At 75.3% G+C, this 55,280-nt stretch carries 46 protein-coding genes; 10 read left to right on the top strand and 36 right to left on the bottom strand.

The genetic code is table 11. The features are described from left to right. The 6 genes from AB0K51_RS17175 to AB0K51_RS17150 all read right to left on the bottom strand — a co-directional run. Positions 1 to 2,621 (bottom strand): hypothetical protein (locus AB0K51_RS17175; protein WP_363455507.1); only part of this gene is annotated, 2,621 nt, incomplete at its 3' end. A gap of 40 nt (positions 2,622 to 2,661) precedes the next feature. Beyond that, positions 2,662 to 5,571 carry a hypothetical protein gene (locus AB0K51_RS17170; RefSeq protein WP_363455505.1) on the bottom strand — a complete coding sequence of 970 codons (2,910 nt, stop codon included), beginning with the start codon at positions 5,569 to 5,571 and terminating at the stop codon, positions 2,662 to 2,664. Positions 5,572 to 5,603: 32 nt separating this feature from the next. After that, positions 5,604 to 6,116, bottom strand: a complete 513-nt coding sequence (locus tag AB0K51_RS17165) for an FHA domain-containing protein (protein WP_363455502.1) — start codon at positions 6,114 to 6,116, stop codon at positions 5,604 to 5,606. After that, positions 6,104 to 6,748 (bottom strand): 4Fe-4S cluster-binding domain-containing protein, encoded by a 645-nt coding sequence (locus tag AB0K51_RS17160; RefSeq protein WP_363455654.1) that lies wholly within the window; start codon positions 6,746 to 6,748, stop codon positions 6,104 to 6,106. The genes AB0K51_RS17165 and AB0K51_RS17160 overlap by 13 nt, the downstream gene beginning before the upstream one ends. Continuing rightward, positions 6,745 to 8,772, bottom strand: coding sequence for an AAA family ATPase (locus AB0K51_RS17155; protein ID WP_363455499.1), 2,028 nt, complete (start codon positions 8,770 to 8,772; stop codon positions 6,745 to 6,747). The genes AB0K51_RS17160 and AB0K51_RS17155 overlap by 4 nt, the downstream gene beginning before the upstream one ends. Continuing rightward, positions 8,762 to 10,054, bottom strand: a complete 1,293-nt coding sequence (locus AB0K51_RS17150; protein WP_363455496.1) for a hypothetical protein — start codon at positions 10,052 to 10,054, stop codon at positions 8,762 to 8,764. Before AB0K51_RS17150 ends, AB0K51_RS17155 begins: the two co-directional genes overlap by 11 nt. 166 nt (positions 10,055 to 10,220) lie before the next feature. On the opposite strand from AB0K51_RS17150, the gene AB0K51_RS17145 reads away from it, so the two are divergent. Beyond that, positions 10,221 to 10,874 carry a hypothetical protein gene (locus AB0K51_RS17145; RefSeq protein ID WP_363455493.1) on the top strand — a complete coding sequence of 218 codons (654 nt, stop codon included), beginning with the start codon at positions 10,221 to 10,223 and terminating at the stop codon, positions 10,872 to 10,874. 4 nt (positions 10,875 to 10,878) lie between these two features. After that, positions 10,879 to 11,559: an RES family NAD+ phosphorylase gene (locus tag AB0K51_RS17140; RefSeq protein ID WP_363455490.1), complete on the top strand. Its 681-nt coding sequence runs from the start codon at positions 10,879 to 10,881 to the stop codon at positions 11,557 to 11,559. A gap of 37 nt (positions 11,560 to 11,596) precedes the next feature. On the opposite strand, the gene AB0K51_RS17135 is transcribed toward AB0K51_RS17140, so the two are convergent. Beyond that, complete coding sequence (locus tag AB0K51_RS17135) at positions 11,597 to 12,058, bottom strand: MarR family transcriptional regulator (RefSeq protein ID WP_363455487.1); 462 nt, start codon at positions 12,056 to 12,058, stop codon at positions 11,597 to 11,599. A 64-nt stretch (positions 12,059 to 12,122) separates the two neighbouring features. Between AB0K51_RS17135 and AB0K51_RS17130 the strand changes: the two genes are divergently transcribed. After that, entirely contained in the window at positions 12,123 to 12,491 is a 369-nt protein-coding gene (locus AB0K51_RS17130; protein WP_363455484.1) for a VOC family protein, read from the top strand. Positions 12,492 to 12,496: 5 nt separating this feature from the next. Here the strand turns inward: AB0K51_RS17130 and AB0K51_RS17125 are convergent, their stop codons facing one another. From AB0K51_RS17125 to AB0K51_RS17060, 14 genes are all read right to left on the bottom strand, one after another. After that, the gene (locus AB0K51_RS17125) at positions 12,497 to 12,853 is read right to left on the bottom strand and encodes a DUF488 family protein (RefSeq protein WP_363455481.1); all 357 of its coding nucleotides are present in this window, start codon (positions 12,851 to 12,853) and stop codon (positions 12,497 to 12,499) included. 87 nt (positions 12,854 to 12,940) lie between these two features. Further along, entirely contained in the window at positions 12,941 to 13,936 is a 996-nt protein-coding gene (locus AB0K51_RS17120; RefSeq protein ID WP_363455478.1) for a hypothetical protein, read from the bottom strand. Further along, complete coding sequence (locus tag AB0K51_RS17115; RefSeq protein ID WP_363455475.1) at positions 13,936 to 17,004, bottom strand: hypothetical protein; 3,069 nt, start codon at positions 17,002 to 17,004, stop codon at positions 13,936 to 13,938. The genes AB0K51_RS17120 and AB0K51_RS17115 overlap by 1 nt, the downstream gene beginning before the upstream one ends. Then, a complete protein-coding gene (locus tag AB0K51_RS17110) occupies positions 17,004 to 19,475 on the bottom strand; it encodes a hypothetical protein (RefSeq protein WP_363455472.1) in 2,472 nt (823 codons plus the stop codon). Before AB0K51_RS17110 ends, AB0K51_RS17115 begins: the two co-directional genes overlap by 1 nt. A gap of 108 nt (positions 19,476 to 19,583) precedes the next feature. Then, positions 19,584 to 20,873 (bottom strand): DUF4407 domain-containing protein, encoded by a 1,290-nt coding sequence (locus AB0K51_RS17105; protein ID WP_363455469.1) that lies wholly within the window; start codon positions 20,871 to 20,873, stop codon positions 19,584 to 19,586. Between the two features lie 136 nt (positions 20,874 to 21,009). Continuing rightward, positions 21,010 to 21,444: a hypothetical protein gene (locus tag AB0K51_RS17100; RefSeq protein ID WP_363455467.1), complete on the bottom strand. Its 435-nt coding sequence runs from the start codon at positions 21,442 to 21,444 to the stop codon at positions 21,010 to 21,012. A gap of 108 nt (positions 21,445 to 21,552) precedes the next feature. Then, positions 21,553 to 21,906 carry an amino acid transporter gene (locus AB0K51_RS17095; protein ID WP_363455464.1) on the bottom strand — a complete coding sequence of 118 codons (354 nt, stop codon included), beginning with the start codon at positions 21,904 to 21,906 and terminating at the stop codon, positions 21,553 to 21,555. Between the two features lie 91 nt (positions 21,907 to 21,997). Continuing rightward, a complete protein-coding gene (locus tag AB0K51_RS17090; protein WP_363455462.1) occupies positions 21,998 to 22,819 on the bottom strand; it encodes a hypothetical protein in 822 nt (273 codons plus the stop codon). Continuing rightward, the gene (locus tag AB0K51_RS17085; RefSeq protein ID WP_363455459.1) at positions 22,816 to 24,033 is read right to left on the bottom strand and encodes an ATP-binding protein; all 1,218 of its coding nucleotides are present in this window, start codon (positions 24,031 to 24,033) and stop codon (positions 22,816 to 22,818) included. Before AB0K51_RS17085 ends, AB0K51_RS17090 begins: the two co-directional genes overlap by 4 nt. A 186-nt stretch (positions 24,034 to 24,219) precedes the next feature. After that, complete coding sequence (locus AB0K51_RS17080; protein WP_363455457.1) at positions 24,220 to 26,358, bottom strand: MMPL family transporter; 2,139 nt, start codon at positions 26,356 to 26,358, stop codon at positions 24,220 to 24,222. Between the two features lie 95 nt (positions 26,359 to 26,453). Then, positions 26,454 to 30,218: a BTAD domain-containing putative transcriptional regulator gene (locus AB0K51_RS17075; RefSeq protein WP_363455454.1), complete on the bottom strand. Its 3,765-nt coding sequence runs from the start codon at positions 30,216 to 30,218 to the stop codon at positions 26,454 to 26,456. 208 nt (positions 30,219 to 30,426) lie between these two features. Further along, a complete protein-coding gene (locus AB0K51_RS17070) occupies positions 30,427 to 30,558 on the bottom strand; it encodes a DUF6126 family protein (RefSeq protein WP_363455451.1) in 132 nt (43 codons plus the stop codon). Further along, positions 30,555 to 32,198: a SulP family inorganic anion transporter gene (locus AB0K51_RS17065; RefSeq protein WP_363455651.1), complete on the bottom strand. Its 1,644-nt coding sequence runs from the start codon at positions 32,196 to 32,198 to the stop codon at positions 30,555 to 30,557. Before AB0K51_RS17065 ends, AB0K51_RS17070 begins: the two co-directional genes overlap by 4 nt. A 157-nt stretch (positions 32,199 to 32,355) precedes the next feature. Continuing rightward, positions 32,356 to 32,541 carry a hypothetical protein gene (locus tag AB0K51_RS17060; protein ID WP_363455448.1) on the bottom strand — a complete coding sequence of 62 codons (186 nt, stop codon included), beginning with the start codon at positions 32,539 to 32,541 and terminating at the stop codon, positions 32,356 to 32,358. Between the two features lie 231 nt (positions 32,542 to 32,772). Here AB0K51_RS17060 and AB0K51_RS17055 point away from each other — a divergent pair, with 231 nt between their 5' ends. Next, a complete protein-coding gene (locus AB0K51_RS17055) occupies positions 32,773 to 33,147 on the top strand; it encodes a hypothetical protein (protein ID WP_363455446.1) in 375 nt (124 codons plus the stop codon). A 17-nt stretch (positions 33,148 to 33,164) separates the two neighbouring features. On the opposite strand, the gene AB0K51_RS17050 is transcribed toward AB0K51_RS17055, so the two are convergent. After that, on the bottom strand, positions 33,165 to 33,512 hold the full coding sequence (locus tag AB0K51_RS17050) for a metalloregulator ArsR/SmtB family transcription factor (protein WP_363455648.1): 348 nt from the start codon (positions 33,510 to 33,512) through the stop codon (positions 33,165 to 33,167). Between the two features lie 168 nt (positions 33,513 to 33,680). Then, positions 33,681 to 34,157, bottom strand: a complete 477-nt coding sequence (locus AB0K51_RS17045) for a group III truncated hemoglobin (RefSeq protein ID WP_363455443.1) — start codon at positions 34,155 to 34,157, stop codon at positions 33,681 to 33,683. Positions 34,158 to 34,254: 97 nt separating this feature from the next. On the opposite strand from AB0K51_RS17045, the gene AB0K51_RS17040 reads away from it, so the two are divergent. Continuing rightward, complete coding sequence (locus tag AB0K51_RS17040) at positions 34,255 to 35,244, top strand: aldo/keto reductase (RefSeq protein WP_363455441.1); 990 nt, start codon at positions 34,255 to 34,257, stop codon at positions 35,242 to 35,244. Between the two features lie 45 nt (positions 35,245 to 35,289). On the opposite strand, the gene AB0K51_RS17035 is transcribed toward AB0K51_RS17040, so the two are convergent. The 6 genes from AB0K51_RS17035 to AB0K51_RS17010 form a co-directional block, all read right to left on the bottom strand. Further along, positions 35,290 to 36,354, bottom strand: coding sequence for an LLM class flavin-dependent oxidoreductase (locus tag AB0K51_RS17035; protein WP_363455438.1), 1,065 nt, complete (start codon positions 36,352 to 36,354; stop codon positions 35,290 to 35,292). A gap of 4 nt (positions 36,355 to 36,358) precedes the next feature. Further along, positions 36,359 to 37,267 carry an ABC transporter substrate-binding protein gene (locus AB0K51_RS17030; protein WP_363455435.1) on the bottom strand — a complete coding sequence of 303 codons (909 nt, stop codon included), beginning with the start codon at positions 37,265 to 37,267 and terminating at the stop codon, positions 36,359 to 36,361. 27 nt (positions 37,268 to 37,294) lie between these two features. Continuing rightward, the gene (locus tag AB0K51_RS17025) at positions 37,295 to 38,041 is read right to left on the bottom strand and encodes an ABC transporter ATP-binding protein (RefSeq protein ID WP_363455433.1); all 747 of its coding nucleotides are present in this window, start codon (positions 38,039 to 38,041) and stop codon (positions 37,295 to 37,297) included. Next, positions 38,038 to 38,886, bottom strand: coding sequence for an ABC transporter permease (locus tag AB0K51_RS17020; protein WP_363455430.1), 849 nt, complete (start codon positions 38,884 to 38,886; stop codon positions 38,038 to 38,040). The genes AB0K51_RS17025 and AB0K51_RS17020 overlap by 4 nt, the downstream gene beginning before the upstream one ends. Further along, on the bottom strand, positions 38,883 to 39,911 hold the full coding sequence (locus AB0K51_RS17015) for an NrtA/SsuA/CpmA family ABC transporter substrate-binding protein (protein WP_363455427.1): 1,029 nt from the start codon (positions 39,909 to 39,911) through the stop codon (positions 38,883 to 38,885). The genes AB0K51_RS17020 and AB0K51_RS17015 overlap by 4 nt, the downstream gene beginning before the upstream one ends. A gap of 245 nt (positions 39,912 to 40,156) precedes the next feature. Next, complete coding sequence (locus tag AB0K51_RS17010; RefSeq protein WP_363455424.1) at positions 40,157 to 41,161, bottom strand: ABC transporter substrate-binding protein; 1,005 nt, start codon at positions 41,159 to 41,161, stop codon at positions 40,157 to 40,159. A 336-nt stretch (positions 41,162 to 41,497) separates the two neighbouring features. Here AB0K51_RS17010 and AB0K51_RS17005 point away from each other — a divergent pair, with 336 nt between their 5' ends. Further along, on the top strand, positions 41,498 to 42,265 hold the full coding sequence (locus AB0K51_RS17005; RefSeq protein WP_363455421.1) for an IclR family transcriptional regulator: 768 nt from the start codon (positions 41,498 to 41,500) through the stop codon (positions 42,263 to 42,265). 92 nt (positions 42,266 to 42,357) lie between these two features. Here AB0K51_RS17005 and AB0K51_RS17000 read toward each other — a convergent pair whose 3' ends face one another. The 5 genes from AB0K51_RS17000 to AB0K51_RS16980 form a co-directional block, all read right to left on the bottom strand. Then, a complete protein-coding gene (locus AB0K51_RS17000; RefSeq protein WP_363455419.1) occupies positions 42,358 to 42,957 on the bottom strand; it encodes a winged helix-turn-helix domain-containing protein in 600 nt (199 codons plus the stop codon). 416 nt (positions 42,958 to 43,373) lie between these two features. Further along, entirely contained in the window at positions 43,374 to 43,997 is a 624-nt protein-coding gene (locus AB0K51_RS16995; protein WP_363455416.1) for an ATP/GTP-binding protein, read from the bottom strand. Next, complete coding sequence (locus AB0K51_RS16990; protein WP_363455414.1) at positions 43,978 to 44,601, bottom strand: DUF742 domain-containing protein; 624 nt, start codon at positions 44,599 to 44,601, stop codon at positions 43,978 to 43,980. Before AB0K51_RS16990 ends, AB0K51_RS16995 begins: the two co-directional genes overlap by 20 nt. Before the next feature lie 7 nt (positions 44,602 to 44,608). Further along, positions 44,609 to 45,028 (bottom strand): roadblock/LC7 domain-containing protein, encoded by a 420-nt coding sequence (locus tag AB0K51_RS16985; RefSeq protein ID WP_363455411.1) that lies wholly within the window; start codon positions 45,026 to 45,028, stop codon positions 44,609 to 44,611. Further along, positions 45,025 to 47,706: a nitrate- and nitrite sensing domain-containing protein gene (locus AB0K51_RS16980; RefSeq protein WP_363455409.1), complete on the bottom strand. Its 2,682-nt coding sequence runs from the start codon at positions 47,704 to 47,706 to the stop codon at positions 45,025 to 45,027. Before AB0K51_RS16980 ends, AB0K51_RS16985 begins: the two co-directional genes overlap by 4 nt. A 318-nt stretch (positions 47,707 to 48,024) precedes the next feature. On the opposite strand from AB0K51_RS16980, the gene AB0K51_RS16975 reads away from it, so the two are divergent. Then, on the top strand, positions 48,025 to 49,845 hold the full coding sequence (locus tag AB0K51_RS16975; RefSeq protein WP_363455406.1) for a long-chain fatty acid--CoA ligase: 1,821 nt from the start codon (positions 48,025 to 48,027) through the stop codon (positions 49,843 to 49,845). 140 nt (positions 49,846 to 49,985) lie between these two features. Beyond that, positions 49,986 to 51,098 carry a polysaccharide deacetylase family protein gene (locus AB0K51_RS16970; protein WP_363455403.1) on the top strand — a complete coding sequence of 371 codons (1,113 nt, stop codon included), beginning with the start codon at positions 49,986 to 49,988 and terminating at the stop codon, positions 51,096 to 51,098. Between the two features lie 95 nt (positions 51,099 to 51,193). Here the strand turns inward: AB0K51_RS16970 and AB0K51_RS16965 are convergent, their stop codons facing one another. Both AB0K51_RS16965 and AB0K51_RS16960 read right to left on the bottom strand, forming a co-directional pair. Beyond that, positions 51,194 to 51,991: an SGNH/GDSL hydrolase family protein gene (locus AB0K51_RS16965; protein WP_363455400.1), complete on the bottom strand. Its 798-nt coding sequence runs from the start codon at positions 51,989 to 51,991 to the stop codon at positions 51,194 to 51,196. A 232-nt stretch (positions 51,992 to 52,223) separates the two neighbouring features. After that, positions 52,224 to 52,817 (bottom strand): hypothetical protein, encoded by a 594-nt coding sequence (locus AB0K51_RS16960; RefSeq protein WP_363455397.1) that lies wholly within the window; start codon positions 52,815 to 52,817, stop codon positions 52,224 to 52,226. A 408-nt stretch (positions 52,818 to 53,225) separates the two neighbouring features. Here AB0K51_RS16960 and AB0K51_RS16955 point away from each other — a divergent pair, with 408 nt between their 5' ends. Together AB0K51_RS16955 and AB0K51_RS16950 are read left to right on the top strand one after the other, a co-directional pair. Then, positions 53,226 to 54,398, top strand: coding sequence for an exonuclease SbcCD subunit D (locus AB0K51_RS16955; RefSeq protein WP_363455394.1), 1,173 nt, complete (start codon positions 53,226 to 53,228; stop codon positions 54,396 to 54,398). 58 nt (positions 54,399 to 54,456) lie between these two features. Further along, on the top strand, positions 54,457 to 55,280 hold an 824-nt coding region (locus AB0K51_RS16950; RefSeq protein ID WP_363455391.1), incomplete at its 3' end, for an SMC family ATPase.

Here is a 55,280-nt window from a genome sequence, read left to right as displayed (position 1 = left end):
GCCGCCCGCAGGCCATGTCGCCCCTCCGCCAGCTCGCCCTCCCCCTCGGCCCGCCGACGACCCGTCAGATCACCCCCCGCCTCCGCCGCCCGCAGGCCATGTCGCCCCTCCGCCAGCTCGCCCTCCCCCTCGGCCCGCCGACGACCCGTCAGATCGTCTCCCCCCTCTGCCGCCCGCAGGGCATGTCGCCCCTCCGCCAGCTCGCCTTCCTCCTCGCCGAGTTGGTGGTCGTCGAGGCACCAGCGGGCGATCTCCAGTGCTCGGGCGGCGGCGTCGCGGGCTACGGCGAGGGCGTGGTCGGCGGTGGCTTGGAGGAGCGCGGCGGCAGCCGTCTCGCGTAGGCCGGCGAGGCCGAGTTCGCGGCCGGTACGGCGGTCGCCGGGGGCGAGGCGTTCGCGGTGGAGGTCGGCGAGCAGGCCGCTGACGGTGGCGAGGATCTCGGTGGGGGCGCCGTGCCGCAGTCGTTCCCGGACGGCCGTCGCGGAGCCGATCGCCTCGGCGCCGTCAGCCCGCCGGTGGGCGTGCCGGTAGCGGGCCCGCAGCAGCGCGGATCGCATCAGCGCGGCGCGGATCCCCTCCATGCTGTCGCGGTCGGCGTCGGCCAGGAACTCGTCGAGGTAGTCGAGGGCGGCCTGGGCGCGGTGCTCGGAGAAGGTGGGCTGCACGGCGAGCATGGAGAGCGCGCCGGCCGCCCGCATGGTGAGCAGCGGCTTGTAGAGGGTGCCGGGCGGTGTGCGGTCGGCGGCCTGCACCATGATGCCGATCGCCCGGACGGCGGGCTCGCCGCGTCCGGTGCTCATGGCGTGGATCAGCATGGCGGCGCCGAAGTCGCCGAGGGCGAGCTCACGGAGCGGGTCGTCGGCCGCCAACTCCTCGGTGAGGGTTTCGAGTTCGGAGACGGCGCGGCCCATCGCCGCGGTGTCCTTCGCGGTCAGCGCCAGTTGGAATCCCAGCATCAGCCGGTAGCGGCGGATCGCGGGCAGTTCGGCCCGCAGCAGTTGGGCGGTGCCCTCGGCGGGCTGCGCGGCGGCGTGTGCGAGTACTTCGTCGTAGTAGCGCAGCGCGGCGTCCAGGTCCTGCTTGTCGCCGCCGACCTGGTAGCGCTGGTGCAGGCTGGTGGCGAGGTTCTGCAGGTAGACGGCGCGGTTGAGGTCGTCGGGGGCGGTGGCGCGGAACGCCTCGGTCTGGTGGCGGATGGCCGCGTCGAGGTCCTGGGGCGAGTTGCTCAGCGTGAAGCGCTGTCCGAAGGCGGTGCCGAGCGACGCGTGCACGTGCTGGCTGAACCCGGCGGTCTCGGTGGGGCTGTGCCGGAGTTCGTGCAGCAGCTCGATGGTGCGGGTCACCTGGGACTGGTCGGTGCCGTACTGGCCCGCGACCAGGGTGGCGTGGGCGAGCTGGTTGGCGATGTCGGCGCGGCGGATGCCGTGGTCGACCTCGGCCATGGTCCCCACTGCGGTCTCCAGGTGGTGGACGCCGTCCTCGATCGGGTAGCCGGCCGGGTCGCGCTGGTTGAGGACGGTGAGCAGCGAGCCGAGCACGGCGTGGCAGGGCGGGCGCAGCGGGTCGTCGGCGGGCAGCGCGGCGAGGTTCTCGCGCAGCGCCGCCTCGGCCTCGACGACCAGCGCCCTGATGGTCGCCCCCTCCAGCCCGGCGCGCGGCGTCAGGAGGTTGGCGAGCAGCCAGCGGGCGGACGCGCCGTACGGGTCCTCGGCGGGCAGCAGGCGACGCAGGTCGCGCAGCCGGTCGATCTGGCGGTCGGTGTCGGCGGGGCGGGCGCGTCCGTCGGCGGCGCGCTCGCGGTAGAGGTCGGCCAGCCGCAGGGCCGCGCGCAGCCGCAGCGGGTCGTCGGGTGCGCTGTCGGCGGCGACGTGTTCGAGCTGCTCGACGGCCCGGTCGTGCTGCTCCGGGGAGTCGGGGTCGGCGAGCAGCAGGACGGCGAGGCGTTCGCGCACCTCCAGCGTGAGCTCGCCCCGCGGGTCCGTCAGGAGGTCCAGCGCGTAATCGAGTTGGGCGCTCGCGGCGCGCAGTTCGGCGGCGCCGGGGGTGCGGTCGTAGCGGTCGGCGAGGGCGCAGCCGAGGGTGGCGACCAGCAGGACGTGCGTGTCGGGGTCGAGGTGGTCGGGTTCGGCCTGGTGGGCGGGGCGGTGGCCGAGTGCGGTGTACAGCGCGCTGATCGCCCGGTCGAGGTCGTCGGGCCGGGCGGCGGGGTCGGCGCGGTCCGCCCGGGCGTCCTCGTGCCGGGCGTGCAGCAGCAGGCCGAGGTGGGCGGCGGCGGTGTCGCGGTCCGCGGCGCCGGGTTCGAGCAGCGCGACGGCCGGGCCCAACAGGTCGGTCGCCTCGGCCCGTTCGGCCAGCGCGGCGGCCTGGACGGCGGGGTCGGCCGGGTACTCGGGGTGCTCGCGCACCTGCCAGTGCCGCGCCGCGCGGGCGAACCCGAGCAGCGCCCGCGCCTCCGCGAGCTCCGCCGGAGAGGCGGGCCCGCCGACGGCGGCCAGCCGCACGGTGGCGTCCGTCAGCACCCGGAGCGCGGCGTCGAGTTCAGCTGGTTCGCCGTCGTACTCGTGCGCTTCGAGGTGCGCGCGCCCCTGGTCGAGCAGCATCCGCACGGTGGCGTCGGCCATCACCTGCCTCCCCCGTCGCCGGACCGGCCCCCCGCCGCCGTCATGCGCAGGTCCGGCGCAGGGCGAAGCGGCCCGCGTAGCAGGCGAAGGGCAGGGCGAGCAGGAGGGCCGCCCAGAAGGTCTGGTGGCCCCAGTTGGCGGCGAGGGCGCGGAACCAGGGGGCGAGGACGGGGATGCGGACGGCTTCCAGCGGGCCCAGAGGCGGCGGCCACGCGCCGAGCAGCAGGGTGCCGGCGGCGAGCCAGCCGAAGGCGCGGCGGGCGGCGGGAGCCCCGGCGAGGGCGGCCAGGGCGCAGCAGGCGGCGAGCAGCAGCAGGAATCCGGCCTGGTAGGAGGCGCCGTCCAACGGGGTGCCGGGCGCGGGGTGGTGGACGGCGAGGCGGATCTCGACCGCGGCCCACAGCAGGGCGGTCAGGGCGAGCGTGGCGGCCAGCGCGAACGCGACCTGGTCGCGGCGGCCGTGGCGCCAGCGGGCGGGGGCGCCGGCGGTGGGGACGGCGCGGCCGCCGTTCGCGGTGCGGTGGGCGTGGGCGAGTTGCCGGATGACGACCCGTCGGTTGAGCGAGACGGTGGCCGGGACGGCGGCGACCGCCACCCACCCCGACCAGTGGCCGGCGCCGGTGCCGAGGACGTGGACCCGCTCGGCGAGCCAGGCCGGGCTGCGCAGCACGGTCATCGGCGGGCCCCAGCCGCCGGCCCCGACGACGGCCGCGCCGGCGTGGGCGAGCAGCAGGGAGCGCCGGCCGACCTGGCCGGGGAACAGGGCCACGGCGAGTGCGGCGACGAGGGCGGCGCCCAGCACCAGCGGGAGTTGACGGGACGCCAACTCCGCTGCGGTGGCCATCCGTTCGCCGACCAGCTTGCCGTCGGAGGTGGTGGCCAGCAGGTCCTTGGCGATCCGCAGCAGCGCGCCGTTCCACAGCCACAGCGCCAGGGTGAAGGTGAGCACGGCGGCGGTCGGCAGGCGGCGGGGCAGGGCCCGCAGGACGCCGTTCACCCCGGTTTCGGCGCCGCCCGGCCAGGCGTCGCGCAGGATGTCCCGCCAGGCGCCATTGGCACGGCCCCGGCCGGCGCCGCGTCGGCGGGCGGCGTGGACGCCCAGCAGGTCGGCGGCGACCAGGGCGGCGCGGCCCTCGACGGTGGCGGGGTCGGCGGTGAGGGCGGCGCGGCGCAGGGCGGGCCAGCGGCGGCGGAAGGTGTCGCGGTCGGCGCGGCGGGCCAGGTCGGCGAGCGGGCGGGCGGTGTCGGCGACGGTGGCCGCGGCGAGGTGGGCGGCGCGGGGCAGCGGGGCGAGGGCGGCGGGCAGCGGGGTGATCCGGCGGATCGTCGCGGTCCGGGCCTCGGGCCGGGCGGTGAGCAGGACGGCGAGCCGCAGCGCGCGCTCCCGGTCGGCGGCGGTGAACGGCCGTCCGGCCTGGGCGGCCAGCCGGCTCGCCTCGTCGAGGACCGCGGGCAGCGAGTCGAAGGCCAGCAGCCGGGCGCAGCGGTCCTCGGGGCAGCGGCGGTGGTCGCAGTGGTAGCGGGCGGCGAGGTTGGGCACGGCGTGGTCGATCAGCTCGCGGACCGTCACCGGCGCGTCGTCCTCGGCGGCGAGCCCGGCCAGCCCGTCGGCGTCGACCGGGCGGCCCCGGAACTGCGGGCGGACGTGCGGGGCGAAGGCCGCGCCGAGGGCGAGCAGCGCGATCGAGGCGGTGCGGTTCCGGTCGACGGGGCGGGCGTCGGCCACCGCCTGCAGGTGGTGCAGGTCGATGGCGTTGTCGCCGACCTCGCCCAGCCAGCGCGCCAGGCGGGCGGCGGCGCCGCCGGCCAGCCAGTCGGCGGCTTCCGCGGAGCGGGCGAGCAGGGCTTCGGCGAGTTCCGCGGGCGTGCGGTAGTCCTCGCCGCGGAAGTTGATCGGCCGGTGCGAGGGGGTCGCCGGGCCGGCCGCGGGCCGCACCACCCGGGGGCTGTCGCCGGCCAGCCACGCGCGCACCTGCGCGGCCCGCCAGCGGTCGGCGGGCTCCTTGGTGAGCAGTCCGGACAGCAGCAGGACCTGCCGGGGGGCGGTGATGCCGGGCAGTTCCACCTCGGTGTCCAGCACCAGGCGTTCGCGCTGCGCGTTCTCGCTGACCCGGCCGCCGTCGGAGCGCTGGTAGCGGGTCCGGCCGGAGTACATCTCGTACAGGATGGTGCCGAGCGCCCACCACGGGCCGGCCTCGTCGTTGCGGCCGGCGACCTGTTCGGGCGCCATGTAGGCGGGGGTGACCTGGAGTTCGGTGGGGAAGGTCTGACTGGCCGTCTGCTTGCGGACGCCGCCGAAGTCGGCGACCACGAACTCGGGGCGGCCGGCCCGGGTGCGGACCAGGATGTTGGCGGGCTTGAAGTCGACGGGGGTGCGCTCGATGGTGTGCTGCCAGAAGTCCAGCAGGTCGGTGAGGCCCTCGACCACCCGCCGGGCCTGCCGCTCGGGGACGTTCCCGCCCTCGGGGCGCAGCGCCGCGAGGTGGGCGGCGAGGGTGGTCGGCAGGTACTCCATCACCAGGTAGGCGCGTACGTCGCCGCGGTGCACCACCTCGCCGTGCTCGACGATCTCCGGGACGTAGCGGCGGTACTCCGCGGCGCTCAGGTGTTCCAGCAGTTCCTGGTCGGCGGGGGCGCCGGCCCAGCCGACCTTGACCGCGACGTCGCCGCCGCCGTCGGTGCGCTCGGCCCGCCAGACGGTGCCCTCGCTGCCGGATCCGGCCTGGGCGCGCGGCAGGTAACGGTCGGTCAGCTCGGCGGGGAAGTCCGACTCGCGCGGGCCGGGGACTCCCCCGGCGCGCTGCACCCTGGTGGCGTCGCCGCCGCTCTGCTGCTTGCGGGTGGGCGGGCTGCCGGGTCGGCCGCCGCCCTGCTTGCGGGTCGGCGGACTGCCCTGGGCGCCGCCCTGCTTGCGGGTGGGCGGGCCGGACGGCTCGGGTGTGGCGGCCATCGCGCGGTGTGGTCCTTTTCGCAGGGCCCCGCTCAGCGCGGGGAGCCGAATTCGTCGATCTCGATCAGCTGGACGTCGAGGTCCAGGGCGAACCGCAGCCGGCAGCCGGGTCCGACCGGAGTGGGGCCCTCGACGGGGCGGCCGTCCAGGAAGGTGCCGTTGGTGGAGGCGAGGTCCTCGACGTGCAGCACGCCGTCGATCCAGCGCAGCCGGGCGTGGTGCCGGGAGAGCTGGTCGAGGCCGGCCAGGCCGGGGACGGCGGCGCAGTCCGGGTCGTCGCGGCCCACGGCGAGGCTGCGCCCGGGGTGCAGGGGCAGCATCGCGCCGGCGAACACCAGGGCGAGCCGGGGCGGCGCGGCGGGCTGCTGCACCACCTTGCGGGTCGGCTGACTGTCCGTCGGCCCGGCGGGGTCGGCGGCGGCCGGGGCGGTACGCGGCTGGTACGCCTCCAGCCGCTCGAACGGGTGCTCGGGGCAGTAGCCGGGCTCGTCGCCGACCGGACAGTCGTCCTCGCCGACCGGGCAGCGGTACCTCAGGGCCGCCATGTGGTCTCCCGTACCGTCACGCCGCGCTCGCGCAGCTCTCGTTCGATCCGCCCGAGGTCGCCGGGGCGGGGCACGCCGATGATCCGCAGTTCGCCGTCGGTGACCCGGACCTGCAGGTCGGGCCGGTCGGTGCGCCGGTCCAGGTGCGGGGCGTAGCGGCGTTCGCCGAGCGCGGTGAGCGGGACGATCCGCTGGTTGGCGGAGCCGCGCCAGACCAGGTCGGTGGGCTGCCCGGCCAGGTAGCGGCCGGTGATCACGGCGTCGGCCCGGGCCAGCGCGGCGGCGCAGGCGGGGTCGGCGCGGACGTCGGCGAGTTCCCGGCCGGTGTACACCAGCAGGTCGGCCTCGGCGCCGGCGGACTGCCGTTCGCGGTCGGCGGCGGCGAGCAGGTCGGCGAGCGCGGCGGGCTGTTCCAGCGGTTCGCCGCCGCTGACGGTCAGTCCGTCGACGCCGTCGGCGAGGGCGTCCCGCCACAGCGTCGTGAACTGCTCGACCGTCAGTTCCCGTCCGGCGCCGTGCTCCCAGGTGTGCCGGGACATGCAGCCGGGGCAGGCCAGGGTGCAGCCCTGGAACCACACGCCGAGCCGCCGGCCCGGGCCGAGCGCGGTGACCGGGGCGGAGACCTGGCTCACCCTTGCCAACGGGACACCTCGACCGTGTAGCCGTCGGCGTCGCCGTCGCCCTCGACGGCGGTCACCTCGATCCGCTCGCCGCGCCGCGGCGGGTTCCGGAACACCTCCCTGGACAGCGGGTTGACCAGGGCGGACTCCACTGCGGTGAGGACGCCGCGCCCGCCGTGGTCGAGGCGGCCGCCGGCCTCCATCCGCAGCACCTCCCAGGCGTCCTCGCCGATGGTCAGCTCGGCGCCGTGCACCTCGCGGATCCGGCCGGCCACCGCGGCGATCGCCTTGTCGAGGATCTGCGGCACCCACTTCTCCTGCATGAAGTCCATCGGGATGAAGTTGTCGCCGAAGCGGTTGCGCAGCTCGGGCCGCTTGATGTGGTCGTTGAAGAACAGGTCGAAGGCGTCCCGCAGGGCGAGGCGCACCGCGGTCGGGTCGTCGTGCCGGCTGAGCCGGCGGCGCGGGCCGGTGCGGTTGTCCGGCGGCTCGGCGCCGTCCGCCGACGGTTCGTCGGCCGGGCCGGGGGCGCCGTCCGGGCGCTGCACGGAGGCGGCGACGCCGAGGTTGGAGGTGAAGATCAGCACGCACTCGGTGAAGTAGACGGTGGCGCCGCGGCCGTCGGTGAGCCGGCCGTCCTCGAGGATCTGCAGGAACAGGTCGAACAGCCGCGGGTTGGCCTTGTCGATCTCGTCGAAGAGCAGCACGCTCATCGGGCTGGCGCGCACCGCGTTGGTGAGTTCGCCGCCCGCGTCGTGGCCGACGTAGCCGGGCGGGGCGCCGATCAGCCGGTCGCGGGCGTGCTCCTCGGCGAACTCGCTCATGTCGAAGCGGATCGGCCTGGCGTCCTTGCCGAGGATCATCTCGGCGATGCCCTTGGCGAGTTCGGTCTTGCCGACGCCGGTCGGGCCGGACAGGAACAGCGTGCCGCGCGGCCGGTTCGGCGAGCTGGAGGACTGCGCGCCGCTCAGGCCGGACGCGGAGCGCATGAAGATCTCCAGGGTGCGGCGCACCGCGTGCGGCTGGCCGATCACCCGGGCGTTGAGGAACTCCTCGCCGTCCCGGATGCGTTCGCGCAGCGCGTCGGTGGCCCACGGGTTGTCGGTGACGCCGACCCGGTACAGCCGGGCGGCCTCCTCCAGGCGGTGCGCCGGCAGGCCGCGGTCGACGGCCATCCGGCCGATCGCCATCACCTCGGAACTGCCCATGCCGTGCGAGGAGTCGGCGAGCGCCCGGGCCGCGGTCTCGCGTTCGGCGGCGTCCGGCCGCTGCTCGGCGCTCTGCCGGGAGGCCACCACCTCGACCACGTGCCGGGCGGCGGCCAGCCGCTGGTCGTGCGGCGGCGCGGGGACGCTGATCACCCGGACGGCGCGGCTGCCGACCGGGAACTCCATCGGCAGTTCCTCCTGCCGCTCGACCACCCAGAACACCGTGTTGTACACGCCGAGGGCGCCGCCGCGGCGCACCGGCCGGGCGGTGTGGCCGAGTTCTTCGACCGCGGCGAACAGCCGGGCCACCTCCCCGGCCGCCGGGGCGCGGGCCGAGCCGAGCCGAGCGGCGTACGGCACCAGCAGGCCGACCGGCGGGCCGGGGTGGCGGACGGCGGCCACCATGACGTCGCGCAGCCGGTCGGTCAGCGCGGGCTCCTCGTCCTCCTCGCCGGCCTCCCGGGCGCGCGCGGCGCGGGCGTCGTCGGCCACCAACTCGCGGATCACCGGCGGCATCTCGTCCGGGGCGGCGGACAGCAGGCGGACCGCGATGTGGTCGGTGACCTGGTCGACGGCGGCCAGCGCGCCGTAGCCACGGGCCCGGCAGACCGCGTCGACCACCTCGGCCAGGTCGAACGGCGCCAGCCGCGGGCTGCGGCAGTGCGGCAGGTCGGCGGGCAGCAGGTACTGGTCGCGGACGTTGCCGGTGAACAGGATCTGCGGGTGGACGGCGAGGGCGAGTTCGAGCTCGCGGATCCAGCTCGGCAGGGCGGCGCGGCGCTGCTCGGCCTCCTCCGCCCCGGCCGCGTCGGCGGGGTCAGCGCTCACGGCTGCGCTCCTGCGGATACGGGGTCACGGTGTCGGCGGCGGGCTTGTGGGGGCGCTTGACGGGCTTGGGCCTGGCGCGCGGCCAGGACTCCGCGGGCAGCCGGGGCGCGGCCATCAGCCCGGGCAGCATCGCCGAGGTGCGCTCCAGTTGCACGCCGTGCTCGCGGGCGCTGTCCTCGATGGCGGGCAACTGCGCGTCGCAGAACCAGCGCTGCACCTCCTCGTCGCGCTCGCCAGCCGGCGCGCCGCCCGGTCCGCGCACCACGGCGGTGCTCAGCGCGGCCCGGTCCCGGGAGAGCACCACCCGCAGGCCGTAGCCCTCGGCCGGGCCGCCACCGTCGCCGGGCGCGTCGAACGGCACCACGGCCTCGCCACTGTCGGCGAGCAGGTCCGCGAAGTCCTCGCCGACCTGGTAGTCCTGCTCGCGCAGCGCCGCCGCCAGCGCCTCGGCGACCTGCGCCCGGTCGCGCCGGGCGTCGGCCGCGGCCACCGCCCGGGCGACCTGGGCGCGCAGCGGCTCGGGGTCCTCGGTCTCGGTCAGCGCGGCGACCAGCCGGTCGCGTTCCGCGGGCTCCGCGTCCTGCACCAACTGGACGAGCCCGGCGCGCAGTTCGGCGCGTTGGTCGGCGAGGCGGCGGCGTTCCACCGACTCCTGCACCCGGGCCATCAGGTCGGTGTGCGCGGCGCGCACCGACTGGGCGCTCGGCGCGGTGTCCAACTCGCGGCGCAGCAGGGCGAGTTCCGGCAGGTCGGCGGGGTCGCAGCGGGCCGCCTCGCGAGCCAGCAGTGCCTCCGCCTCGGCCACCGCCCGGGCCCGGACGTCCGCCTGGTGCTGCTCGGCGGCGGCGCGCGCCGCGGCGGCCTGTTCGGCGGGCGTCTCGCCGCGGCGGCGGGGTGCGGCCGGGCGGGCGGGCGCGGTGGCGGCGTCGGCCAGCAGCGCCGTCCACGCCCGGTCGACGGCCTGCGCCAACTCCCGTTCGGCGCGGGCGTTCTGCTCGGTGGCGCGCTGCACGGCCCGGGCCAGCTCGGCGGAGTCCGCGCCGGCCGCCACCGTCACCGTGGCGACCTGCACCGCGGCGACCCGGTGGGTGCGCCGCAGGTGACCGGCCTCGCCACGCAACTCGGCGGCCCGCTCGGTCAGTTCGTCCAGCCGGGCGCGCATCTGCGCCCGCCGCAGGTTCTCCGCCCGCTGCGCCTGCTCGGCCAGCTGGGCGCGCAACCGGCGCTGCCGCTCGGCCTCCAGATCCCGGTACGTCCACCCGTATGCCGCGGAACTGCTCACCGTCCCCCTCCCGGACCCGTGGCACCGGCGGCGCGAGGTGACCTGGCGTCACCTCGGGTGCCCTGCCGGGTCGTTCGCTCCCCCTCTGTCACGGAGCACGCTACACCGGGGCGGCCCGCACGATACATTGTCGGAGAACGGAGCCGGGGCGGACGGAGGTGCGGGGGTGCTGACCGAGCTGCTCCGCGCGCTGCACGCAGGCTGGGCCGGGGTGTGGGCGCTGCTGGACGACGCGTCGCGCCGGAAGCTGGTCGAGCTGCTGGCGGATCCGGGCGACGACCCGGTGCGCACCGCGCGCAGCGTCCAGCGGCTGCTCAAGCGCGCGCTGCCGTCCGGACACCCGCTGTGGGAGCCCGCCGCCGACAGCGACTCGGCGCGGTTCGTGGACGGCGCCGAGGACACCCCGGAGGCTCTGCGCGCGGCCCTGCTCCGCCTGGTCGGGTCGCTGCCGATCACGACGGGCGAGCTGTCCGAGCGGGCTCCGGAGAGCGCCGACGAGTGGCTGCTGCGGGCGAGTTGGACGGAGGCGCAGTGCCGTTCGGCGGGCGCCGACCCGTCCGGTCCCGACCTGATCCGACTGACCGACCGTCAGGGTGCCGTGGTGTTGCCGAGGTTCCAGTTCGACCGGGTCTCCGGCGCAGCGCTGTCCGCGGTGCTGGCGGTGAACCGGCTGCTGGACGCGGACGAGGACCCGTGGGGCGTCGCCGACTGGTGGCTGGGCGGGAACGCGTGGCTGGCCGGGGTGCCGGCCGAACTGCTGGGCACCGAACGGGAGTCCAGTCTGCTGTCCGCCGCCCGCGCCGAACTCGCGGACTGGTGACCGGATGCCCGACGTGATGGTCCCCGGCCCGGCGGTACGCGCCACGCCGCACCGCGAACTGCTGCCCGCCGGCACGGCGCTGTGGCGGGTCCACCCGGCCGCGTACCCGGCGGCGTCCTTCAAGGCCCGCCCGGCGGACATGCACTGGGGTGGCGGCCGGTTCTGCTCGTACACCGGTGACGGTGCCGAACTGCCCTACCTGTACGCCGGGTTCACCGAGCGCACCGCGGTGCTGGAGACGCTGGTGCGGGGCCTGGAGTTCGACGACTCGGGCTGGCGGCGGATCGTCCGCAAGGCGGTGGCGGGCCGCTTGCTGTCCCGGCTGGAGACCACCTGCGACATCCCGCTGGTCGGCCTGCGCACGCCCGAGCAGCTGGCGGCCGTCCACCAGGACGAGTGGCTGGTGCACGCCCCGGCCTCGGACTACGGCCACACCCGCCGCTGGGCGGCCTGGATCCGCGGCCAGGCGCCGTGGGCGCAGGGCCTGGCGTGGATGTCCAAGCGCGACCTCACCGCCGCCGCGTGCGTCCTCTACGAGCGCCCCGGGTCGGCGGCGCTGGTGAAGCCGTCCGGTGAGGATCCGGTGGAGTTGGACGGGGCGGACGGCGCGGAACTGCTGAACCGGCTGCTGGCGCCCTGCCGGGTCAGGATCGAGCCGCCGCGCCGCCGCCGGTCCGGGACCTGACCCCCGGACCGGCGGCGGCCCGGTCGTACCCGCGCAGCTAGGTCGCCGATGTGGGCGGTTCGGCCAGTGAGGCGATGCACCTGGTGAGCAGGCGCCGCATCTGATCCTGTTCGTCGGCGTCCAGGTTGGCCAGCATGCCCTGCTCCACGCGGCGAACCGCGGCGCTGGCCGCTTCCAGTTGGCGGCGCCCGCCGGCGGTCAGCTCGGTGGGCAGGGCCCTGCCCACGGGTGCCTTTGCCGGGCGGATGACGAGTCCCTGGCGTTCGAGGGCCTGCAGGAGCACGTTCATCGACTGGCGGGTGACGAAGGCGCCGCGGGCGAGCTCGGAGTTCGACAGGCCCGGCCGCTGGGCGAGCAGCTCCAGGCAGGAGTAGTGGGTGATCGTCATGCCGAGCGGACTCAGCACGGCCTCCAGGGCGGAGTGCAGGGCACTGGTGGTCGCCTTCAGCAGGTACCCCAGCGATGTGTCCAGCTCGATTCCGGGCTCACCTTGACTCATGTCAGTAGTCTGACATACCGTCCTGCATGTCAGAAGACTGACATACATCTGAGAGGCAGGAACCATGGCCGCTACCGGACCCGACTTCATTTCCCTGCAGGTGCGCGACCTGGAGCGCTCTGCCGTCTTCTACGAGCAGTACCTCGGACTGAAGCGCTCCGACGCAGGACCGCCGCACGCCGTCGTGTTCGACACCAAGCCGATCGCGTTCGCCGTCCGCGACGTCGTCGCGGGCGTCGACCTGGACGCGATCGCGCAGCCGGGCCAGGGGATGGCGCTGTGGCTGCACGCCCCCGACGCGCAGGACATCCACGACGCCCTCGCCGCCGCGGGCACGACGATCGTCTCCGCGCCCGTCGACGGGCCGTTCGGCCGCACGTTCACGTTCGCGGACCCCGACGGCTACCACGTGACCCTCCACGACCGCGGCTGAGCTGCTCAGGCGGCGTCAGGTTCGGCCAGCCGCTCCATCAGGACCGAGACGTGGCTGTGCGCGGGCTCCTTCACCGCGGTGAGCAGCACCAGCTCGCCCGCGGCCGCCAGCGCGCGCAGCTCGGCCAGCTCCGGCTCGGCCTCGGGCGCGTCCAGCTCGGCCCGGTAGCGTCGGGCGAACTCCCCGAACTCGCCCTGCGGCCCGTGGAACCAGCGCCGCAGCTCGTTCGAGGGCGCCACCCGTTTCGCCCACCGGTCCAGCCGCGCGTCCTCCTTGCTCAGGCCGCGCGGCCACAGCCGGTCCACCAGCACCCGCACCCCGCCGTCCGGCGGCTCGTACACCCGCTGCGCCCGCATGCCCATGCGCCCACGCTAACCGCCGCCGCCCCGCGAACCCCGCAGCGGCCGGACCGCCCCGTGTCGGTCCGACCGCTGTGGAGCCCAGGGGCGTCAGCCGGTGGGCAGGCCGGCCTGGTAGACCACCATGGACCACTCCACCCGCGGCTCGATCGCCGCCGAGAACGCCCAGACCACCTCGGCGGGGTTGGAGTTGGTCTGCGGCGGGCCCTGCCGGACGCTGGAGTCCTTGCTGATCACCCCGCGGTCCACCAGCTCCGAGTAGTCGTCACCGGGCCGAGGCAGCCAGACGGTGCGCCGGACCGCCGCCTGCGCGGCCGCCGTGTCCAGCAGCGCCAGGCTCCGCTTCAGCAGCCCGTCCCAGTGGCTGCCCGCCACCGGCGGCACCACCCACAGCCCGTCCTCGCGTTCCTCCACGGGCACCACCGACCGCAGGAACTGATCCACCGGCAGCAGCCACTGCAGGGTCTCCCGGCGCGGCTTGCGCAGCGCCCCCAGCAGCTTGCTCCGGTACCAGTCGCGGTTGGCGTCCAGGCGTTGCAGCCGCGGCCGCAGCTGCGGGTTGACGACGCCCAGGCCCTCGCCGTACTCCGCCAGGTGCAGCATCGCCGCCACCGGTCCCAGTAGCTCGGGCGCCCAGGCGAGCAGCTCCAGCAACTCGGAGCCCGGATCGGCGGCCTCCCCTTCGGCGAGCAGCTCCGCGTGGCTCGGCGGGGGCGGCCCGGGCTCCGTGACACCGCCCGGATCGGCCTCGGTGCCCCGCGGCTCCCCCGTGTCCACCTGTTCGGCGTTCTGGTCCTCGTTCTCGTTCTCGTTCTCGACCGCAACCTCGACCTCGACCTCGGCCTCGGCCTCGACCTCGACGGGCGGGTCGGCCAGCCATCGCACCTGGTCGTCCACCGTCCGCAGCCGCTCCAGCAGCTCCGCCAGCAGGGCGCGGTGACGGTCAGTCAGATGCCGGTCGGCGGGGACGGACGAGGTGAGGTCGTAGACGGCGCGGCGCAGGGCGTTCCACGGCGCGGTGAGGTGCGGGGCGGTGGCCGGGTCGGCGAGCAGCCGGGCCAGTGGGTGGAGGTCGTGGTCGGTCATCAGTGGTCTCCGCAGTACGGGTCCCAGGCGTCCAGCCAGCCGGTGCCGCCCGGGTCCATGGCGGCGCGGTGGACGTAGCCGGGGGCGGCGAGCATGCCGTCGAGGCCGGTGGCCACGTACGCCGGGTAGGAGTGGTGGACCCGGAGCCGGCCGTGGCCGTCGAGCAGTGCCCAGGCGGGGACGGCGGCCGGGTCGACGGCGGTCGTGCCGGCGGTGTCGGCGCGCTCCACGGGGAGTTCGCCGAGCGGGATCGGGCCGCCGGGGGTGTCGGCGAAGAACTCGTAGGCCTCGGGCACCTGGTGGTCGCTGCCGACGGTGGGCAGCGCCCGTGGCGAGACGGTGCCGGCGGTGGTCCTGCGGATGTCGGCGTCGTCGGCGAAGTCCACGTCGAGGCGGCCGTCGACCGGGCCGGGGCCGAACACCTCGACCGGGTCGCCGGTGGAGCCGAGCGGGCGGGCGGTGATCCGGGGGATCTGCACCAGCCGGCCCGCACCGTCCAGTGCGCCGGGGACCTTCGTGAGCCTCAGCGGCTCGGACTCCAGGTGGCCGGACTGCACGCTGAGCTGGTGCTTGCTGTTGGCGGTGCTCTGCCGGTGCGAGGGGTGCAGCAGCGGGCGGACCCCGGCGGGGGTGCCGCGGCAGAGCAGGATGGTCGGGGTGAGCTCCTGGTCGAGCTCGATCTGGTACCAGACGTCGTCGGGCACCTCCGCGAAGCCCTCGGGGGCGGTGCGGCCCAGGTAGCGGAAGCCGCCCCAGCGCATGGTCTGGTCGTCGGACAGGAAGCGGTGCAGGTCGATGCTGGGCACCAGGCGGGCCCAGCGGCTGCGCAGGAAGTACCAGCCGAAGCGGTCGCACTGCTCCATCGGGGTGCCGGCCCGGAGCAGCACGGTCGGCAGTTCCTGGTTGGTGGCCAGGCCGAAGGCGGCGGGCAGGGTGAGCAGCAGGTTCTCGGTGTGGACGTCCAGCAGGTCCAGGCCGAGCGCCTGGTAGTCGCGGTTCTGCGCGTGGTAGTCGTGCAGCGAGTTGGCCCAGGCGGCGCCGAGCGCGGCGGCCTGTTTGGCGTGGGCGCCGGCGTCGGTGAGGTGGGCGGGATTCCACGCCAGGGGACGGAAGCTGCCGTCGGCGAGGCCCAGTTCGCCGTCCTCGGCGCGCAGTTCGGCGTCCAGGCGGTCGCGGAGCTGCCGGCGGACCAGGGCGGTGCCGGTGGTGCGGCCGGACAGCGCGACCAGGTCGATCCGGTCGGGGTAGGGGTCCTGGAGCGCGCCGCGGGCCAGGTCGGCGGCGCGCCGGACGGCGGTGTCGACCACCGGCTGGACCAGCTGCTCGAAGTCGGCGGCGACCAGCACGACCTCCTCGGGGAGCGCGGCCAGGTCGGCGGCGAACGGCAGGTTGGCGCTGAGCCGCTCACTGAGCATCAGGCCGAGCCCGACCTCGGGGTCGCCCTCGAAGAACCGGATCTTCGCGGCCTCGGCGCGCTGCCACAGTTCCTTGAAGTCCGGGCCGGGCTCCAGCTCCGCGCCGTCGGCGGTCGGCACGGTGTGGGTGGGCATCAGCCGCCGCAGCACGGGGCGCAGTTCGAGCGGGACGGGTTCCGGCGAGGTGGCGGCGACCAGTTGCGGCACGAGCGGCGTCCAGTCCGGGTCGGCGGCGGCCGCCGCGATCGCCTGGCTGTACGCCTTGCCCTTGGTGTCGGCCGCGGACGCGCCGCGCTGCCGGGCCTGCTCGACCATCGCGTCGACCAGGGCGGCCTTCAGCCAGTGGAACACCCGCAGGGTGATCAGCTCGCCGCCGAGCTGCGGGTGGCCGGTGGAGCCCAGGACCCTTGGGCGCAGCAGGTAGTGACTGCCCGTCATGGCCGGGTACTGCTCCTCGGCCGGCCGTTCCACCTGCTCGAGGTCGACGGCGAGCAGCGCGATGTCGGTGGTGCCGCCGCCGATGTCGACCACCAGCATGATCCGCCGCCAGGTGGGCGGCTGTCCGGGCCGGTCGGGCAGCCGTTCGGCGCGGGCCCGGAACTCGGCGAGGCCGGCCTGCTGGTCGCCGCCGAAGCCGCGCATCAGGAAGTACAGGGCGGCGGCGGTGGCCTCGTCGTAGCGGAGCTTGATGTCGACCGGGTTGATCGCCAGCGCGTCGTGCAGCAGGGTGCGCAGGGCGGCCCGGGCGGCCGGCGGGGTGACCACCGGGTAGGTGGCGACCAGCTGGTCAACGCCGTGGCCGGCGAGGCCGCGCTCGGCGACGGTGGCCCGGTCGTTGGACTGCGCCCGGTCCACGTAGGACTCGGTCTTGCGGACCAGGTCGTGGAAGGCGAGGCCGACCAGGAGCGGGGAGTCGGCCTGCCAGCCGGCGGGGCGCGCGACGGGCTCCAGTGCGGGCAGGGCGACCGGGCGCAGCAGGCCGCGCTTGACGTTGGGCACCACCAGGATGTGCCCGTCGTCGCTGCCCTCGCCCTGGTCGGTGCGGTGGCTGTCGCCGAGTTCCGAGGCGGTCAGGTCGTCGAGGTGGAGCTCCAGGACGCTGCGCACCTCCAGGCCGAAGTTCCGGCCGATCGCCAGCGGCACCAGTCGCATGCTGAGCAGGGCGTCCTCGCGGAACGCCGCGTCGTGCAGCTCGTGCAGGGAGCGGGCCTGCTCGGGGGACTCCTCCAGGACCTTCTCCAGCGCCTGGGTGACGGCGATCCGGACCCACACCTCACGGGGGATCAGGCCGGTGTCGCCGATCGCGGTGCCCTGCGGGCGGAGCAGGTCGGCGAGTTCGGCGAGGGTGCCGGGGACGGCGGGGAGCCGGCCGAGCTGCTGGCGGGCCTGCAGGAACTGCAGGGCCTCGCCGAGCAGGAAGTCCTCGTCGAGGTCGACGGCGGGGTCCTTGAGCAGGCGCCGCAGACCCTTCGTCAGCACCGCGTCCTGCTGCGGGTCGATCAGCCAGCCGGTGATCGCCTGGTTGGCGAACAGGACGCCGGTGGAGGCGTAGGAGCCGAGGTCCAGGGTGAGCGGCTGGAGCTTGTCCTTCCGCAGCGGCAGGCCGCGCAGCGGGACCCGGCCGGCGGTCGTCTGGGGGGTGGGGTCGGTCATCACTGGTCCTTGTCCTGGGTGCCGTCGGTGGGCCAGTCCGGGTCGTCCAGCAGCTCCTTGAGCGGGGCCGACGGGTCGGGTCCGGGATCGGTGGCGGGCGGGGTGGGGACGCGGGCGATCTCGCCGTACGAGGGCAGCGCCGACTCGATCTCGGCGAGCCGGGCGCGCAGCCCCGCGGCCACCGCGGTGAGCAGGCCGTGCAGCAGCAGGCACGCCTCGTGGTGGGTGCCGCGGACCAGGTCGCGGCGCAGCCGGTAGAGCCGTTCCACGTCGGTGTGGCTGTACAGGAAGCCGCGGGTGACCCCGGCCAGCTTCCGGTCGGGGTGCCAGGCCAGTGCGTGGCCGTACGGCAGCGGGAACGCGGGGTCGCCTTCCGGTTCGAACTGCGGTGCCGGGGCGGGCTGTTCGGCGGGCAGCTGGGCGGCGACCAGGCCGGTGTCGACCAGCTGGTCGAGCCGCTTCAGCCGGTCCTCGGCGGCGGTCAGCGAGTGCGTCGCGGCGAGCCGGGCGAGCAGTGCCTGCCGGTCGGCCGGGTACCGGTCGAGCAGCCGGCCGAGCGGGTGGGCGGGGGCGTACGCGGCGGCGGTCCACTCGGCGAGGGCCCCGACCAGGGCCTTCCTGGTGTGTTCGCGCAGCACCTGACGGGTCTCCAGGTACGGGGCGTGGAAGTCGTCGGTGGCGATGGCGGGGCGGAGTCCGGCGGCGAGCCGGGCGGCGTCCACCCTGATCCAGCCCTTGTCGGCGGCGGTCAGGGTGTCGCGCCAGGCCCGCCAGCCGTGCACCTCCTGGGCGGCCTGGTCGAGCAGCCGGTCCTCCAGGCTGATGCCGTCGGCCAGCGGCTGCTGGGCGAAGGTGGACAGCTGGTCGACCCGGTGCCGCAGGTCGGAGGCGGCCGAGGCGAGGGCGCTGCGCAGCGCGCGCAGCCGGGCCTGGTCCTGAGGGCTGCTGGGGGGCGGCGGCACGGCCGGCTCGGTCAGCATGACGACCCGTCGGAACGCGGTGCGCAGCTTCGCGGCGGCGGCCTTGCGCTCCTGCCGCCAGACGGCCAGGCCGGGTCCGGTGAGGTGGTCGGCGACCATCCGGCGCAGGTGGGCGACGCCGGCGTCGGTGCGCAGCTGGTCGAGGGCGCGGGTGAGCGGGTGCTGCGGGTCGCCGGCGAGCAGCCCGTCGGCGACCGGGTGCCACGCCGTCAGGGCGCGCAGGGCGGCGGCCTGCTGCTCCGGTCCGACCTCGCTGCCCGCGGGGAAGCCGAGCATCCGGGTGGCGGCCAGCGCGGAGGTCAGCGCCGCCCGGTCGAGCCGGCCGCCGGTGACCTTGCCGATGACGTGGTACAGGGTGCGGAAGGTCTTGTGGACGGTGGAGTCGGCCCACTCCTCGATCGTGCCGGGCAGCGGCTGCGGCACCGGCATCAGGTCGAACATGTTGGCGGCGACCAGCACCGAGTCGGCCAGCCCGGCGGAGTGGTGGCGGCCCTGCTCCAGCAGGGTGCGGAAGGCCAGCAGGTGCTCGCTCTTCGGGTGGTCGGCCTCCACGGTGACCAGCACCGAGGTGGCGCGCGGCAGTTCGAGCTCGCTCAGGTAGGCGTCCCGGCAGGTGCCGGTGTCCAGGCCGGGGAAGTCCAGCAGTTCGACCGTGCGCCCGCCCAGGTCCCAGCGGTCGGTGGGGAGTTCGACGTCCACCGTGACCTCGCGGATCAGCGGGAAGGTGGCGTGCAGGGCCGCCGCGTCCAGCTGCCCGCCGCCGATCGGGATGCCGGTCCAGGCCGGCGGCGGCGCGGGCGGCAGCGCCTGCTCCAGGCCGAGCCGCAGCGCGTCCTTGAGCAGCTCGGGCGCGATCACCACCGCCGGGCTCTGCTCGCTGGCCCGCAGCAGGTGCACGCCCTGCGCCAGGGCGTCCCGCAGCTCCAGCAACTCGGCGGCCCAGGACCGCAGTTCGATGTTCCCGCCGGCCCACAGCCGGGCGCACAGCAGTTCGGTGGGCGCCCAGTCCGGGGCGGCTGGGTTCGCCGGGTCGACGGGCTGGTGCCGGGCCAGCTTCGCCAGGTCGGCGTCGTGGCCGGGCTTGGCGACGACCGTGCCGATCCGGTCCAGGATGTGCCGGGCCAGGCCCGCCACGTCCCGCGGCGACAGGTAGCCGACCCGGATCTCCCCCACCCGGGGCGGGGTGCCGGGCGGCGCCGGGTGCACCCGCAGCGCGGTGATGTTGCCGGTGGTCGGCACCTTGGAGACCGCCAGCAGGTCCGGCAGCCCGGTCAGCACGCACAGCAGCAGGCTCTTGCCCGCCGAGTAGCAGCCGGCGAACGCCAGCGACGGGTTGCGCTGGGCCACCGTGTGGAGTTCGATCGCGGCCTGTCGCGCCTCGGCGACGGCCCTGGCCCGCTCCGGGCCGCCCGGCGGGAGCTTGCCGAGGGCGGTGAGGACGCGGTTGGCCAGGGCGCGCAGTGCGGCCTGCTCCCTGGAGTCCTGGTCCATGGTGGTCCTTCCGGTGTGTCGGTTCCGGGTGTGTCCGTGGGTGTCCGCGCGGTCTGCCGGACCTGACGACGGGTCGGCGGTGCCCGGCGGGCCGGTCCTGACGGCGGGTCAGTGCTTGCCGGCCCGCTGGTGCCGGTCGTCCTCGCCGTCGAGGTGGCGGACCCGGGCGTCGCGGTAGTGGCGCTCGCGGGCGGCGGCCAGGTCGGCGGCCAGCCGGATGCCGTTGCGCCGGTGCTCGTCCGCCAGGTCCTGCGCGTAGCGGGCGAGGGCGAGTTCGGCGCGGTCGGCGTAGCGGATCAGCGCGGCCTGTTCGCGCACCCGGCGGTGGTGGACGGTGTTCGGCGAGCCGAGTTTCAGGGTGAGCGGCAGCAGGTCGATCAGCAGCAGCAGCGCCCGGATCAGCCAGGGCAGCCACTGCACCAGCGGGTCGTCGCGGTGGGCGGCCCGGAAGGTGCGCAGCGCGCGTTCCTGGGCGAGCCAGCCGGCCCGGGCGTACGCCACCTCGTGGGCGGTCCGCAGCACGTCGCCGTCGGCGATCGCCCGGTAGCCGGCGCTGCCGGGGGTGCGCAGGTCGGTGATCTCGCGCTGGATCGCGGTGTTGGCGCCGGTGAGCGCCTTGTCGGCGGCGGTCGTCTCGGTGGTGGTGTCGTCGAGGGCCCGCTGGGCGGCGTCGACCTTGGCCTGCTCGGTGGCGGCGAGGCTGCCGAAGCCGGGCCGGTCCGGGTTGTCGACCTCCTGGTAGTAGTGGTTCTGGGCGTCCGTCAGCGCCTGCTTCCGTGCGGCGACCCGGCTGTTGCCGACCTCGATCTGCGTGTTGTTGTCGGCCACGGTCTTCTCGAGCTGGCGGACGCGCTCGTCCACGGCCGCGGTGACGGCGCCGCGGTAGACGCCCTCCGACTCCTGGGCCAGCACCTGCCGGATCTCCGGCTGGAACAGCACCAGGCAGACCGCCTCGCTGACCAGCAGCGCCACCACCAGCGCCAGTCCGACCCGCAGCGGGTAGGCCAGGGCCGGGCCGATCCGGGCCCGGCGGCGCACCGGCGCGATCGGCTGACGGCCCGTCAGGGTCTCGCCCGCCTCGTCGCCCGCCCACTCGGTGGCGCGCTGGTCCCCGTACGACGGCTCGGCGAGGATCGCCCGGTCGACGGCGTACACGATCGCGCCCCACACCAGTGCGGCGGCCACCGTCCACCAGTGCACCGCGCCGTACACGATGGTGATCAGCGCGGCCATCGACCCCGCGGCGGTGCACGCCACCAGCAGCACCAGCGCGCCGACGCCGGCCGCCCTGGTCCGCTCGGTCCTGGACATCAGGTGCCGCGAGTCCACCGCGGCGCTCCACCGCAGGACCCGCACCCACCGGCTGGGCCGGACCTCCTCCGGCTCGGTCCCCTCCACCTGTCCCCACGGCATCGGCTCCGGTGCCACAGCGCCCAACCCCCTTTCCCGCTACCCCCGTTGCCGCCAGTCTGCGAGGCCTGCGGCCGATCCGTGAGTCACCGTTTCGGGGAGCCCGGACGGGCCTGACGGGCGGTCAACTGCTGTCGCCGGCCAGCACGGCGACCCGGGCCAGCAGCACGGCGAGCCTGGGCGCGGCCGGGTCCGCTCCCGGGGTGTACACCAGCCGGGCGACCACCCGTCCGTGCCGCCGCACCGCGGCCACCGACCCGGCGGGGCAGGCGAGTTCGGCGCTGATCCGGCGGGCCGCGACCCGCGCCTGCCGGTCCCGGCGGAACTGCCAGCGCAGGTCGTCGAAGCGGTGCAGCGGCGCGTCGCCGGGCGCGGCCCACACCGCCGCGCCGCTGCGCAGCACCCCGCGCAGCGGGGGGTCGAGGGCGGGCGGCAGGCGGCCGTCCGGCGGGCAGATCCGCGCCACGGGGCCGGGCAGGTCCGTCGCCGTCAGGAACAGCGCCAGGAACGGCCCGTCGTCCGCCGGAGGTTGTCGGGATCGCCGACCCCACCACCCCACCCGCCCCCACCGCCTTCCGGACCCCGCACCCGATGGCCGATGGTCGCGCCCCGCGGCCCCTCCCCGGCAGTCCCCATTCCGGGGATGCCCGCCACCGGGCCGCCGGGCTCAGAAGTGCGTGGCGATCCCGAACTCCTCGCGCAGGAGCGCCATGTCGTGCAGGTCGCGTGCGGTGGGCCGGTACCCCTGGTGGAAGTACGCTTGCTGTTCGGCGGAGAGGCAGGGCACGGCGGCGCCGCCGATGCGGCCGGTGACGAAGCACGCCGCGGGGTAGCGGAACGGGGCCGCCGGGTCGAAGGACGCCTGGGTGGCACTGCCGTGGGACGCGAACTCCAGCGGATGCAGGTCGAGTTCACGCCCGGCCGGATCCGCGGCCACGAACCGGACCGGCCGCTGGTCGAGCGTCCCACGGAAGCCCGCTCCGGCCAGCGCCTCGACGCCCCACCCGCCGCCGACCCACACCTCGACGCCGGCCGAGCTGAGCAGCGCAAGGATCGCCGCCGCCCCCCTTCCGCCCGCGGCGGAGCACCGCGGCGTCCGCCGAGGGCCCAGTCTACGAGCGGCGTCCGTCGAACTCCTCGGCCCAGCGGCGGGAGGCGTCGCGCGGGGGGAGGTCGCGGGGCGCGTGCGGGTGGGCCAGGAGGTACTTGTCGCGGATGTTCTCCAGGTGGGACTTGAGGGTGGCCTCGGTGATGAACAGCCGGCGGGCGGCCTCGGCGGAGCGCAGGCCCTGACGGCCGATCAGTTCGACGATCTGGAACTCGCGGACCGAGGGGGTGATCACCCGGTTCCGGCGGCGCTCCGCGTCGAACACCCGGTCCATCAGCGGGATCGAGCCGCCGTCGGGCAGCTTCGCGGCATGCTCGAACTCGGCCTGGGTGTCGCCTTCGGCGAGCGCGGTGAGCAGGGCCCGTTCGGCCGGGCCGATCTCGTCCTTGGCGAGCGGACGGTTGTCGGCGTCCTCGATCAGGTAGCCGGCCAGCCGGGGCCCGATCCAGTAGCCGCCGCGGGCCACCTCGCCGGCCGCCTCGCAGTAGACGGAGGTCTCCTCGGACTTCATCACGAAGCCCCGCGCCCCGCCCGCGAGGACGTCCAGCTGGGCTTCCCGGCGCGCCAGGTGGGAGAAGCCGATGACCAGGCAGCCGCGGGCCACCAGGTACTCGACGGCCTCCCGGCCGGACCGGCAGCCCTCCGGGAACTCCAGGTCGCAGAGCACCACTTCGGGCCGCAGGTCGCCGAGCTCCTCGGTGGATCCGGCCACCGTGAGGGAGCGGAACCCGGCCGCGGTGAGTCCGGCCAGCAGGCCGGCCCGGAACGGCGGGTGGTCGTCGACCACGCCGAGGCTGATCTCCGCCGGACTGCGGAACGCCCTCATGCCGCCACCCCTCCCTGCTCGGCGACCGCCGAACTCCCGTGCTGCGCACCGGAGGCGTCCGGGGTACCCGGCGCGTCCGCGCCGGCCGGACGCCACTCCCAGCGCACCTTGGTGCCGCGCCCGGGCCGGGAGTCGACCGTCACCCGGCCGCCGTAGTGCTCGATCGAGCGCAGGCTGCGCCGCAGGCCGCCGCCGGACGGCACGCCGTCGCGGTCGAAGCCGACGCCGCGGTCCTGCACGGTGACCACCACGCCGTCCTCGTCGGCCTTGGCGAACAGCACCACCGTCTGCCCGCGCTCCCCGGCGTGCCGGACCACGTTGTTCAGCGCCTCGGTGACCGCGCCCTCCAGGGCGTTGATCACGGCGGGCGGCGGCTCGCGGCGGGTGATCAGCGTCTCGGTGATGATCAGGCCACGGTCGGTGAACACCTCGATGACGCCGGCCAGCGCGGCCCGCAGGCCCTGCGCCCGGACGTAGCGCGGGTCCTCCAGCCAGCGGCGGGCGCTGACGGCGGTGCGCAGCGCCCAGCGCTCCTCGGCGGGTCCGACCGCGCCGCCGGAGGCGACGTGGTGGACCACCGGCAGCATCAGGTCGTGGATGGCGCGGTGCAGTTCGTCGCGGTGTCGGGCCTCGGTCTCGGCCTGCCGCTGCTCGGTGATGGTGCGCAGCCGGTCCTCGCTCTCGGCGTTGATGGCGCTGGTCTGCTCGGCGAGGTCGCGCCAGGTGACGGCGATCCGCCGGCCGACCAGGTACCAGAGCGCGAAGCCGAGCAGGTCGGAGGCGAGTTTCAGCCGTACGTCGGGGAACACGGCGGCGTACCAGGCGCCCATCAGCGCGGCGACGGCGAGCAGGCCCAGCGGACGGTTCACCCGGGAGACGCCGACCACGGCTGCGGAGCCGAGGCTGAAGGGGACCAGCTCGGTCATCACCACGTTGCGCAGTTCGGGGACGGCGGCCTGCGAGCCCGCCAGCATCAGCAGCACGCAGAAGCCGGCGTCGACCAGCACCACCGCGGGCTCCAGCGGGCCCTTCGCGCGGGCCGCCCGCCGGTCGAACCAGACCGCCTCGGCGATCGCCGCGGCGGCGGCGACGGCGGCCAGCCACGGATGCCGCAGCTGGGACCAGCCCAGCAGCGGCAGCAGCATGAACGCCGAGGTCGAGACCCGGATCAGGCGCATCATCCGCTTGATCCGGGTCTCGGTCGCCTCGGCCACCGTGGTTCCGCGCCCGGCGCCGGCCGCGGCCATAGCTGTCCCGTGCAAGCCCGCCCCCAGCGTCCCGGCCTGTTGGAGCATCAGGATGTCATAGGACGGCACTCCGGATGTGGCCGAAATATGTCTCAACTTCGGCACTTCGTAAGCGAGTTGACCTGTCCTCGCCGACCGGGGGCGGGGTGCGGCTCAGACCGTGACGCTGCTGCGCGGCTCGGCGGCGGCCGCCGGCTCGCCGTCGTGCTCCAGGCGCAGCTGCGGCAGCAGCCGGTCCAGCCAGCCCGGCAGCCACCAGTTGAACCGTCCGAGCAGCGTCATGGTGGCGGGCACCAGCACCAGCCGGACCACGGTGGCGTCCACCAGCACCGCGACCGCCATGCCGACGCCGATCATCTTCACCGTCACGTCGGGGTCGATCGCGAAGCCGGTGAAGACCGCCACCATGATCGCCGCGGCGCTGCTGATCACCCGTCCGGTGGCGGACAGGCCGCGCACCACGCTGCCGCGCGGGTCGCCGGTCGCCAGCCAGTCCTCGCGGACCCGGGCGAGCAGGAACACCTCGTAGTCCATGGAGAGCCCGAACAGCACGGTGAACATCAGGATCGGCACCCAGCTGGAGACCGGCACCGCGTGCGGCAGCCCGAGCAGCCGGGCGCCCGCGTCGTGCTGGAAGACCGCGGTCATCACGCCGTACGCGGCGGCCACCGAGAGCAGGTTCATCGCCGCCGCCTTGACGGCGATCACCGGGGCCCGGAACAGCACGGTCAGCAGGATCAGCGACAGCGCCACCACGAACGGCACCACCACCCACAGCCTGGCCGACAGCCGGTCGGAGATGTCCGAGAACGAGGCCACCACGCCGGTGACCTCGGCCCCGGCGGGCAGTTCGGTGTCCCGCATGCGCTGCAGCAGTCGCGGGGTCTCCCGGTCCTGCGGCCCGGTCCTCGGCTGGACGGTGATCACCGCGGCGTCCCCGGCCTGGTTGACCAGCGGCGGCTGCACCGCGACGACGCCCGGGTCCCGGCCCAGGGTCTGCGCCAGGGCGGGCAGTTCGGCCTTGTCGACCCGCTTCAGGTCGACCGCGACCAGCAGCGGCCCGTTGGCGCCCGGCCCGTACGCCTCGGCGATCAGGTCGTACGCCTTGCGGGTGGTGTTGCCGGACGACTGGCTGCCGGCGTCCTGCGGCCAGGTGCGCATGCCCAGCATCGGCGCGGCCAGGCCGAGCAGCACCACCAGCGAGAGCACCGCGGCGGCGACCGGGCGACGGCCGATCAGCTGCGCCCACCGCTCGGTCCTGGTCGGGCCCTTGGCGGAACGTTCCGCCGCGCCCGCGCGCCGCTCGGCGCGCTTCAGCAGCCGGTTCCCGGCCAGCGAGGTCAGTGCGGGCACCAGGGTGAGCGCGGCCAGCATCACCGCGCCGACCACCGCGAAGGTCGCGTAGCCGAACGAGGAGTACACCGAGAGGCCGGAGAGCTTCAGGCCGAACAGCGAGACCAGCACGGTCGAGCCGGCCACCACCACGGACGAGCCGGCGGTGGCGTTGGCCTCGGCGGCGGCCGCCCGCTTGTCCAGGCCCTTGCGCAGGCCCTCCACCTGACGGCTCACCAGCAGCAGTGCGTAGTCGATGCCGACGCCCAGGCCGACCATCGAGGCGACCGTCGGCGCGGTGGGGCTGATGTCGGTGACGGCGGCCATCAGCGTGGTCAGGCCGGTGCCGACGCCGACGCCGGCCAGCGCGACGACCAGCGGCAGGCCGGCCGAGACCACCGTGCCGAGCGCCACCACCAGGATCACCAGGGCGGCGAGCATGCCGATCGCCTCGGCGGTGCCGTCCGGGGCGGAGAAGTTCTCCGGCAGCTGGCCGCCGAACTCCACCTGGTACCCGGCGTCGGTGGTGGGCCGGGCGGCGGCGCGCAGCGCGTCCAGGCCCTCGGAGCCCTTGAACTCGGTCACCTTCACCCGGTAGCTGACCGTCAGCAGCGCGGTGTCGCCGTGCTGCGAGGGCACCGGCGGGGTCACCGACTGGGCCCTGGGCACCGCCGCGAGCCGCTCCCGCAGCTCCGCCAGCGGGGCGGCGGGCAGCGGGTTGCCGCCCCGGTCGTGCACCACGACCCGGGCCGTGGTGCCGGAGGTCTCCGGGAACCGCTCGCTGAGCAGGTCGGCACCGACGGTCGAACGGGTGCCCGGCACCCGGTAGTTGTCGCGCGGCTGGCCGCCGAACGCGGCGGCCAGGCCCAGGACGGCGGCGATCAGCAGCAGCCAGGCCACGATGGTGCGCCACGGCCGGGCCGCCGCCGCACCGCCGAGGCGGCCGAGAAGGGAGGACATGCGAGAGCCTTCCACACGTGGGACGTTGAGCATGCAGGGTCGAACCCCAGTGTGAACGGACCCGCTTGGAGCCCACTTGGCGGCTCCGCCCCGGCTCAGCGCTCCAGGGCCGGACGCTGCCCGATCGCGGTCAGCGCCTGCCGCGCCTCGGCCTCCCAGTGCGGAGCCTCCCAGCGGCGGGCCACCTCCAGCGCCAGCCGGAAGTACCCGGCGGCCTCAGCGGTGCGGCCCAGCTGCGCGGCGAGCTCGCCGAGCGCCAGGGCGACCGGCCGGACCGCGATGGACGTGGAGCCGGCGCCCGCCACCAGGTCGGCCAACGGCCGCAGCTCCTCGATCAGTTCGGCCGCCTCGGCGCGCTCGTCCAGGGCCACCACGGCGGCGGCGCGCAGCACCAGGAAGAGCGAACGGTAGTAGTCGGGCTGCACCCGGTGGCGTTCGCGCCGCGCCTCCCGGGCCTCCGCCGTCCGCCCGGCGGCGGCCAGCGCGAGCGCGGCGACGTCGGCCACCAGGCTGCCGTACTGCGGCTGGTGGCGCTCGATCAGCGGGAGCGTCTCGGCGATCCGGCCCTGCCGGAAGGCGATGACGATCCACACGAGCGCGCCGAACGCGTCGGCGTGCACCGAGCCGCGCGAGGCCAGTCCGGTCAGCGCCTGCTGGTACAGCTCGACGGCGGCCTGCGGGCGGTCGGCGGTCAGCTCCAGCATGCCGAGCTGGCACAGGCCGATGTCGGCGAGTTCGGCCAGGCCGTAGCGGCGGGCGATCTCCAGGCCCTCGGACAGGTGGCGGCGCAGCGCGGGCAGGTCGCCGTGCACGGCCGCGACCGAGGCGGCCAGGTTGGCGGCGTGCCAGCGGTAGGCGGGCAGGTCGTGGGCGGCGGCCAGCTCGGCCAGCTCGGTGGCCAGCGCCAGCCGGTCGTCGGCCTGCAACTCGTAGTCGTGCGCCCGGGCCTGGGAGGCGAGCGCGAGGCAGAGCAGCCGCGGGTCGCCCTCCGCGCGGGCGATCGCGACCGCCTCGGTCGCGGCGTTGACGGCGGCCGCCGAGCCGGTGCAGTCGAGTTCGTAGGTGAGCGCGTCCAGCAGCCGGCAGCGGACCGCCGGGGCGAGGTCGGTACGGCGCAGCAGGCCGGTCAGGGTGTCGATCGCCTCCTGGTCGAAGGTGCCGTACGCGTGCGTGACCCACGGGGTGGGCTCGGTCCAGGCCGTCCACGCCGCGATCAGCAGGTCCTCCCGCCCGCTCTCCCGGGCCGCCCGGACGGCGGCCGCCTTGGTCTCGCCCGCCGCCGTCACCTCGCCGGCCCGCACCTGGGCCCGCAGCAGCGCCCCGAGCAGCTCGATCCGGCGGGCCGCCCGGTCCCCGGCCGACCGGTCCGGCGACCGGTCCAGGTTCTCCACCGCCTGCCGCAGCAGCCCGGCGCAGCTCTCGTGCGCGTACCGCCGCTCCGCCGTCTCGGCGGCCCGCACGCAGTACTCGACCGCGAGTTCGGCGCTCGCCGCGCTGGCCGCCTGGGTGAAGTGGTGCGCCAGCGCGGTGAGCCGGTCCGGACGCAGCTCCCGCAGCGCCTGCCCGATCCGGCCGTGCAGCCGGGCCCGGCGCAGCCCGCCGAGGTCCGCGTACAGCGTCTCCCGGACCAGCACGTGCGCGAACCGCAGTACGCCCGGCCGGGGTTCGGTCAGCAGGCCGCCGGCCACCGCCGCCTCGACCGCCTCCACCGCCGCGTCCTCCGTCAGGTCGCCGGCGCGCAGCAGGAGTTCGGCCTCCACCTCGCGACCGGCGACGGCCGCCAGCCGGAGCAGGTCGACCGCCGGGCCGCTGAGCCGCTCGACCCGCCGCCGCAGCACCTCCCGGACGCCTTGCGGCACCTCCCGCAGCGCCGACGACTCGCCCTCCACGGCGAGCAGTTGGGCGCTCTCGGTGAGGTAGAACGGGTTCCCGCCGGTCCGCTCGGACAGCGCCCGCACCGTCTCCTCACCGACCGCCCGCGCGCACACCGCCTCGATCAGCCGCCCGGCCTCAGCCGGCGGCAGCCCGGCCAGTGCGACCCGGACCGGCGAGCGCCGCGCCACCGGGGCCAGCACCTCCGCCAACTCGCCCTCCCCCGGCCGCAGCGACAGCACCACCAGCAGGCCCGCCACCCCGCCGACCGCCTGATCGGCCGCCAACTCGGCCAGCAGCGACCGGGTTTCGGGATCCGCCGCGTGCAGGTCGTCCAGCAGCACCGCCAGCGGGGCCCGGGCGGCGGCCTCCCGCAGCCGGGCGATCACCGCGCGGTGCAGCCGGAACCGCCCGGACAGCGCGTCCTGACGCACCGTCAGCCCGGACTCGGCCAGCAGCGGGGCGAGTTCACCGGCCACCTGCGGGCTCGGCGCCTGCTCGCCGACCTCCCGCAGCACCTCCGTCCACGCCCACGCCGCCGGGGCGCCCGCGCTCTCCGGGCACCGCCCGGTCGCCACCAGCCAGCCGTCCCCGGCCAGTTCCTCGCGCAGCCGGCCCAGCAACGTCGACTTCCCCGCGCCGGCCTCCCCGCTCACCACCGCGAACCCGACCCGGCCCCGCGACAGCTCCGCGGCCCCCCGCAACGCCGCCAGCTCCGCCTCCCGCCCCACGAACAACGGCCCCCGCGCCCGCCCGTGCGACCACGCCACCCCGGCCCCGCGCACCGCCCCCACGGCCACCGCGACCGGGCTCGCGCCACGCTCCGCCCCGACCCACGCGTCCACCAGCCCCCGCACCGGCGCGACACCGCCCGACTCCCCCGTCGCACCATTCGACACGACCGGGCCCGCGGCACGCTGCGTCCCGGCCGTCGTATCGGCCAGCCCCCGCGACGGCGTTATCGCCCCCACGCGCGCGGCGCCGCCCGGCTCCCCCGGCACGCCTGCGGCAGCAGCCAGCCCCCGCAACGGCGTTATCGCCCCCACGGACACCGAGCCGCCAGGCTCCCCCGGCACGCCGCCCACCGCGACCACCGCCGCAACACGCTGCGCCCCGCCCGTCGCATCAGCCAGCCCCCGCACCGACGCGACACCGCCCGGCTCCCCCGTCGCACCATCCGACACGACCGGGCCCGCGGCACGCTGCGTCCCGGCCGTCAACGGCCCGGTGCCGGTGTCCGCCAGCGTCAGCTCCTCCACCCGCTGGTGCAGGATCGCGGACTCCACCGCGCCGAGCACCGGTCCCGGGTCGAGGCCCAGTTCCTCCGCGAAGTGCGTCCGGGCGCGCCGGACGGCGGCCAACGCGTCGGCCTGCCGGCCGGAGTGCCACAGGCCGAGGGCCAGCAGCCGCCAGCCCTCCTCGCGCAGCGGATGCTCCTCCGTCAGCGCGGCGGCCTCCTGCACGGCCTCCGCGAGCCGTCCCTCGCCCAGCTCCCGCCGGACCGCCAACTCCCGGGCCGCGACCCGGAGATCGGCCAGCCGACCGGCCTCCACCGCGGCCCACGACTGGTCCGCGAACTCGCTGTACGCGGGGCCCCGCCACAGTGCCAGCGCCTGCCGCAGCAGCAGCGAGCCGCCGCTCCCGCCGCCGGCCCGCCGGACCAGCGCCTCGAACTCCGCGGCGTCCGTCCCGACATCCCGCAGCGCGTACCCGCGGGCCTCGCTGACCAGCAGCCGGGCCTCCTGCCGCGGACCGCGCCCGGGCTCCAGCAGCCGCCGCAGGTTCGACACGTACGCCTGCAGGGAGACCGCGGCCTTGGCCGGCGGACGCCCCTCCCACAGGTTCTCGATCAGCCGGTCCGCCGGGACGGCCTCGCCCCGGGCCGCCAACAGCTGTGCGAGCACACCGCGTTGACGCGGGCCGCCCAACCGGGCAGCGACCCCCGCCACCTGCGCCGTGAGCGCCCCGAGCACCGTGATCCGCACCATCGCCGTCGAGCCTATGCGATGCCGGCCAGCCCCCGCCGCGAGCTGCCCTCCAAGTCGTCTCCAAGTCGTACCCGCACCACGCCACACCCCATCCGCCGGGGCCGCCGCCGGGCCACGCACCCCGACAACGCCCGCTGATCCGACGTGATCCGAAAGACCCGCCCTACCGACGTAGTCCGAAAGACCCGCCCCACCCCCGCCCGGCGGGTCAGTGGCGGTTGCCGAGGGCGAAGAGCAGGACCACGAAGCCGGCGAAGAGGTGGGTGCCCGCGATGTAGATCAGGGCGCGGACGAGCATCGCCCTGCGCCTGGTCCGCTCGTCCCGGACGGCGTCGCTCATGACTGCTCCAGCAGGGTCGGGGTGATCGGGTCGGGCTGCGGGGTATCGGCCAACCGGCGCCGCGCGTAGGCGATCGCGGCCGGAGTGGCGGCGAACACCCGGCCCTCCGCGCGGAGCCGGTCCAGCACGCCGAGCGCGTCCAGCGGCCGCCGGTGCTCGGCGCGCAGGCCCGAGACCAGCACCAGGGTGCCGCGCCGCTCCAGTTTCGTGATCGCGTCGCCCAGCACCACCGCGCCGCTGGCGTCGATCGCGCTGACCCGTGACATCCGCAGGATCGCGACCCGCACCTGCGCGGACTCGGTCAGCTCCAGCAGGAACCGGTGCGCGGCGGCGAACAGCAGTGGCCCGTCGATCCGGTAGGCGACGATGTGCTCCGCCAGCAGCGCCTGCTCCTCGGCGTGGTGGTCGGCCGGCGGCAGCTCGTCGTGCAGCGGCACCTGCTCCACCCGGGCGGCCCGCGCCACCTTGGCCAGCGCCTGCACCCCCGACAGCAGCAGGCCCGCCACCACCGCCGTGACCAGGTCGAACGCCAGCGTGGCGGCCGCCGTCAGGACCAGCACCGCCGCCTCGCCGCGCCCGCTGCGCGCCAGCGCCCGCACCGAGCCGACCTCCACCATCCGCACAGCCGTGGCGATCAGCACCCCGGCCAGCGCCGCGAGCGGGATGCCGGACACCAGCGGCGCGGCGGCGAACACGATCACCGCGAGGACCGCCGCGTGCACCAGCGCCGCGAGCCGGGAGGCCGCGCCGGAGCGGACGTTGACGGCGGTCCGGGCGATGGCGCCGGTCGCGGCCACTCCGCCGAACAGCGGAGCCGCCAGGTTGGCCACGCCCTGGCCGAACAACTCCCGGTCGCCGTCGTGCCGTTCGCTCACGCTCAGGGCGTCCGCGGCGGTCGCCGACATCAGCGACTCCAGCGCGGCGAGCGCCGCCACCGCGAGCGCGGACGGCAGCAGCGCGGGCACGGCGGACAGGTCGAGGAAGCCCAGCGAGGGCGCCGGGAGGCCGGCCGGCAGCCGGCCGATGGTCGCCACCGGCAGGCCCAACGCCCTGACCGCCACCGTCGCCGCGACCACCGCGAGCAGCGAGAACGGGACGGCGGGCCGCAGCCGCCCGCCGACCAGCAGCACGGCGGCCACCCCCAGCGCGAGGCCGAGCGCAGCCCAGTGCGGCGCGCCGAGGAACCGGCCGACCGCCTTCGCGGCGACCACCGCCGGGTTGTCGCCCGCGGGCGCGGCCACCCCGAGCGCACCGGGCACCTGCTGCAGGGCGATCACCCCGGCGATCCCGACCGTGAACCCCTCCACCACCGGCACCGGCACGTACGCCATCCAGCGTCCGGCCCGGGCCAGCGCGAGCGCCACCAGCACCACGCCGGCGAGCAGACCGACCGTCAGCACCCCGTCCGCGCCGTACCGGTGGACGATCGGCAGCAGCACCACGGTCATCGCTCCGGTCGGTCCGGAGACCTGGAGGTTCGAGCCGCCGAACACCGCCGCCAGCGCCCCCGCCACCACGGCGGTGGCCAGTCCGGCCGCCGCCCCGGCGCCCGAGGAGATGCCGAAGCCGAGGGCGAGCGGCAGCGCGACGATCGCGACGGTGAGCCCGGCCACCAGGTCCTTGCGCGGCGAGCGGCCCATGGTGGCGAGGATCCGGCGGTTCGGCAGCACGGCCGCCACCCGGCCCAGCACGGCGTTCACGCGCGGGCCTCCCCGTCCGGCAGGCGGACTTCGACCGCCGAGCGGAGTCCGGTGAGCAACCGGAGTCCGACCCACGGCCGGCCCCCGCGGGTGGCGGTCACCAGGGCTCCGCGGCGGACCGCGGGACGTCGATCCCGTGTCGCTCGGCGATCCGCAGCAGCTCGGACACCCGCCCGGCGTACGCCTGTTCGCCGTCCTCGTCGCCGGCCGACCGGGCGTCCCGGAGCGCCTGGCGGGCCCGGGCGAGCTGCTCGCGCAGCTCCTCGTCGAAGATCTCGGTCACCGTCGCCCTCCCTCGGCCGTCCCGGGCCGGACCCGATCGGACACGCCGGATGCCGTTCCCACTAGCAGGCATCATGTATGGACTTGCTTAATTTCGCAAATCACTGTTTCTGCATGTCATCAATTCCAAAGCTTGTGATCTTTCCCGGTCGCTACCGGTCAACGCCGCGAGCCGCTCCGACCGGCTGCCTACGCTCGGCCCGTTCACGAACCCTGACCGGAGGCACCACGGATGACGGACATCGGCACTGTTCTCAAGGGCGCACTGGCGATCGACGGCGCGCTCGGCGCGGCCCTGGTCGACGCCACCAGCGGCATGGCACTGGACACCCGCGGCCCCGACGGCAGCCTGGACCTCGCACTCGCCGCGGCCGCGGCGACCGACATCGTCCGGGCGCAGGTGCAGATGCTCGACCTGCTGGGCCTGTACGGCGAAGCGCTGGAGGACATCCTGCTGACCCTGACCAGCCAGTACCACCTGATCCGGCCGCTCACCTCACGCGACGGGCGCGGCCTCTTCCTGTACCTGGTGCTCGACCGCTCCCGCGCCAACCTCGCCATGGCGCGCCACCGGGCCCGGGCCATCGAGGCCGACCTGGTGGTGTGAGTGCGGGCAGGCGGACCTCAGGCCCGGGTCGAGCCGGTCGGAGCGCGCAGGCTGTCCAGGAGTTCGGCCTGGCCGGTGATCACTCCGCCGAGGATCTCGCGGGCCACCTTGAGGAGTTCGGCGACCTGCGGACTGGTCAGGCTGTAGTGGACGGTGCTGCCCTCCCGGCGGGCGACCACCAGGTTGGCCCGGCGCAGCACCGCGAGCTGCTGGGACAGGTGGGCGGCCTCGACGCCGGTCTCGGGCAGCAGCTCGGCGACGGCGTGCTCGCGCTCGCTGAGCAGCTCCAGCACCCGGATCCGGACGGGGTGGCCGAGCGTCTTGAAGAACTCGGCCTTCACCTGGTACAGCGGCGTGCTGACCACGGGAGACACGCGCGGGGTTTCGGCGCTCACATCGTCACCCCATCTCGGTCGAGTCCTGGACGTTGCCGCCACCCCCGACCTTAGCAACCGGGCGACGGCGTCGAACACGAGCCGAAGCCGCCTCCGGCCCGGGCACACCCGCCCCTCGAACCCCGTCCCCGCCCGCCCTCACCCGCCGGAGGCGAGCCGCACCGCCGCCAGCGGCACGAACCCGCCGCTGCCGCCGCCGGTGTCGCCGTCCCCGAGCCGGCGCAGCATCGCCACGGCCATCCGTTGGGCCTGCGCCTTCGCGCGTTCGGTGACCGGGCCGGCGTGCCCGCCGTCGAGCGTGGCGCGCCAGAGCTGGACCCAGCGGCCGAAGTGGGCGGCGGTGAGCGGCTCCCGGGCGTGCAGCGCGGCGTGCGGGGCGAGGGCGTTGCCCTGGTAGCGGGCGGTGCGCAACAGGGCGCTCTCCCAGAAGTCGGTGATCCGGGGCAGGTGGTGGGCCAGGTCCATCCGCGCCACGTCGACGAAGAGCGGCCCGATCAGCGGGTCGTCGAAGGCCGCCGCGTAGAAGCGCCGCAGCAGCGCCTCCAGGTCGGCCCTGCTCGCGATGTCCGGGCGACCCGCACCGCCCTGCCGTCCCGCACTCGCCGACGCTGTCACGCGGACCACCTCCGGCCGTCCAGGCTACGGCCGCCGCGGTCGGCGCACCCAGGGCCCTTGGTCCCGCTCGCCCGCCCCCGCCTGGCAGGATGCTGCCATGAGCTACCTCGCCGCGGACGACCGCTACGCCTCGATGACCTTCCGCCGCGCCGGACGCAGCGGCGTGCAGCTGCCCGCCGTCTCGCTCGGCCTGTGGCACAACTTCGGCGACACCCAGCCGCTGGACGTGCAGCGCGCGGTGCTGCGCCGTGCGTTCGACCGCGGGGTGACCCACTTCGACCTGGCGAACAACTACGGCCCGCCGTACGGCAGCGCGGAGCGCAACTTCGGCTACCTGTTCGCGCAGGACTTCCGCCCGTACCGCGACGAGCTGTTCATCGCCAGCAAGGCCGGCTGGGACATGTGGCCGGGCCCGTACGGCGACGGCGGCTCGCGCAAGTACCTGCTGGCGAGCCTGGACCAGTCGCTGGAGCGGATGGGCCTGGACTACGTCGACGTCTACTACTCGCACCGCTGGGACCCGTCGACCCCGCTCGAGGAGACCATGGGCGCGCTCGACACGGCGGTCCGCTCGGGCCGGGCGCTGTACGCGGCGATCTCCAACTACCCGGCGGAGCAGCACCGTGAGGCGGTGGCGATCCTGCGCGAGCTGGGCACCCCGGTGCTGCTGAACCAGGCCAGCTACTCGATCCTGAACCGCGAGCCGGAGCAGGGCCTGCTGGACGCGGTGGGCGAGACCCAGACCGCGCTGATCGCCTACTCCCCGCTCGCGCAGGGCCTGCTGACCGACCGTTACCTGGGCGGCGACGTCCCGGCGGGCTCGCGCATGTCGGTCGGCCACTTCCTCAAGGAGGAGGCCCTCACCGGCGCCAAGCTGGACCAGCTCCGGGCGCTCGCCAAGGTCGCCGAGGGCCGCGGCCAGACCCTCGCCCAGCTGGCACTCTCCTGGGTGCTGCGGGACGAGCGGGTGGTCTCCGTGATCATCGGCGCCAGCAGCGTGCAGCAGCTCGACCAGAACCTCGACGCGCTCGCCGCGGGCCCGCTGACCGCCACGGAGATCGCCGAGATCGACCGCCTCAGCCGCTGACCCGCGACCGGCCGGGCCCGTACCTGCGGGCCCGGCCGGCCCGGCTCACAGGTGGGGCAGCACCGTCTCGGCGACCCGGTAGGCCTCCTCCAGCAGCGGGTTGCCGGAGAGGATGAAGGTGTCGACGCCGAGGTCCTGGTACTCGCGCAGCCGCTCGACCACCTGCGCGCTGCTGCCGACCACGGCGGTGCCGGGGCCGGGGCGGAACAGGCTCATCCCGGGCCACAGGTTGGGGTGGGTCTCCAACTCCCGTGCGTGGGCCGGGACCCGACCGCCGTGCTGGCGGAACTGCCGCTGCCAGCCGACCCCGTCCTCGCCCCGGACGCCGCCGAGCTGCCGGGCGTAGGTGGCCTCGCTGGTGACGGCGAGCAGCTTGTCGGCGGCGGCCCAGGCCTGTTCCTCGGTGTCCCGGACGATCAGGTGCAGCCGCAGGCCCAGGCGCAGGGTCCGGCCGTGCGCGGCGGCCCGCTCCCGGACCCGTTCCAGCTTCTCCTTGAGCAGGTGCGGCGGCTCGCCCCAGGTGAGGTAGACGTCGACGTGCTCGGCGGCCATCTCGATCCCGGCGGGCGAGGAGCCGCCGAACCACAGCGGGATGTGGCCCTCGCGCAGCGGCGGCAGGTCGCGCAGCGAGGCGCCGGCCTGCGTCAGGCGGTAGAACTCGCCGTCGTGGTCGACGACCTCACCGCGGGTCAGCCGCTTGACCAGGCCCCAGTACTCGGCCGACAGCCGGTAGCGGTCGTCGTGCTCGACGTGCAGCCCGTACTCGCGCAGCTGCGGGGTGGAGCCGTTGACCACGTTGAACCGCAGCCGGCCGGCGCCGTGCAGGTGCTCGAAGCTGAGCGCCATCTTGGCGAGCAGGGTCGGCGAGACCAGGCCGGGGTGGACGGCGAGCAGCGGCCGGAAGCCGGGGCCGGTGGCGGCGGCGACCGCGGAGCCGAGGGTCCACACGTCGTACTGGTCGGTGGCCAGCAGCGCGCCGGTGTAGCCGAGCCGTTCGACGGTGGCGGCGAGCTGCTGGAGGTAGCCGAGGTCGACCGGGCGGCGGCCTTCCGGCTCCCACGGGTAGTGGCCCTCGCGGGGGATCAGGTACCAGAGGACTTCGGCGGCCACGGCGTCAGTTCCCCTTTCCGGCGCGGGCGACGGCGTCGGCCACGGGCTGCTCCAGGCCGGGCAGGTGGGCGTCGGCCACGGTGACCGGGCGGTCGATGAAGCCGACGCCGTGGAAGATGTCGGCGGCCTCCTGCTGCTCGGCGACGAACGCGGCGCCGGCGGGCTCCAGCCGCCACGGCAGCCCGGCGAACGCGCTGCGCCAGTCGGCGGCCGCGCCGCCCTGCTCCTCGGCGGCCTGCGCGGCGGCCTGGTCGAGGTGGGCGGCGGCCCAGTCGTCGGCGCGCTGCAGCGCGGTGACGACGGCGGCCACCACCTCGGGCCGCTGGACGGCGAGTTCGCGGCGGGTGAAGAACACCGAGCGGTCGGTGATCACCTCGCCGGTGCGGACCAGGACGCGCGCCTCGCCGCCGCGCAGCGCCTCGGCGAGCTCCGCGCCCTGGGCGATCCAGCCGGCGATGTCGCCCTCGCGCAGCCGCCGCGCCTCGTCGCCGGACGGGCGGACCGCCCGGACGTCGTCGCGGTAGGACAGCCCGGCCTGGTGCAGCGCCTTGGCCAGCAGGTGGGTCTGCCAGGAGCCGATGCCCAGCGCCACCGTGCCGCCCTTCAGGTCGGCGACGGTGCGCACCGGGCCGTCGGCGCGCACCAGCAGCGCGCCGTGGTCCGGCCTGGGGGCGGAGACCGCGGCGTACACCAGGTCGTGTCCGGCGGCCTGCGCGGTGATCGGCGGGGTGGAGCCGGTGCCGCCGAAGTCGATGGTGCCGTCGGCGAGGTGGGCGCCGGTGCGGGTGCCGTCGGTGTAGTGGTGGAAGTCGGCGCTCTCGCCGAGCGGGGCCAACTCCTCTTGCAGGTAGTCGAGTCGGGCCAGGTGGGTGAGGGTCGGGTTGGAGCGGTGCACGCCGACGGTGATGGTCATGCTCGGGGTCTCCTTGCTGGTCCGCCGTCAGGTGACGGGCAGTCGGCTGGGTTCGGGGTGCACGCCGAGGTCGGCGAGCAGGGTGCGGCGCAGGGCCGCGAAGGCGGGGTCGGCCGGGTCGCGGGGGTGCTCGACGGCGACCGGCTGGTCGCGGACCAGCACGCCGTCGCGGAGCACGGCCACCCGGTCGGCGAGCCGGATCGCCTCGTCGACGTCGTGGGTGACCAGCAGGACCGCGGGGCGGTGGCGCCGGCACAGCTCGCCGACCAGGTCCTGCATGCGCAGCCGGGTGAGGGCGTCCAGGGCGGCGAACGGCTCGTCCAGCAGCAGCAGTTCGGGCTCCCGGACGAGGGCCCGGGCGAGCGCGGCGCGCTGCGCCTCGCCGCCGGAGAGGGTGCTCGGCCAGGCGTCGGCGTGGTCGGCGAGCCCGACCTCGGCCAGCGCCCGCCGTCCGGTGGCCCGGGTGGCCGCGCCGCGCGGCAGGCCGAGGGTGACGTTGCCGAGCACCCGCTTGGACGGGACCAGCCGGGGCTCCTGGAAGACCACGGTCCGGGCGGCCGGCACCAGCACGGTGCCGGCGTCGGCGCGGTCCAGGCCGGCCAGGATGCGCAGCAGCGTGGTCTTCCCGGTGCCGCTGGCGCCGAGCAGGGCCAGGAACTCGCCGCGGGCCAGGTCCAGGTCGACGCCGTCCAGCACCGCCCGGGTGCCGAAGCTGCGGCGCAGGCCGCGCAGGTGGACCGCGGGGCCGCCGGTCGGCGGGGTGGGGGCGCTCATCGTCCGCCTCCGGTCCGCGTGTTGACGGTCCGCCAGGGCATCAGCAGGCGCTCCAGCACCCGGGCCGCGCCGTCCGCGGCCAGGCCCAGCAGGCCGTAGATCAGGATGCAGACCGCCAGCACGTCGGTGCGGGAGAAGTTCTGCGCCTGGGCCATCAGGTAGCCGATGCCCTCGGTGGAGTTGATCTCCTCGGCGGCGATCAGCGCGATCACGCTGAGCGTCATCGACAGCCGCAGCCCGGAGAGCAGCGCGGGCAGCGCACCGGGCAGCACCACCTCGCGCACCACCGCCCAGCGGGAGAGTCCGAAGCTGCGCACCGCCTCGACCAGTTTGCGGTCGGTGCTGCGCACGCCGCCGGAGGCCGAGACGTACATCGGGAAGGAGGTGGCCACCGCGATCAGCGCGATCTTGGCGGTCTCGGTGATGCCGAACCAGACCATGAACAGCGGTACCAGCGCCAGGAACGGCACGGTGCGCAGCACCTGGACGGCGGAGTCGAGCAGTTCGTCGCCGAGCCGGAAGAACCCGGTCAGCACGCCGAGCAGCAGGCCGGTGCTGGCCCCGATCAGCAGGCCGAGTCCGGCCCGGGTGAGCGAGGTGGCGAGTGCGGCGCCGAGCTGGCCGTTGCCCCACAGCTCGCCCACCGCCGTGACCACCTGCCGGGGCGAGGCGAGCACGTCGGGGGTGAGCACCCCGGTGGCGGACGAGACCTGCCAGGCGGCGAGCAGGGCGAGCGGGCCGAGGGTGCGCAGCGCGGCCGAGACGCCGCGCGGCCGGGCGGCGGGCAGCTGGGCGCGCGGGGCGACCAGTCCGGCCGCCCGGGCGGTCTCCGTCGCGGTGCTCACCGGGCGCGCCCGGGCAGCGCGTCGACGTCGATCAGGTACGGCTTGACGTCCACCAGGGACTTGGTGACGCCCTGGTCGGCGTAGAACCGGGCGACCACGCCGAACCGTTCGACGTCGGCGGCGGCGATCGGCTGGTCGAAGGCCCGTTGCTTGCCGAAGTCGACCGCGACCTGCTTCTCCGCCGGGGTGACGGCGGTCGGGCCGGCGTCGGTGAAGACGTTCAGGTAGGCGGCGGGGTCGGCCTGTTCCTTCTGCCCGTTGTCGTGCAGGTAGCCGTAGAACGCCTTGAGCACCTCGGGGTGCTGCTCGGCGAAGGCCGAACGCACCGCCCACACCGCGTAGTTGTCCGAGCCGACGGCCTTCCCGTCGACCAGGAGGTGCGCGCCGGTGTTGGCGATCGCCGGGATCGAGAAGGTGCTCCAGGTCGCCCAGGCGTCCACCTGGCCGGAGTTGAAGACGCCGGCGGTCTGGTCGGCTCGCAGGTAGACCCGCTGCACCTGGTCCGCGGGGATGCCGTTCTTCGCCAGCGCCTTGAGCAGCAGGTACTCGCTGGTGCCGCCCTGGGAGACCGCGACCTTCCGGCCGACCAGGTCCTTGACCTCCTTGATCGGCGAGTCGTTCTTCACCAGGATGCCCTCGCCCGCGCCGTCCGGTGCGGTCTGCGAGAACAGCTTGAAGCCGGGCTTCTGCGCCAGCGCGGCCACCGCGGAGGTGATCGAGCCCTGCGCCACGTCGAGCTGGTCGGCGTTGAGCGCCTGCGCGGCGGGCGCGAACGGGCCCGCGCTGCCGGTCCACGCCACCTTGGCGTGCACCGCCGCCAGCGCCTTGGCCAGCGAGCCGTCCTGCTTCCCCTTCGCCAGGAACCCGGAGTTGCCGGGGTCGGGGACTCTCAGCACCACCTCGGCGCCCTTGCCGTCCGCGGAGCCGGCGGCGTCCTGCGCGGACGAGCCGCAGGCGGTCAGCGCGAGCGCGGCGGCGGCCAGCACGGCGGCGGGGGCGAGTCGGCGGGCGGGGATGGTCGACATGTCGTCACTCCAGTTCTCGGGAGGTGCTCGGGAAGACGGGGGATCGGGTGGGTAGGGGGGCGATGCAGGGCAGGCGCAGGCTGCTGACGGCAGGTCAGGTGGCGGCCAGCACGGCGGCGGGGGCGAGTCGGCGGGCGGGGATGGTCGACATGTCGTCACTCCAGTTCTCGGGAGGTGCTCGGGAAGACAGGGGATCGGGTGGGTGCGGGGGCGGTGCAGGGCGGGCGCGGGCTGCTGACGGCAGGTCAGGTGGTGGCGAGCAGGGCGCGGGCGGCGGCCAGCGGGGCCGGGTCCGCCCAGGCCCGGACGTCGACCCGGGCGGCCAGGAAGCCCTGGTCGGCGAGGAACCGCTCCTGCTGCGCCAGCAGGTCGAGCCGTTCGGCCGACAGGTCGAGGTGCAGCGTGCGGTGCCCGCCGGCGGCGTACGCGCCCGCGACGCCGGCGGCGCCCGCCCCGGTCTCGGCCGACAGGATCCGGGCCACCTCGGCCGGCCGGTCGGCCGCCCAGTCGGCGGCCCGCAGCAGCACCGCGAGGAACCGGGCGACCAGCTCGGGATGGTCGTCCAACAGCTGCTGGTGGACGGTGATCGGGCGCGGGGTGCCGTTGTTGACCCGGGTGCGGCGGTCGGCCGCGGCGTCGAGTTCCACCGCCACCTCGGCCCCGTACCTCCGGGCCGCCTCGACCGCCAGCGCGCCCTTCACGTAGACGGCGTCGACCCGCCCGTCGCGCAGCGCCGCCAGCTCGGCGGCCCACTGGCCGCCGCCGGGCTCGGCCGGTACCTCCACGAAGTGGACGTCCGCGGGGGCGAGTCCGCCGAGCGCGAGGGCGCCGCGGTGGCCGGCCAGCGCCATGGCGCGCCAGAAGTCGATGGCGATCGGGTGGCGGGGCACCGCGAGCCGGGCACCGCGCAGCTGCTCCGCGGTGTGGATGCCGCTGCCCGCCCGGACCAGGACCGCCTGCCGCTCCTCGATCCAGGTCAGGCCGATCAGCCGGGTCCGCTCGCCGCGCGAACGGGCCCACAGCGCGGGCACGTTGCCGCCCTCGCGGAAGAGTCCGGGCAGCGCGTGGGTGTAGTGGTGGTCGGCGGCCACCTCGGGCGGCACGTCCTGCAGGGAGCGGACGGCGATCCGCTCGGCGGCGAACTCCTCGGCCAGCCAGCCCTGGTCGGCGGCGATCCCGGTGGCGGTGGGCACGGGGCAGCGGGTGAACCACAGGGTGTCGGGGTAGGGCGCGGCGAGGGCCTGGGACATGACGGGGCTCCGGAGGTCGGCAGGGGGTGCACGGCGGCGGCTCCCACATGGTGGGAGCGCGAGCGGCTCGGGCAGAGGCGGTCGGGGCGGTCAGCGACGACAGGAGGGGCGGCACCGGCGCGTGTTCACGGTGGACTCCCTCCTGGGCTGAGCTGCGGACTGACGTGAGCGTTCCACGAGCTCAGGGAGCGAATCAAGGGTTTGCCAGATGATGGGATCACCTGTTCACAATCCCTACCGCTGCCGCAACACGGCCGTCACGTTGCGGTCGTACGTGCTGTCATATCCTGGGAACCGCACGGAAGTTGCGCGCTGCCCGACGACGAACGAGGTCCGATGCCCGCCACCGTCCCATCCCCGCCGGCCGGCGCCCAGGCGGTGCACCGCGCACTCGGGCTGCTGCACTGCTTCCACGACGACGGCCCGGACCAGAGCGCCTCCGACCTGGCCCGCCGCACCGGCCTGAGCGTCTCCACCGCGCACCGGCTGGCCCGCACCCTGGTCGCCACCGGCTTCCTCGAACAGGACGACCGCACCGCCCGCTACCGGCTCGGCCCGGCCGTCGCCGAACTCGGCCGGCTCACCTTCCACCGCCGCGGCCTCCACCTGGCCGGCCCCGAACTCGACCTGCTGGCACGCCGCACCGGCGCCACCGCCGACCTCGCCATCCGCTCCGGCCCGCACGCCGTCGTCCTGGTCGGCGGCTCCGTGCACGCCACCGGCGGCCTGGGGCTGCGCCGCCCGCTGCACTCCACCGCCCTGGGGAAGGTGCTGCTCGCCTGGCCCTCCCCCACCGAGGCCCCGCCGAGCGGCCCGCTGCCCGCCTTCACCGACCGCACCCTCACCGCGCCCGCGGAGCTGGCCGCCGAACTCGCCGTCACCCGCGAGCGCGGCTACGCGCTGAACGAGGGCGAGTCCGCCCCCGGGGTCCGCACCCTCGCCGTCCCCGTCCTCGACCACACCGCGCAGGCCCGCTACGCGCTCGCCGTCCGCTCCACCCCCGACCTGCTCACCGACACCGACCTGCCGCGCACCCTGGCCCACGCCACCGCCTGCGCCGCGGCCCTGACGGTCCTGCTGCTGCCGCCCGACGAACGGCCGTGACCCGGGGCGGCCGGGACCCGGGGCGGCCGGGAACGGCGGCGGACCCGGGCGCACGCAGGGTGCACCCGGGTCCGCGGCGGACGTCCGGCGGTTCAGTTCACCGGCGGCGCGTACTTGTAGCCCACCCGGCGGACGGTCACGATCGAGTCCCGGTAGTCCGCGCCCAACTTGCGTCGCAGGCGCGCCACGTGGACGTCCACGGTGCGGCCGTCGCCGACGTGGCCGTAGCCCCAGACGGTGTGGACCAGGTGGTCGCGGGTGTGCACCCGGTGCGGGTGGCCGGTGAGGTGGGCGAGGAGTTCGAACTCCAGGTAGGTCAGGTCGAGCAACTCGCCGTCCACGTAGGCGTTGCGGCGCTCCACGTCGATCGCGATGCCGCGGCCGGGCACCTCGGTGCGGGCGGCGGGAGCGGGCGGGGCGGGCTCGGAGGCGGCGGGCTCGGCGGGCACCACCACCACGTAGCCGACCAGCGGGGCCTTCCCGACCGCGCCGAACTGGGCCAGCAGGCCCTGCGGGAGAGCGGCCACCACGGTGGCGCCCTCGGGGAGACCGGCCAGCAGCTGCTCGGGGGCGAAGCGCCCGGCGGGCTGCGGGTCGCGGCGGGCGTGGTCCGCCGGCAGGTTGGGCACGGCCCGCAGGTGCGGGGCGTGCGACGGGGCGACGGGGGTGGCGGCAGTGGCGACGTACGACATCTGGGGGTCTCTTCTCGCGCGGCGGGCGGTCGGCTGGAGTCGTCTTCGCATCCGCGGCCACCGGGTACCGCAGCCGTCCTGACACCGGGTCAGGCTCGGCGGGACTGGGCGGGGAGGGGGCCGGACGCGACGGCGCGTCAGCGACAGCAGGCGCTGTAGATGAGACCGTGGTCGATGTACCGCCGGACGGTCAGCACCGGCATCACGGGAGCGGACGGCACCGCGGTGGATCGGACCACCACCATCTCGCCACCCCCCGGAGCACGTAGGAAGCCCGCGGCAATCCACCGGCGGGCACGACTACGAGACTTCCACGCCGAGTGCCCGGAAGGCAACCCACAGCACTAAGCCGTCCGCCCCGCAAGACACTTGACGTCCACTATCCGGACATCACTGCCATGGCCTGCGGAAACGCCCTACAGCCGGAGCCCCAGCCGCACGGCGGCGTGCTCCACCAGCCGGATCAGCAGCTCCTTGCCGTCCTCCTTGCGCCGCGCGTCGCACAGCAGCACCGGCACGGCGGCCGGCAGGTCGAGCGCGGCCCGCACGTCGTCCGGCGCGTAGACCTCGGTGCCCTCGAAGCAGTTGACGGCGACCACGAAGGGGATGCCGCGCTGCTCGAAGTAGTCGACCGAGGGGAAGGAGTCGGCCAGTCGGCGGGTGTCCGCGAGCACCACCGCGCCGAGCGCGCCGCGGGCCAGCTCGTCCCAGACGAACCAGAACCGGTCCTGCCCGGGGGTGCCGAACAGGTAGAGGGCGAGCGCGGGTTGGAGGTCGATCCGGCCGAAGTCCATGGCGACCGTGGTGGTCCGCTTGGTCTCCACGCCGACGGTGTCGTCGACCGGGCGGCCGCGCTCGCTGAGCACCTCCTCGGTGCGCAGCGGCCGGATCTCGGAGACCGCCCCGACCAGGGTGGTCTTGCCCGCGCCGAACCCTCCGGCGACCAGGATCTTCACGGCCCGGGTGCCCCACGGACCGCTGCGCGGCCCGCCGTCTGAGGTCGGGGCGGGGGCAGCGGTGTCAGAGTGCACGGAGGCCATTGATCACGTCTCGCAGCAGGCGCTCGTCGGGTTGGTGGGCGAGCTGGACGGGTCGGGTGACGCTGATCAGCTCGGCGTCGTGGAGGTCGCCGAGCAGGACCCGCACGACGCTCACCGGCAGGTCGGTGTAGGAGCCCAACTCGGCGACGCTGAGCGGCTCTTCGCGGCAGAGCGCGAGGATGGCGTGGTGCTCGGGGTCGAGCGCCAGGTTGCCGGGCACGCCGCCCGGGCCGACCACGGCCGGCCCGGCGGCGGTGACGAGCGAGATGAGGTCGAACAGGCCGTCGTCGACCGGGCGGGCCGCCCGGCCCCTGGTCATCGCGAACAGCCGGACCACCGGCCCGGCGTCGTCGTCGAACCAGCGGTCGTCGACCGGGGTGCGGGGCGTGAACAGGTCGATCGACGGTTCGTCGGCCGACTCCTGCCCGCCCCCGCCACCCGGGAGGTTCACGATCACGGCGTCCGCACCGTCACCGGTCACGGCGTCGGCGCTCACGGCGTCGACCGCGCCGGCGCTCGCCTCGGTCGGCTCGGACGCGGTCTCGCCGCTCAGGTCGGCCGGGGCGTCCGCGGGGGTCGCCTCGGTCGGCTCGGGCTCGCTCATCGGCAGGTCATCTCCCGGGCGGTGCGGTCTCGGTCCGCGGCTCGGCGGCCAGGTGCTCGCCGACCCGCTTCACCAACAGTGCCATCTCGTAGGCGATCTGGCCCACGTCGGACTCGGCGTCGCTGAGCACCGCGAGGCAGCTGCCGTCGCCGGCGGCGGTGATGAAGAGGAAGGCCTCGTCCAGCTCGACCATGGTCTGCCGGACGCCGCCCACCTGGAAGTGCCGGCCGGCACCCTTGGCGAGGCTGTGGAAGCCGGCGGCGACGGCCGCGAGGTGTTCGGCGTCCTCCCGGCCGAGGCCGCTGGAGACACCGGTGGCCAGCCCGTCACTGGACAGGATCACCGCATGCCGAAGTGTCGCCACCCGGCCGACCAGGTCGTTGAGGAGCCAGTCGAGGCCCCCGGACGGCGGTGTTGTTGCGGTCATGATTCGGTTCCTTCTGCTGGTGCGGGCGGTGCGGCCGGCGGCTGGTGCGCCGGGGGAACGGAGCGGACGGGGGCGGCCGGCAGCGCCGGCGGCACCGGCGCGGACGGCAGCGCGATCCGCAGACGCGGCTGACCCGGCAGCGCGGGCGGACGGACGGCGGGCGGTTCGGCCAACGGGCCGGCGGGCGACGGCTCGGAGCGGACCACGGTCAGCGAGGCCGGCTGCAGCCGGTCTCCGCGGCCGCGGGCGAAGCCGCGCTGGAAGGAGGCGAAGGCGGAGCGGGCCTCCTCGGGGCTGCGCTCGCGCGACTGCTCGCCGGGCTCCTCCGCGCCCTGGTCGGCGCGCCCGCCCCGCAGTTGCGGCGCCAGGTTGGCCTGCCGGACCCGGCGGGGCAGCAGCCCGGCGGCGACCGGCGCGGCCTGTTCCGGCGCGCTGCCGGGCGTCGGGTCGCCGGGCTCGGTGCGGCGGTGCCGCCCGGTGCCCGTGCCGTTCGTCCCGCTGCCGTCCGTCCCGGCACCGGCGGGCCCGAAGCCGCCTGACGCACCGTCGGCGACCGCGGCGGCGTCGCCGGCCGGCGTGCCTGCGGCCCGGCGGCGGGGCAGGCCGCCGGGGGTGGTGGCGGGCTCGGCGAGCGACGGGCGGGGGCCGCCGAGCGCCGGGGCGGGCGGGATCGGGGTGCCGTGCGCCGGGCCGGAGCGGACCGGCTCGTCGCCGCCGCCACGGGCCCGCCGGTGGGTGGCGTCCTCGACGGGCTGCCGGGGGGCCGCCTCGGGGGCGATCTCCGAGGAGTCGGCGAGCAGTTCACGCGGGATCAGCACCACGGCGGAGCTGCCGCCGTACGGGGACGGCCGCAGGTGGACCCGGATGCCGTGACGGCGGGCCAGCCGGGAGACCACGAACAGGCCCAGCCGGTCGGTGTCGGCGAGGTCGAACTCCTGCTCGATGGCGAGGCGCTGGTTGATCTCGCCGAGGTGCTGCTCGCTCAGGCCGAGGCCGCGGTCGTCGATCTCCAGGCAGAAGCCGTGCGCCACCACCTCGCCCTGCACCGTGACCTGGGTCTGCGGCGGGGAGAACACCGTGGCGTTCTCGACCAGTTCGGCGACCAGGTGGGTGACGTCGGCGACGGCGCTGCCGAGCAGGCCGGTGCCGGGGAACGGCCGGACGATCACCCGCGCGTAGTCCTCGACCTCGCCGACCGCGGCGCGCACCACGTCGACCATCCGCACCGGCTTGCGCCAGGCGCGGCCGGGCGAGCCGCCGGAGAGGATGATCAGGCCCTCGGCGTGGCGGCGCATGCGGGTGGTGAGGTGGTCGAGCCGGAACAGGTCCTCGAGTTCCCGCGGGTCCTCGGTGCGGCGCTCCATGGTGTCCAGCAAGGTGAGCTGGCGGTGCAGCAGCACCTGGGAGCGGCGGGCCAGGTTGACGAAGACCGCGGAGACGCCGCGGCGCAGTTCGGCCTGTTCGACGGCGGCCTCGACGGCGACCCGCTGGACCTCGTTGAAGGCCCGGCCGACCTGGCCGATCTCGGCGGCGCCGAACTCCAGTTGGGGCACCTCGGCGATCACGTCGACCGGCTCGCCGCGGCGCAGCCGGAGCATCACCGAGGGCAGCCGGCTGCCGGACAGGTCGGTGGCGGCGTTGCGCAGGCCGACCAGCTCGCGGACCAGGCGGCGGCCGATCCGGTAGGAGATGATCACCGAGAGGACGACGGCGGCGAGACCGGCGAGACCGGCGATGCCGCCGCGCAGCAGCGAGTTGACGGCGTAGGAGCGGGCCTGGTCGCCGATCGAGGCGGCGAGCCGGCCGTTGAGGTCGCTGATGTCGGCGAGCACCTTGTCGGCGTTCTCGCCCCACGGGTCGACCGGGCCGCTGCGGGCCTCCCGGGCGCGGTCGGGGGCGTCCTCGAAGCCGCGCTCGGCGGTGGTGAGGTTGCTCCACGCCTCGTTGGTGCGCAGGGTGTTGTAGTCGTACTGGTCCTGCGGCTTGAGCTCGCCGACGTAGATCCGGAACAGCGCCTGCTGGCTGTGCATGGCGTCGAGCGCGACCTGCTGCTTGCGGGTGTCGTTGGCGGTGCCGACCCGCAGGGCGCGCATCGCGGCGGTCTCCTGGGCGAGGTACTCGCGGGCCCGGGTGAGCTCGACCAGGATGGTGCCCTGCCGGGGCAGGGTGCCGGTCTGCTTGGCGATGAACGAGGACCGGAAGGCGAAGACCGGCTGGACCAGGTCGCTGTAGTCCCTGAGCGTGCCGTCCCAGCTCTGCCGCTGCTGGCCGACCTGGCTGCGGATCGCGGGCAGCTGCTCGGCGACCGAGAGCATGTCCTCGAAGCGGGCCTTCTGGTCGGCGTCGAGCTTGCCCGCGTCGCCGCTGCCGCCCTGGTAGCGCAGCAGCTGCAGCGAGCGGTCGGTGGTGGCCTGGGCCTGCTGGTACGCGTCGACGGTGGCCTTGTTGCCGGGGTCGGCGAGCCGCTGCACGGCGGCGGCGCGTTCGGCCTGCAGGTCGCCGACGTACTGGTCGGCGGGCCCGCCGAAGGCCTTGTAGGTGGCGCTGAGGTCGAGTTGACCCCAGACGTCGCCGGTGGTGATCAGTGTCGCGTAGATCCACAGCGCGCTGAGTGCCGCAATGGGCACCAGGAGCAGCGCGATGATCCTCGCGCGGATCGAGCTGCGGCGCAGACGCATACGGTCCTCTGTGGTCCAGGTTCAGGAAGGTCGCCGGGCGCGGACGGGCGTGTGGTACGAGCTGCGCGAGCCTACTACTTCCTGACCATCCGTTCGAAGGGTGAATTTGCATCGTGATCCACCGTTGTCCGGATCGTCCTCGAATATCCGCGGGCGGACCGCTTGCGCCCCCGACCTGCGGCACTGTCACCGGTGCGGGGTGTCGTCGGCCGGTGACTCTGGGCAGCGCCGTGACGATCCGGTAGCTTCGCTGCCACCGCCCGGGCAGTGCGGACCCGGCGGGGGTTCGGCGGCGTTCGGCGGGGTTGGGGGTGGACCGTGCGCGAGTTCAGCAGCCCCGCGCTCTCCGGCGCGGTGACCGGCGGCCTGGCCGACTCGCTCTTCGACCGGGCGGAGCGGGAGCCGCGGCTGGTCCAGCTGTCCCGTCAGGAGGACGGCGAGTGGCAGCCGGTGACGGCGCTTCGGTTCCGCGACGAGGTGCTGGCGCTGGCCAAGGGCCTGCTGACCCGCGGGGTGCGGTACGGCGACCGGGTGGCGGTGATGTCCTCCACCCGCTACGAGTGGACGCTCTTCGACTACGCGCTCTGGTCGATCGGGGCGATCCCGGTGCCGGTGTACCCGACCGCGGCGGCCGAGCAGGTGCGCTGGATCCTCGCGGAGACCGGCGCGGTGGCCTGCGTGGTGGAGGACGAGGACCAGGCGATGACGGTCGGCGCGGTCTGCGACGCGCTGCCCGAGCTGACCGGCATCTGGCAGCTGGACCGGGACTGCGTGGCGCAGCTGGTCGCGGACGGGCTGGGCGTGCCGGACGCGCTGGTGCACCGTCAGCGGATCGGGGTGACGCCGGACGCGGTGGCCAGCGTCATCTACACCTCGGGCACCACCGGCCGCCCGAAGGGCTGCGTGCTGACCCACGGCAACTTCGCCGCGGTGGCGGACGCCCTGCTGGAGGGCTGGGCGGAGGTGTTCCACGACACCGGCGGCGGGCAGGCGGCGACGCTGCTGTTCCTGCCGCTGGCGCACGTGTACGGGCGGATGACGCAGGTCGCGGCGGTGCGCGGCGGGATCCGGATCGGGCACCACGCGAAGCTGTCGACCGAGAGTCTGCTGCCGGCCCTGGCGGCGTTCCGGCCGACCTTCCTGCACGCGGTGCCGTACATCTTCGAGAAGATCCACCGCCGGGCCCGGGAGGCCGCCGAGGCCGCCGGCAAGCTCGAACTCTTCGACCAGGCCGAGCGGGTGGCCGTCGAGTGGGCGGCGGCCTCGGAGCGCCGGGCGCACCGCCAGGGCCCGGGTCCGAGCCCGGCGCTGCGGGTGCGGCACGCGGCGTACGAGCGGCTGGTGTACCAGCGGATCCGGGCGGTGCTGGGCGGCCGGGTGCGGGCGGTGATGTCGGGCGGTTCGATGCTCGGCCGGGACCTGGGCCTGTTCTTCGCAGGGGCGGGCATGACGGTGTACGAGGGGTACGGGCTGACCGAGTCGGCGGCGGCGATCACCGCGAACCCGCCCGGGCGGGCGAAGTTCGGCACGGTGGGCCGTCCGCTGCCGGGCGCCTCGGTGGCGATCGCCGAGGACGGCGAGGTGTGGGTGCGCGGCGGCGGCGTCTTCTCCGGCTACCTGGGCCATCCGCGCTGCTCGGACGAGGCGCTGTTCCGGGGCTGGCTGGCCACCGGCGACCTGGGCTCGCTGGACGAGGACGGCTACCTGACCCTGACCGGCCGCAAGAAGGAGCTGATCGTCACCTCCAGCGGCAAGAACCTGGCCCCGGCGATCCTCGAGGAGCGGGTCCGGGCCCACCCGCTGATCGCCCAGTGCCTGGTGGTCGGCGACAACCGGCCGTACGTGGCGGCGCTGATCACACTGGACGCGGTGGCCCTGGCGCACTGGCTGAAGGCCCGCGGCCGCGAGCAGTTGGACATGGGGGCGGCGCTGACCGACCAGGAGCTGCACGCCGAGGTGCAGCGCGCGGTGGCGGCGGCGAACACCACCGTCTCGCGCGCCGAGTCGGTCCGGGCGTTCCGGCTGCTTCCGCGCGAGTTCTCCTTGGAGGACGGGCTGTTGACGCCCTCGCTGAAGATCCGGCGGGCCGCGGTGGCGGAGCGCTACGCGGCCGACATCGAGGAGCTCTACGCCGGTTGACCGATCTCCGACGAATCCGCTTGACCGCCGGGATTGGTCCAGTCCATTGTGTGCAGCGGCCTGGTGCGGCAGGGCCGGTCCGGACCCCCGCCCCCTCCGGGAGTCACGTCTTCTCTCCACCCCCACACTGGAGTTGACTCGTGCTCAAGTCTGCCCGCCGCCGTCTCGCGGCCGTCGCCGCGGCCACCGTGCTGGCCGCCCTCGCCACCGCGCCCGCCGCCCACGCGGACGCCGCCCCGGCGGTCAACCTGGCCACCAACCCGGGCTTCGAGATCCCCACCCTGCCGCTCGCCGACTGGGGCTCCGTCCCCGGCTGGCACTGCGCCCCGGGCGAGGCCGCCGTCTCCGCCGCCGCCCGCACCGGCGGCTCCGCACTGGCCGTCACCCCGGCCGCCGCCGACTCCACCGGCCAGTGCACGCAGACCCTGGCGGTGCGCCCCGGCACCACCTACACCTACAGCGCCTGGGTGCGCGGCGCGTACGTCTTCCTCGGCGCCACCGGCACCGGCCACGACGTCGCCCCGTCCTGGACCCCCGGCACCGGCGACGGCTGGCAGCGGCTCACCACCTCGTTCACCACCGGCCCGAGCACCACCTCGGTCCAGCTGTACGTGCACGGCTGGTACGAGCAGGGCCCGTTCGCGGTCGACGACGTCTCGGTCACCGGCGACACCCCGGCCCCCGCGTACGCCACCTGGAACGCGCCGACCGGCGACAAGGTCGTCTTCCTCACCATCGACGACGGCTGGACCCGCACCCCGGAGGCGGCCGGCCTGATCGCCTCCGCCGCGCTGCCGGTCACCGCCTTCCCGCTGCCCATGCCGCAGGGCTTCGAGCCGGACTACTTCAGCCGGGTGACGGCCGCCGCGGGCTCCTCGATCCAGGACCACAGCGTCTCGCACCGCGACCTGACCACGCTCAGCCCCGCCGAGCAGCAGGCCGAGATCTGCGACGCCCGCGACGCGGTCACCGCACACTACGGCACCACCCCGACGATCTTCCGCCCGCCGTACTTCGCCTGGAACGCCGACACCCTGCAGGCCGCCGCCAACTGCGGCATGACGTACGTGCTCACCGCCACCGCGGACTTCAGCTGGGGCGCCTCCAACGTCTACCACGGCGGTCCGCTGCAGCCCGGCGACGTGATCCTGCTGCACTTCACCGACACCCTGGCCACCGACCTCCAGCGCGCCCTGGACGCGGCCCGGGCGGCCGACCTGAAGCCGGCGGGCCTGGTCGACTACCTGCACTGACCCTCCGTCACCGCCGACGCGTCCCGACGGCACCGAGGACACCGGTGGCCGGGCCCCTCCCACGGGCCCGGCCACCGGTCGTCACACCGTCAGGCTCACGCCGCGGCGGTGAAGGTCGGCAGGTAACCGCCGGAGTGGCCCGAGGCGTTGGGGTGGTAGCTCTCGTCGACCGGCAGCGTGGTGCTGTTCAGCCACCGGGTGGAGGACCCGCAGATCTCGTGGTTGGCGAAGATCGACCGGACGTCCGCGTAGGTGAAGCCGGCGTTCGCGACCTGCTTGGCGATCACCGAGTCGATGGTGTCCGCCGCGCCGTTGATCGCGTTCCGCTTGGTGTCCGAGATGCCGAAGATGCAGGAGCCCGGCACCTTGTACAGGTGCGGGTAACCCAGCACCACCACATGGGCGTTGGGCGCCTTGGCGTGGATCTGGTTGTAGACGTTGGTGAGCTTGCCGGGCAGCGTGTTGGTGGCGTAGCTCTTCGCCGCGTTCACCGCGGACAGGCAGGCGCTGTCGCTGTCCAGCACGCAGGTCTGCATGGTGGAGGCGAACCCGGCGTCGTTGCCGCCGATGGTGAGCGACACCAGGGTGGTCGAACTGTCCAGCACGCCGAGCTGGTTGGCCAGCACGTCGTCGGTCTTCGCACCGGAGCAGGCGACGAACGAGAACGCCGACGGCGCGTGCGCGTTCTTCCAGAGGTACGGGTAGGAGTTGGTGCTCCGCTTGCAGCTGCCGCTCTCGCTGGTGTAGCTGCCGGCCCCCACGCCGGACGAGTACGAGTCGCCGAGCGCCGCGTACCGCTCGCCGGCGGCGTGGGCGGTGCCGGCGGCGAACAGGGTGGTCAGGGAGAGCGTCAGTGCGGTGAACGCGACCGACAGGACTCTGGTGCGAGACATCGAACCTCCAATGAAGTGACGCAGGCCACACATTGGATACCAGCCGGTAGCCTCCGGCGGAAGCGGTCATGCCAAAGAAATTGACGAACACTCACCGAACGCGACCCCAACGTCAGCTACGCGCGCAGACCCCACCCTGACCTGGGCCTGCGGAAACGTCCGCCTGACACGCCGTCGGCCCGCCGTGCTCACCCGACCGGCGCCCGGGGGTCGATCGCCCGGCGCTCGCCACTCAGTCGAGCGAACAGCCGCCGGACGGGAGTTCCTCGATGGTCTCGTCGGCGAGCGACGGAACGCCCAGCAGCGCCACCGCGGTGGCCACCGCCGCACGCGCCTGCCGCAGCCCCGGCAGACCCCAACCGAGGAGTTCGACGGCCAGCCCCGGGGCCACCAGCAGCCGACGGTAGTGCCGGCCGGACGCGGGGTCGGGGGCGGTCGGGCCGACGCCGTACAGCGCCGCGGCCATCCGGACCCGGGCGCACTCGTGGCCGCCGTTCGCGGAGCCGACCCGGTCGTACAGGTAGCCGAGGTAGACCGGCGTCCCGATCAGCGCCTGCGCCTCCTCGCCCGCCTCGCGGGCCAGCGCGCAGCCGGGGTCGCCGTCGTCCTCGGGCTCCAGCGAGCCGCCCGGCAGGCTCACCACCCCGTCCCGCGGGTTGACCAGCGTGAGCACCCGCCCGTCCGGCGCGAACAGCCACCCCCAGGACTGCTTCACCGGCAGCCCCTCGGGCACCCGCTCCCCCGGCCGCCACGGCCACCCGGCCGTGGGCCGGCGCCGCACCCGCCCGAGCAGTTCGGAGATCTCAGGGCTGTACTCGATGCCCATGTCACTCCCTCCGCTCTTCCGGGCAGCCAGCCTCGCCACCTGTTGATCTTCCCCGAACACCCGACCGATGAACAGCCCCGACCGCCACCCGGGTCACCACGCCCCCCACACCTCTCCTTCGGCAGTTCCCCCCACTTCCTGTGCTCCATACACCCCCACCCCCGACCCCGCCCCACCGGTCCCTCCCCTCTCCCTCAGCTCCCCCCAGCCGCCCCTCCCCTCCCGTTCCGCCCGTTCTGTCACCCCCACCCCCGACCCCCGCCCCACCGGTCCCTCCCCCTTCTCCCCAACCACCCCTCCCTCCCGTTCCGCCCGTTCTGTCACCCCTACCTGTGATACTCGGTACCGGTCCGGACGACGACGGCAACGACAACGAGGAGTGGCGCACATGCGGCGGGGAGCTTCGGCATGAGGCTGCTGCACACCTCGGACTGGCACCTGGGCCGATCCTTCCACCGGGAGAACCTGCACGACGCCCAGCGCGCCTTCCTCGACCACCTGGTCGCCACCGTCGAGGCCGAGCAGGTCGACGCGGTGCTGGTCGCCGGCGACGTCTACGACCGCGCCCTCCCCGGCCTGGAGGCGGTGGCGCTCTTCGACGACGTGCTGTGGCGCCTCGCCGAACTCGGCACCCCGACCGTCTTCATCAGCGGCAACCACGACTCGGCCCGCCGCCTCGGCGTCGCCTCCCGCCTGATCGACCGCGCCGGCATCCACCTGCGCACCGACCCCGGCGCCCTCGCCGACCCGGTCGTGCTGCACGACGCGCACGGCCCGGTCGCCGTCTACGGCCTCCCGTACCTGGAGCCGGCGCTGGTCCGGGACCGTCTCGGCCTGGCCCGCGGCGGCCACGAGCAGGTGCTGGCGGCCGCCATGGACGCCGTCCGCACGGACCTCGCCGCGCGCCCGGCCGGCACCCGCGCCGTCGTCCTGGCCCACGCGTTCGTCACCGGCGGCGAGCCCAGCGACAGCGAGCGCGACATCGCGGTCGGCGGCGTGCAGTCCGTCCCGGCGGGGGTGTTCGACGGCGTGCACTACGTCGCCCTCGGCCACCTGCACGGCTGCCAGACGCTGGCCCCGCACCTGCGCTACAGCGGCTCCCCGCTCGCGTACTCCTTCTCCGAGACCCGGCACCACAAGTCGATGTGGCTGGTCGACCTGGACGCCGACGGCACGGTCGAGGCGTCCCGCATCTCCTGCCCGGTGCCGCGCCGGCTCGCGCAGCTCCGCGGCGGCCTCGACGAGCTGCTCGGCGCCGAGGAACACGAGTGGGCGCGCGAGTGCTGGGTGCAGGCCACCCTCACCGACCCGGTCCGCCCGGCCGACCCGATGGAGCGGCTGCGGGCCCGCTTCCCGCACACCCTGCAGCTGCTGTTCGAACCGGAGGGCGGCGAGCAGCAGGAGCAGCAGTCGTACGCCCAGCGGGTGCGCGGCCGCAGCGACCGCGAGGTGGTGGAGGGCTTCGTCACGCACGTGCGCCCGGGCCGGGAGCTGGACGGCGACGAGCACGCCTGGCTGCTGGAGGGTCTGGAGGCGGTCCGCCGCACCGCCGCCGAACGCGCCGAGGAGAACGCCCGGTGACCCGCCGTCAGATCCGCCCTCGGGTCCGCCGCCGGGTCTGCACTCAGGAGGCCGCCCGATGAGGCTGCACCAGCTCACCGTCACCGCGTTCGGGCCGTTCGCCTCCACCGAGCGGATCGACTTCGACAAGCTCACCGCCGCCGGGCTGTTCCTGCTGCGCGGGGCCACCGGCGCGGGCAAGAGCAGCGTGCTGGACGCGGTCTGCTACGCGCTCTACGGCGAGCTGCCGGGCTCCCGCAAGGGCAACCCGCTGCGCAGCGACCACGCCGACGCGGACCGGCGCACCGAGGTGGTGCTGGAGGCGACCCTCGGCGGGCGGCGGCTGGAGATCACCCGCAGCCCGGAACAGCTGCGGCCGAAGAAGCGCGGGTCGGGGTTCACCCCGGAGAAGGCGCAGACCCTGCTGCGCGAGTGGGCGCCGGACGCGGGGGACGGCACACCCGGCTGGGTGGCGCTCAGCCGCTCGCACCAGGAGGCCGGGGAGGAGCTGACCCGGCTGCTCGGGATGAGCCGGGACCAGTTCTGCCAGGTGGTGCTGCTGCCGCAGGGCGACTTCGCCCGGTTCCTGCGCGCCGATTCCAAGCAGCGCGCCGACCTGCTCGGTCGGCTCTTCGACACCGGCCGGTTCGAGCAGTTGGAGCGCTGGACGGCGGACCGCAAGCTCCGTCAGGAGAAGGAGGTGCAGGCCGGCCGGCAGCGGCTGCGCGACCTGGCCGCACGGGCCGAGGAGGCCGCCGGCCCGCTGGCCGCCGACGCGGCGGACCACCGTCCCGGCGAGGACGCCTCGGCCACCGAGGCACTGGCCTGGGCGGCGATGCTGCGCGGCACGGCCGCCGAACGCGCCCTCGCCGCCCGGCTGGCGCTCGCCGCGGCCGAGGCCCG

Origin of the sequence: Kitasatospora sp. NPDC049285, assembly GCF_040678815.1 — a bacterium.
Lineage (GTDB): Bacteria > Actinomycetota > Actinomycetes > Streptomycetales > Streptomycetaceae > Kitasatospora.
Note: the sequence above shows the minus strand (reverse complement) of the source record. Positions and strands in the feature narration are given on the sequence as shown.

Bases quoted from the DNA above. Each gene is read 5' to 3' on its own strand.
- AB0K51_RS17170 (WP_363455505.1), bottom strand. From the start codon at position 5,571: ATGGCCGCCACACCCGAGCCGTCCGGCCCGCCCACCCGCAAGCAGGGC.
- AB0K51_RS17165 (WP_363455502.1), bottom strand. From the start codon at position 6,116: ATGGCGGCCCTGAGGTACCGCTGCCCGGTCGGCGAGGACGACTGTCCG.
- AB0K51_RS17140 (WP_363455490.1), top strand. From the start codon at position 10,879: ATGCCCGACGTGATGGTCCCCGGCCCGGCGGTACGCGCCACGCCGCAC.
- AB0K51_RS17135 (WP_363455487.1), bottom strand. From the start codon at position 12,058: ATGAGTCAAGGTGAGCCCGGAATCGAGCTGGACACATCGCTGGGGTAC.
- AB0K51_RS17130 (WP_363455484.1), top strand. From the start codon at position 12,123: ATGGCCGCTACCGGACCCGACTTCATTTCCCTGCAGGTGCGCGACCTG.
- AB0K51_RS17125 (WP_363455481.1), bottom strand. From the start codon at position 12,853: ATGGGCATGCGGGCGCAGCGGGTGTACGAGCCGCCGGACGGCGGGGTG.
- AB0K51_RS17120 (WP_363455478.1), bottom strand. From the start codon at position 13,936: ATGACCGACCACGACCTCCACCCACTGGCCCGGCTGCTCGCCGACCCG.
- AB0K51_RS17115 (WP_363455475.1), bottom strand. From the start codon at position 17,004: ATGACCGACCCCACCCCCCAGACGACCGCCGGCCGGGTCCCGCTGCGC.
- AB0K51_RS17110 (WP_363455472.1), bottom strand. From the start codon at position 19,475: ATGGACCAGGACTCCAGGGAGCAGGCCGCACTGCGCGCCCTGGCCAAC.
- AB0K51_RS17090 (WP_363455462.1), bottom strand. From the start codon at position 22,819: ATGAGGGCGTTCCGCAGTCCGGCGGAGATCAGCCTCGGCGTGGTCGAC.
- AB0K51_RS17080 (WP_363455457.1), bottom strand. From the start codon at position 26,358: ATGTCCTCCCTTCTCGGCCGCCTCGGCGGTGCGGCGGCGGCCCGGCCG.
- AB0K51_RS17075 (WP_363455454.1), bottom strand. From the start codon at position 30,218: ATGGTGCGGATCACGGTGCTCGGGGCGCTCACGGCGCAGGTGGCGGGG.
- AB0K51_RS17070 (WP_363455451.1), bottom strand. From the start codon at position 30,558: ATGAGCGACGCCGTCCGGGACGAGCGGACCAGGCGCAGGGCGATGCTC.
- AB0K51_RS17065 (WP_363455651.1), bottom strand. From the start codon at position 32,198: ATGGGCCGCTCGCCGCGCAAGGACCTGGTGGCCGGGCTCACCGTCGCG.
- AB0K51_RS17055 (WP_363455446.1), top strand. From the start codon at position 32,773: ATGACGGACATCGGCACTGTTCTCAAGGGCGCACTGGCGATCGACGGC.
- AB0K51_RS17040 (WP_363455441.1), top strand. From the start codon at position 34,255: ATGAGCTACCTCGCCGCGGACGACCGCTACGCCTCGATGACCTTCCGC.
- AB0K51_RS17030 (WP_363455435.1), bottom strand. From the start codon at position 37,267: ATGACCATCACCGTCGGCGTGCACCGCTCCAACCCGACCCTCACCCAC.
- AB0K51_RS17025 (WP_363455433.1), bottom strand. From the start codon at position 38,041: ATGAGCGCCCCCACCCCGCCGACCGGCGGCCCCGCGGTCCACCTGCGC.
- AB0K51_RS17015 (WP_363455427.1), bottom strand. From the start codon at position 39,911: ATGTCGACCATCCCCGCCCGCCGACTCGCCCCCGCCGCCGTGCTGGCC.
- AB0K51_RS17010 (WP_363455424.1), bottom strand. From the start codon at position 41,161: ATGTCCCAGGCCCTCGCCGCGCCCTACCCCGACACCCTGTGGTTCACC.
- AB0K51_RS17005 (WP_363455421.1), top strand. From the start codon at position 41,498: ATGCCCGCCACCGTCCCATCCCCGCCGGCCGGCGCCCAGGCGGTGCAC.
- AB0K51_RS17000 (WP_363455419.1), bottom strand. From the start codon at position 42,957: ATGTCGTACGTCGCCACTGCCGCCACCCCCGTCGCCCCGTCGCACGCC.
- AB0K51_RS16995 (WP_363455416.1), bottom strand. From the start codon at position 43,997: ATGGCCTCCGTGCACTCTGACACCGCTGCCCCCGCCCCGACCTCAGAC.
- AB0K51_RS16990 (WP_363455414.1), bottom strand. From the start codon at position 44,601: ATGAGCGAGCCCGAGCCGACCGAGGCGACCCCCGCGGACGCCCCGGCC.
- AB0K51_RS16985 (WP_363455411.1), bottom strand. From the start codon at position 45,028: ATGACCGCAACAACACCGCCGTCCGGGGGCCTCGACTGGCTCCTCAAC.
- AB0K51_RS16980 (WP_363455409.1), bottom strand. From the start codon at position 47,706: ATGCGTCTGCGCCGCAGCTCGATCCGCGCGAGGATCATCGCGCTGCTC.
- AB0K51_RS16965 (WP_363455400.1), bottom strand. From the start codon at position 51,991: ATGTCTCGCACCAGAGTCCTGTCGGTCGCGTTCACCGCACTGACGCTC.
- AB0K51_RS16960 (WP_363455397.1), bottom strand. From the start codon at position 52,817: ATGGGCATCGAGTACAGCCCTGAGATCTCCGAACTGCTCGGGCGGGTG.
- AB0K51_RS16955 (WP_363455394.1), top strand. From the start codon at position 53,226: ATGAGGCTGCTGCACACCTCGGACTGGCACCTGGGCCGATCCTTCCAC.